The organism is Streptomyces sp. NPDC093586 (assembly GCF_044764905.1).
GTDB lineage: Bacteria > Actinomycetota > Actinomycetes > Streptomycetales > Streptomycetaceae > Streptomyces.
The window spans coordinates 56,535-114,205 of the sequence record NZ_JBIWJA010000017.1 but is presented as its reverse complement, the minus strand read 5'-3'; the positions used below and the strand labels follow the sequence as shown (position 1 = coordinate 114,205).

The 57,671-nt window shown below is 72.5% G+C and carries 40 protein-coding genes and 1 pseudogene (2 of these 41 cut by a window edge); 19 read left to right on the top strand and 22 right to left on the bottom strand.

Translation table 11 applies throughout. The features are described 5' to 3' along the window. The 10 genes from ACIRFH_RS19590 to ACIRFH_RS19545 all read right to left on the bottom strand — a co-directional run. On the bottom strand, positions 1 to 336 hold the 5' portion of the coding sequence (locus ACIRFH_RS19590) for an SDR family NAD(P)-dependent oxidoreductase (protein ID WP_403522187.1). It extends 19,338 nt beyond the left edge of the window; 336 of the gene's 19,674 nt are visible here — the first part of the coding sequence; it begins with the start codon at positions 334 to 336; the stop codon falls past the left edge of the window. Beyond that, positions 333 to 13,109 (bottom strand): amino acid adenylation domain-containing protein, encoded by a 12,777-nt coding sequence (locus ACIRFH_RS19585; RefSeq protein ID WP_403522185.1) that lies wholly within the window; start codon positions 13,107 to 13,109, stop codon positions 333 to 335. Before ACIRFH_RS19585 ends, ACIRFH_RS19590 begins: the two co-directional genes overlap by 4 nt. A gap of 50 nt (positions 13,110 to 13,159) precedes the next feature. Next, positions 13,160 to 14,353: an alpha/beta fold hydrolase gene (locus ACIRFH_RS19580; RefSeq protein ID WP_403522183.1), complete on the bottom strand. Its 1,194-nt coding sequence runs from the start codon at positions 14,351 to 14,353 to the stop codon at positions 13,160 to 13,162. Then, positions 14,334 to 15,284, bottom strand: coding sequence for a chlorinating enzyme (locus ACIRFH_RS19575; RefSeq protein ID WP_403522181.1), 951 nt, complete (start codon positions 15,282 to 15,284; stop codon positions 14,334 to 14,336). The genes ACIRFH_RS19580 and ACIRFH_RS19575 overlap by 20 nt, the downstream gene beginning before the upstream one ends. Then, positions 15,281 to 17,161, bottom strand: coding sequence for an amino acid adenylation domain-containing protein (locus ACIRFH_RS19570; RefSeq protein WP_403522179.1), 1,881 nt, complete (start codon positions 17,159 to 17,161; stop codon positions 15,281 to 15,283). The genes ACIRFH_RS19575 and ACIRFH_RS19570 overlap by 4 nt, the downstream gene beginning before the upstream one ends. After that, entirely contained in the window at positions 17,158 to 18,171 is a 1,014-nt protein-coding gene (locus ACIRFH_RS19565) for a DUF6039 family protein (protein ID WP_403522177.1), read from the bottom strand. The genes ACIRFH_RS19570 and ACIRFH_RS19565 overlap by 4 nt, the downstream gene beginning before the upstream one ends. Positions 18,172 to 18,264: 93 nt before the next feature. Continuing rightward, entirely contained in the window at positions 18,265 to 20,697 is a 2,433-nt protein-coding gene (fabD, locus tag ACIRFH_RS19560) for an ACP S-malonyltransferase (RefSeq protein WP_403522175.1), read from the bottom strand. Further along, the gene (locus ACIRFH_RS19555; protein WP_403522225.1) at positions 20,694 to 21,500 is read right to left on the bottom strand and encodes an enoyl-CoA hydratase-related protein; all 807 of its coding nucleotides are present in this window, start codon (positions 21,498 to 21,500) and stop codon (positions 20,694 to 20,696) included. Before ACIRFH_RS19555 ends, fabD begins: the two co-directional genes overlap by 4 nt. Beyond that, positions 21,497 to 22,732: a hydroxymethylglutaryl-CoA synthase family protein gene (locus ACIRFH_RS19550; RefSeq protein ID WP_403522173.1), complete on the bottom strand. Its 1,236-nt coding sequence runs from the start codon at positions 22,730 to 22,732 to the stop codon at positions 21,497 to 21,499. Before ACIRFH_RS19550 ends, ACIRFH_RS19555 begins: the two co-directional genes overlap by 4 nt. Next, positions 22,733 to 23,614, bottom strand: coding sequence for a DUF6039 family protein (locus ACIRFH_RS19545; protein WP_403522171.1), 882 nt, complete (start codon positions 23,612 to 23,614; stop codon positions 22,733 to 22,735). It abuts the gene before it with no gap. A 241-nt stretch (positions 23,615 to 23,855) separates the two neighbouring features. On the opposite strand from ACIRFH_RS19545, the gene ACIRFH_RS19540 reads away from it, so the two are divergent. From ACIRFH_RS19540 to ACIRFH_RS19520, 5 genes are read left to right on the top strand one after another with little or no spacing between them, the layout of a single operon-like run. Further along, positions 23,856 to 24,614 (top strand): class I SAM-dependent methyltransferase, encoded by a 759-nt coding sequence (locus tag ACIRFH_RS19540; protein WP_403522169.1) that lies wholly within the window; start codon positions 23,856 to 23,858, stop codon positions 24,612 to 24,614. Positions 24,615 to 24,631: 17 nt separating this feature from the next. Beyond that, complete coding sequence (locus ACIRFH_RS19535) at positions 24,632 to 26,350, top strand: AMP-binding protein (RefSeq protein ID WP_403522167.1); 1,719 nt, start codon at positions 24,632 to 24,634, stop codon at positions 26,348 to 26,350. 7 nt (positions 26,351 to 26,357) lie between these two features. Then, positions 26,358 to 26,510, top strand: coding sequence for a hypothetical protein (locus tag ACIRFH_RS19530; protein WP_159066235.1), 153 nt, complete (start codon positions 26,358 to 26,360; stop codon positions 26,508 to 26,510). A gap of 8 nt (positions 26,511 to 26,518) precedes the next feature. Then, positions 26,519 to 27,211, top strand: coding sequence for a TetR/AcrR family transcriptional regulator (locus ACIRFH_RS19525; RefSeq protein WP_403522165.1), 693 nt, complete (start codon positions 26,519 to 26,521; stop codon positions 27,209 to 27,211). Positions 27,212 to 27,269: 58 nt separating this feature from the next. After that, positions 27,270 to 28,772 carry an MFS transporter gene (locus tag ACIRFH_RS19520; RefSeq protein ID WP_403522163.1) on the top strand — a complete coding sequence of 501 codons (1,503 nt, stop codon included), beginning with the start codon at positions 27,270 to 27,272 and terminating at the stop codon, positions 28,770 to 28,772. Positions 28,773 to 28,887: 115 nt separating this feature from the next. On the opposite strand, the gene ACIRFH_RS19515 is transcribed toward ACIRFH_RS19520, so the two are convergent. From ACIRFH_RS19515 to rfbA, 3 genes are all read right to left on the bottom strand, one after another. Further along, positions 28,888 to 30,102, bottom strand: a complete 1,215-nt coding sequence (locus tag ACIRFH_RS19515; protein WP_403522161.1) for a glycosyltransferase — start codon at positions 30,100 to 30,102, stop codon at positions 28,888 to 28,890. A gap of 99 nt (positions 30,103 to 30,201) precedes the next feature. Beyond that, the gene (locus ACIRFH_RS19510; protein ID WP_403522159.1) at positions 30,202 to 31,350 is read right to left on the bottom strand and encodes a winged helix DNA-binding domain-containing protein; all 1,149 of its coding nucleotides are present in this window, start codon (positions 31,348 to 31,350) and stop codon (positions 30,202 to 30,204) included. Between the two features lie 38 nt (positions 31,351 to 31,388). Next, the gene (gene rfbA, locus ACIRFH_RS19505; protein ID WP_403522157.1) at positions 31,389 to 32,264 is read right to left on the bottom strand and encodes a glucose-1-phosphate thymidylyltransferase RfbA; all 876 of its coding nucleotides are present in this window, start codon (positions 32,262 to 32,264) and stop codon (positions 31,389 to 31,391) included. A gap of 245 nt (positions 32,265 to 32,509) precedes the next feature. Here rfbA and ACIRFH_RS19500 point away from each other — a divergent pair, with 245 nt between their 5' ends. From ACIRFH_RS19500 to ACIRFH_RS19490, 3 genes are read left to right on the top strand one after another with little or no spacing between them, the layout of a single operon-like run. After that, on the top strand, positions 32,510 to 34,051 hold the full coding sequence (locus ACIRFH_RS19500) for a cation:proton antiporter (protein ID WP_403522155.1): 1,542 nt from the start codon (positions 32,510 to 32,512) through the stop codon (positions 34,049 to 34,051). A gap of 16 nt (positions 34,052 to 34,067) precedes the next feature. Then, on the top strand, positions 34,068 to 35,057 hold the full coding sequence (gene rfbB, locus ACIRFH_RS19495; RefSeq protein WP_403522153.1) for a dTDP-glucose 4,6-dehydratase: 990 nt from the start codon (positions 34,068 to 34,070) through the stop codon (positions 35,055 to 35,057). 18 nt (positions 35,058 to 35,075) lie between these two features. Then, positions 35,076 to 36,464 (top strand): NDP-hexose 2,3-dehydratase family protein, encoded by a 1,389-nt coding sequence (locus ACIRFH_RS19490; RefSeq protein ID WP_403522151.1) that lies wholly within the window; start codon positions 35,076 to 35,078, stop codon positions 36,462 to 36,464. Between the two features lie 113 nt (positions 36,465 to 36,577). On the opposite strand, the gene ACIRFH_RS19485 is transcribed toward ACIRFH_RS19490, so the two are convergent. Beyond that, positions 36,578 to 37,099, bottom strand: a complete 522-nt coding sequence (locus ACIRFH_RS19485) for a hypothetical protein (protein ID WP_403522149.1) — start codon at positions 37,097 to 37,099, stop codon at positions 36,578 to 36,580. 371 nt (positions 37,100 to 37,470) lie between these two features. Beyond that, positions 37,471 to 37,809: pseudogene (locus ACIRFH_RS19480) on the bottom strand (transposase); the annotation flags it as partial. A 133-nt stretch (positions 37,810 to 37,942) separates the two neighbouring features. On the opposite strand from ACIRFH_RS19480, the gene ACIRFH_RS19475 reads away from it, so the two are divergent. From ACIRFH_RS19475 to ACIRFH_RS19465, 3 genes are all read left to right on the top strand, one after another. Then, positions 37,943 to 38,227 carry a colicin D domain-containing protein gene (locus ACIRFH_RS19475; protein ID WP_403522148.1) on the top strand — a complete coding sequence of 95 codons (285 nt, stop codon included), beginning with the start codon at positions 37,943 to 37,945 and terminating at the stop codon, positions 38,225 to 38,227. A 104-nt stretch (positions 38,228 to 38,331) separates the two neighbouring features. Further along, positions 38,332 to 39,021, top strand: coding sequence for a hypothetical protein (locus ACIRFH_RS19470; protein ID WP_403522146.1), 690 nt, complete (start codon positions 38,332 to 38,334; stop codon positions 39,019 to 39,021). 381 nt (positions 39,022 to 39,402) lie between these two features. Then, positions 39,403 to 39,822 carry a hypothetical protein gene (locus ACIRFH_RS19465; RefSeq protein WP_403522144.1) on the top strand — a complete coding sequence of 140 codons (420 nt, stop codon included), beginning with the start codon at positions 39,403 to 39,405 and terminating at the stop codon, positions 39,820 to 39,822. Here the strand turns inward: ACIRFH_RS19465 and ACIRFH_RS19460 are convergent. After that, entirely contained in the window at positions 39,783 to 40,367 is a 585-nt protein-coding gene (locus ACIRFH_RS19460; protein ID WP_403522142.1) for a TetR/AcrR family transcriptional regulator, read from the bottom strand. The two genes, ACIRFH_RS19465 and ACIRFH_RS19460, sit on opposite strands and share 40 nt — an antisense overlap. A gap of 83 nt (positions 40,368 to 40,450) precedes the next feature. On the opposite strand from ACIRFH_RS19460, the gene ACIRFH_RS19455 reads away from it, so the two are divergent. The 6 genes from ACIRFH_RS19455 (at position 40,451) to ACIRFH_RS19430 (ending at position 47,397) form a co-directional block, all read left to right on the top strand. Beyond that, complete coding sequence (locus ACIRFH_RS19455) at positions 40,451 to 41,254, top strand: SDR family NAD(P)-dependent oxidoreductase (RefSeq protein WP_403522141.1); 804 nt, start codon at positions 40,451 to 40,453, stop codon at positions 41,252 to 41,254. A gap of 501 nt (positions 41,255 to 41,755) precedes the next feature. After that, positions 41,756 to 42,400 carry a (2Fe-2S)-binding protein gene (locus tag ACIRFH_RS19450; RefSeq protein WP_403522139.1) on the top strand — a complete coding sequence of 215 codons (645 nt, stop codon included), beginning with the start codon at positions 41,756 to 41,758 and terminating at the stop codon, positions 42,398 to 42,400. Between the two features lie 12 nt (positions 42,401 to 42,412). Further along, a complete protein-coding gene (locus ACIRFH_RS19445) occupies positions 42,413 to 43,396 on the top strand; it encodes an FAD binding domain-containing protein (RefSeq protein WP_403522137.1) in 984 nt (327 codons plus the stop codon). Continuing rightward, on the top strand, positions 43,393 to 45,612 hold the full coding sequence (locus ACIRFH_RS19440; protein WP_403522135.1) for a xanthine dehydrogenase family protein molybdopterin-binding subunit: 2,220 nt from the start codon (positions 43,393 to 43,395) through the stop codon (positions 45,610 to 45,612). Before ACIRFH_RS19445 ends, ACIRFH_RS19440 begins: the two co-directional genes overlap by 4 nt. Positions 45,613 to 45,790: 178 nt before the next feature. Further along, positions 45,791 to 46,909 carry an XdhC family protein gene (locus ACIRFH_RS19435; protein ID WP_403522133.1) on the top strand — a complete coding sequence of 373 codons (1,119 nt, stop codon included), beginning with the start codon at positions 45,791 to 45,793 and terminating at the stop codon, positions 46,907 to 46,909. Between the two features lie 284 nt (positions 46,910 to 47,193). Beyond that, on the top strand, positions 47,194 to 47,397 hold the full coding sequence (locus ACIRFH_RS19430) for a hypothetical protein (protein WP_403522131.1): 204 nt from the start codon (positions 47,194 to 47,196) through the stop codon (positions 47,395 to 47,397). Positions 47,398 to 48,092: 695 nt separating this feature from the next. Here the strand turns inward: ACIRFH_RS19430 and ACIRFH_RS19425 are convergent. Further along, entirely contained in the window at positions 48,093 to 49,445 is a 1,353-nt protein-coding gene (locus tag ACIRFH_RS19425) for a class I SAM-dependent RNA methyltransferase (protein ID WP_403522130.1), read from the bottom strand. Between the two features lie 78 nt (positions 49,446 to 49,523). Next, positions 49,524 to 51,587, bottom strand: a complete 2,064-nt coding sequence (locus tag ACIRFH_RS19420) for an APC family permease (protein ID WP_403522128.1) — start codon at positions 51,585 to 51,587, stop codon at positions 49,524 to 49,526. A 519-nt stretch (positions 51,588 to 52,106) separates the two neighbouring features. Between ACIRFH_RS19420 and ACIRFH_RS19415 the strand changes: the two genes are divergently transcribed. Continuing rightward, entirely contained in the window at positions 52,107 to 52,778 is a 672-nt protein-coding gene (locus tag ACIRFH_RS19415; RefSeq protein WP_403522126.1) for a potassium channel family protein, read from the top strand. Further along, on the top strand, positions 52,778 to 53,455 hold the full coding sequence (locus tag ACIRFH_RS19410; RefSeq protein ID WP_403522124.1) for a potassium channel family protein: 678 nt from the start codon (positions 52,778 to 52,780) through the stop codon (positions 53,453 to 53,455). Before ACIRFH_RS19415 ends, ACIRFH_RS19410 begins: the two co-directional genes overlap by 1 nt. A 67-nt stretch (positions 53,456 to 53,522) precedes the next feature. On the opposite strand, the gene ACIRFH_RS19405 is transcribed toward ACIRFH_RS19410, so the two are convergent. The 4 genes from ACIRFH_RS19405 to ACIRFH_RS19390 all read right to left on the bottom strand — a co-directional run. Then, positions 53,523 to 54,356 (bottom strand): DUF3159 domain-containing protein, encoded by an 834-nt coding sequence (locus tag ACIRFH_RS19405; protein WP_403522122.1) that lies wholly within the window; start codon positions 54,354 to 54,356, stop codon positions 53,523 to 53,525. Positions 54,357 to 54,359: 3 nt separating this feature from the next. Next, positions 54,360 to 54,758, bottom strand: a complete 399-nt coding sequence (locus ACIRFH_RS19400) for an OB-fold nucleic acid binding domain-containing protein (protein ID WP_362490820.1) — start codon at positions 54,756 to 54,758, stop codon at positions 54,360 to 54,362. Positions 54,759 to 54,831: 73 nt separating this feature from the next. After that, positions 54,832 to 55,548 carry a response regulator gene (locus tag ACIRFH_RS19395; protein WP_403522120.1) on the bottom strand — a complete coding sequence of 239 codons (717 nt, stop codon included), beginning with the start codon at positions 55,546 to 55,548 and terminating at the stop codon, positions 54,832 to 54,834. Then, positions 55,542 to 57,671, bottom strand: the 3' portion of a protein-coding gene (locus ACIRFH_RS19390; protein WP_403522117.1) for an ATP-binding protein. Its footprint extends 420 nt past the window's final position; only the last 2,130 of its 2,550 coding nucleotides appear in the window; its start codon lies off the right edge, out of view — the gene reads right to left on this strand; it ends in the stop codon at positions 55,542 to 55,544. The genes ACIRFH_RS19395 and ACIRFH_RS19390 overlap by 7 nt, the downstream gene beginning before the upstream one ends.

Below are 57,671 nucleotides of genomic sequence, written 5' to 3'. Positions count from 1 at the left end.
GCGGAGGATCGCCTGAAGGTTCTCCCGCCACGGCGAGTCCGGGGCGCCCAGCCTCCGGCTCTCGGCGCGGACGGCGCGCGTCCCGTCCGCGCCCGGCGGGGAGACGGTGAAGCGGATCTCGCGGTCCGCCCCCGGTGCCGTGACCGCGGCCTCGTGGAACAGGATCCTCTCCAGGACGGCCCGCCGGTGGTCCAGACCCCGGGCCTGGAGGATCCGGCAGATGATGTCGAGGAACGTCACGCCCGGCATCACCGAGACGCCGTGCACATGGTGGTTGCGCATGATGAAGTCGTCGTCGGTCAACACCAGACCGCACTCGATCGGTTCGTCGGTCACCGCCGTGTCCCCCTCCGCATCGACCTCTGAGCCGTTCCGTCGCCGTCCGCGAAGCTCAGTCGCAGGATCGACGCGACCGGGTCGGGTTCCCGGTCCAACCAGTACCGCCTGCGCCGGAACTCCGGAGCGGGCAGCGGCCGCCGCACCGGGCGGTGGGCGTCCCGCCACCCGGGATACGGTTCGCCGACGATCGCGTGGGCGTTGGTCCCGCCCAGTCCGAACGCGCTGACCCCGGCCAGCCTGCGGCCTCGCGTGCTCCACGGGAGCGGTTCGGTCTGCACGCGGAAGGGAGAACTCTCCAGCCCCAGCCGGGGATTGGGCCGCTCGCAGCCTGCGGTCGGCGGGACCGTGCCGTGCTCCACCGCCAGCACCGCTTTGACGAGGCCGGCGATCCCGGCCGCACTCAGCAGGTGTCCCACGTTGGACTTCACGCTGCCGATCGCGCAGAAGCCCGTCCTGTCGGTGCTCTCCCGGAAGACATCGCTCAGGGCCCGCAGCTCGATCGGGTCTCCGATGACCGTCGCGGTCCCGTGGGCCTCCACCATGCCGATGTCCGTGGCCCGCAGCCCCGCCTCGGCCAGGGCGCTGCGCACGACGGCCGACTGCGCCCGGGGGTTGGGCGTCGTGAGCCCCATCGTCCGCCCGTCGTTGTTGACCGCCACGGCCTCGATGACGGCATGGACACGGTCACCGTCGCGCAGAGCCGCGTCGAGCCGCTTGAGCAGCAGCACCCCGCAGCCCTCTCCCGGGACGAAGCCGTCCGCCCGCTCGTCGAAGGTCCGGCACCTGCCCGACGGGGAGAGCGCCCCGGCCGCGCTGAACTCCAGGTACGGCTCCTCGTCGAGCAGCACCTCCACGGCGCCGGCGAGCGCCAGCTCCGACTCCCCCTCCAGCAGGCTGCGGCAGGCGAGCCGCACCCCGACCAGGGCCGACGAGCAGGCGCTGTCCACCACCATCGCCGGGCCCCGCAGGTCGTAATGGTGCGACGCCCAGGCCGCGATGAAGTTCTGGTCGCCGCCCAGTTGCGCGGCGCCCCCGCGCGCTCCCGCCCTGCGGCGGTATCCCGACATCCTGGCTCCCGCGAAGACACCGACGGGCCTGCCGGCCAGTTCGTCCTCGCGGTATCCGGCGTCCCGCAGCGCCGTCGCCGCGCCCTCCAGGAACAGCCGCACTGCGGGGTCGAGGCAGGTCGCCTCCTCCTCGGTCATGCCGAACCAGTCGGCGTCGAAGTCCTCCAGGCCCTCGACGAAGCCGCCCCACCGGCTGACGCTGTAGCCCGGCGCCGGTTCGGGCCGGTACAGGCGCGCGGTGTCCCAGCGTTCCGCCGGCACGTCCCCGACGGCGACCGCCCCCGAGGTCAGCAGCTTCCAATAACTGTCCAGATCGGGTGCCCCGGGGAACCGGCAGGCCATGCCGATGACGGCGACCCGGCCGGCCGTGTCGCCCTCGGGTGCCACCCGCGGCCTGGGGGGCACCCCGGACCCGGCCCGGGGCCCGGACTCGGGCAGCTGGTCGGGCGCGGGCAACGGGTCAGCCGCCGGCAGGGCGTTGGACGCCGGCAGCGCGTCGGGTGCGGGCAGCCGCTCCGGCTCGGGCAGCGGGCCGAACCGGTCCGCCAGGTACGCCGCGAGCCGTTCGAGCGTGGAGTGTTCGAACAGCGCGGTCGGCTCCATGGGCCGACCCGTCCGCCGCTCGATTCCCACCACCAGTTCGGCCAGCATCACGGAGCCGATCCCCAGGTCGTGGAAGGAGACGGCCGGGTCGAGTTCGGAGCGGGGCACACCCACGGTCGTCTCGAACAGCCCGGCCAGCCAGTCCGGTACCTGCCGCACGTCCAGCGCCTCCCCCGTGCTCGCCTCCCCCGTCCTCGCCCCCACGTCCGCTCCCCGCTTCCCCGCTTCCGCCGCCCGCGCGCGGGCACCGACCGCCGCCACCGCCGGAGCGTCCGTCGGATCCCCGGCCTCCGGATTCCCGTCCGGGCCCTCCGGACCGGGCCGCGGAGCCGGCATCACGACCGCCGGCCCGGGGAGGGTGGCGATCCGTTCGAGGAGCGCGAGCCCTTCGTCGGCCGTCAGGGTGCCGATGCCCTCGCGCGCGCACGCCGCCCGGGCGGCCGGCCCGGCCGAACCGCCCTCCCACACGGGCCACTGCACAGCGCGGAACCAGGGGCGGCCGAGCCGGACCTGGTGGCGGACGACACTGTCGGCGTACGCGTTGGCGGCGGCGTAGTCGCTCATCCCCGCGGCCAGGCGCGGCAGCGCCGAGGAGACGGAGGAGAACACCACGAAGAACGACGGGCGGTCCTCCTCGCACAGGCCGGCCAGTGTCTCCAGCCCCTCGGCCTTCGGCTCCAGGACCGCCCGGATGTCGTCGAGTCCCTTGCGGGCGAACGGGGCGGGGCCGCGCGTCCCCGTGCCGGCGCAGTGCACCACACCGCCGACCGGGCCGAACTCGGTGCGTACGTCGTCCAGGAACGCGGCCAGTGCGGCCCGGTCGGTGAGCGGGCCGCCGTGCACCGCGACGCGCGCTCCCTCACGTTCGAGGGCCCGGACGGTCCGTACCGCCTCCCGCTGTACGGGCGTGAGCCCCGGGCTGTCCCAGTCCGCGCGGTCGGGCAGACCGGACAGGCTGGTCAGGGCGATACGGCGGGCACCACGCGCGACGAGGCGCCGGGCCACCAGGGAGCCGAGCCCCCGAGTACCGCCCGTGACGAGGTAGGTCCGGTCCGGGTCCGCCCTGAGGGGGGCCGCTCCCTCGCCGGCCGCCCCGCCGGAGACCGGCACGGACCGCGCGACCAGGCGTGCCGTACCGCGGTGGCACACCTCGGCGAAGGCGTCCCCGGCGTGCCACTCGGCGGCGATGCGGCCGGGCGTGGGCAGATCGGTGTCCAGGTGGGTGGCCGAGATCCCGGGGTACTCGGCGCCGAGCATCCGCACGAAGGCCGCCATCCGCGCCCCGGCCATGGACGGCCGCACACCCGGCGGGTCCTGGAGGCCCTGGGTGACCAGCAGCAGGCGCAGGCGCCCGTCCGTGGCGCGGATCAGCTCCTGGAGCAGGGCCAGCCGGGCCTGCCACGGTCCGGGGTCGTCATCGGGCCGCCCGACATCGGTCAGGTCCAGCACACCTCGTACGTCCCGGAGTCCGGCGACGGCGCGTACGGCACCCGCCGGATCGTGGAAGACGGTGGTCCCCCCGTGCGCCTCCCCGCCCTCGCGCAGCAGCAGCGTCCGGCCGGTGCCGAGCGCCTCGGCGGCCTCCCGGCCGAGCGCCGCGGTCCCCTCGCCCACCAGGACGACCACGACCCCGTGCGCCTCCTCGCCCGATGGCGGCTCCGGCGATTCGCGGGCCTCCCAGACACGTTCGCACAGCGGGACGCCGGTCCCGTGCACCGCCAGGTCGGGCAGCGGACGCCGCTCCGCCTCAGGCCCGTGTTCCGCCTCCATCCCCGGCTCAGGCTCCGGGAGCCAGCAGCGGTGGCGGGCGTAGGGATAGGTGGGCAGGGGCACGATCCTGCGGCGGCCCGTGTGCCAGGCGGCCCAGTCCCACGCGGCGCCGTCGACCCAGGCGCGGGCGATCTCCTCGGCCTCCCGGCCCCGCGGGTCGCGCTCCTCGGCGGGCGCACCGTGCGCGTCCGGTCCGGCCGCCCGGCCGCGCAGCACCCCGCCGCCGCGACCGGCCAGGAACGCCTCCAGCCGCTCGGCCAGTTCCGGCAGGGAGGACACCACCAGGGCCAAGCGCTCGCGCAGCGGTTCGCGGCCCATCTGGCAGGTGTAGGCGACGTCGGCGAGCGTGACACCGTCACCGCCGTCCCGCCGCTCCCGCAGCCATCCGACCGTACGCTCCACGAGCAGGCCGAGCGCCTCTTCGGTCCGCGCGGAGAGCACCACCGGCTGGCGTCGCTCCCGTTCCGGCTCCTCCCCGCGGGCGGCATGCTGCCCCACGCGCTCCTCCTCGGCGTACTCCTCCACGACGACATGGGCGTTGGAGCCGCCCGCACCGAACGAACTGATCCCAGCCCGACGCGGCACCCCGGCCGGGCGCGGCCAGTCGGCGGCCTCGCGCTGCACGCGGAAGGGCGAGGCCGCCCAGTCGATCCGGGGGTTGAGCTCCTCGGTGTGCAGGGAGGGCGCGAACCGGCCGTGCCGCATCTGCAGCAGCACCTTGGTCAGTCCGGCGATGCCCGCCGCTGCCTCCGGATGACCGATGTTGGACTTCACGGTGCCGATGGGGACGGAGCCGGACGGCAGTCCGGCGTAGACCATGTCCAGCCCCGCGATCTCCACCGGATCGCCGAGCGCCGTGCCGGTGCCGTGGGCCTCGACGTAGCCGATCGTCCCCGGTGCGACGCCCGCCGCCCGCAGGGCCTCGGCGACGACCCGCGCCTGGGCCGCCGGGTCCGGCACGGTGTAGCCGTTGGTCCGACCGCCGTGGCCCACAGCCGTGCCCTTGATCACGCCGAGGATCCGATCGCCGTCGGCCACGGCCCGGTCCAGCGGTTTGAGCAGGACGGCCCCCGCTCCCTCGGCGGGCGCGAACCCGTCGCCACCCGCCCCGAAACCGCGGCACCGGTAGTCGCTGGAGGTCATCCCCATGGCTCGCTGCTGGACGAACTTGTTGGGGTGCAGGGAGAGGTTGACCCCGCCGGCCAGGGCCACGCGGCACTCGCCCCGCCGCAGGGACTCCACCGCCAGATGGAGGGCCGTGAGCGAGGAGGAGCACATGGTGTCCACCGTCATGCTGGGGCCCTGGGCGTCCAGGTAGTACGACACCCGGTTGGCGATGCCCGCGGGCGTCCCGCCGGTGGCGACGGGCTGTCCCGCCAGCGTCCGCTCGACGCCGAGGTACGGATACTCGTTGTGCATGGAGCCCACGTAGACGCCGACGCGGGCGTCATGGGCCCGGCGCAGCCGCTCGCGCGGGTACCCGGCGTCCTCCAGCGTCTCCCGGACCACCTCCAGGAACAGGCGCTCCTGAGGGTCCATCAGGTCGGCGTCCTTCGGCGCGATGCCGAACAACAGGGGGTCGAAGCGGTCCACGTCGTCGAGGAAGCCGCCCTGCATCAGGTGCTCCTGGGGGCGGCCCGTGCGGCGTCCGCCGGGCAGTCCGCGGACGCAGTCCTCCCCCGCCGCCAGCCGGTCCCAGAACTCCCGCAGGTCCGCGGCGCGCGGGTAGCGCCCGCCCAGGCCGATCACGGCCACGTCGGTCACCGCGCGGGGCCCGGCCGACGCGTCGGCTCCGGTCGGCGCCGGCGCCGACCCGGCGAGCGCGGCGAGGCGCTCCGCCGCGCCGCGCAGGGTCCGCTGCTCGAAGAACAGCGTCGCCAGCGCCCCGGGGAACTCCTCCTGGACGCGGACGTTGAGACGCGCCACGAGGTAGGAGGTGAGCCCGTAACCGTCGAGCCGGGCCCGGGGGTCGAGGTGTGCGGCCGGTATGCCGGAGACCTCGGCGTAGAGCTCCACCAGGCGCCGCTCGGTCCGTTCCACCCGCTCCCGCTCCCCGTCCGGCGGCGCGGGGGTTGCGGGCCCGGCCGCGGGCCCGGCCGCCGGGTCCCCGGCGGCGAGCACCCGCACCGGGAGCGGTGCCCGGCGGGCCGGGCGCGTCCACAGCCGCGCCCAGTCCACCTCCTCCCCCGCGAGCCAGCGGGTGACGGCGCCGGAGTCCGGCGCCGGGCATTCACGGCCCTCCAGCCAGGCGTCCAGCGCCTGCCGCAGGGCGGCCGTGTCGTCGCAGGGGAGGGCCAGCCGGTGCGCATGGTGGACACGGCCGGTCTGGAGCGTGTACGCGATGGCCGCCGGGTCCGGGGCCCCGCCGTCCGCGGCGCGCGCCTCCAGGTGGTCCCGGAGCCGGTACGCCGCCTGCCGCAGCCGGTCCTGGTCGGGTGCGGACAGCACGGCCACCAGCGGCCCGTCCGGGGCTTCCCCGTCCCGCGGCGGCAGGTCCCCGGCCACGGGCGAGCGCACCACGGCGTGGGCGAGGGAGCCGGTGGCGCCCACGGCGTTGACCAGGGCCCGCAGCGGCTCCCCGGGGCCGGACGGCAGCCAGGGGGTCCGCCGGTCCGCGACGCGCACCGGCAGCTCCTCCCAGGCGACGAGCGGGCTGCGCCGCTCGGCCAGGGGGGTCGGTGCCACGCACCGGTGCCTCATCTGCAGCAGCGTTTTCATCAACTGCGCCATGGCGGAGGCCGATTCCAGATGCCCGATGACGGGTTTGAGGGTCCCCACGGTGATGGGGCCCCCGGCCCGGCCCCGGAAGAGCTCGCCGAGCGCCTCCATCTCGGCGGCGTCGGAGAGCGCCGCTCCGGTGGCCGCGCACTCGACGTACGAGATGTCGTCCGGCCGGATCCGCGCGCCGTCCAGCGCCCGCGCCATCGAGTCCCTCAGGGCCGCCGCGTCCGGGGCACCGAAGCGGTCCGAGCCGCCCGCGAAGTCCACCCAGGTGCTCTCGATCACGCCGTGCACATGGTCGAGACCGCGCCGGGCGTCCTCGGTGCGGCGCAGCAGCAGCACGCCGACCCCCTCGCCGGGCGACCACCCGCCGGCGGCGCCGTCGAAGGCACCGGTGACCCCGTCCGGGGCGACGAGGCCGAGGCCGCGGAGCACGGCGGTGTGGTACGGGTGGGCCACGAGGTTGGCCGCGCCGACGACGGCGGCGTCGCACTCGCCTCGCCGCAGGGACTCCACGGCCAGGTGCAGGGCGGTCAGCGAGGACGAGCAGGAGGTGTTGACGGCGATGCTCGGCCCCCGGAAGCCGAAGAAGTGCGAGATGCGGTTGGGGATGTCCGAGGCGACGCCGGAGATCTCCGCCGTTCCGGTGCGCTCCCACCGGTCCGCGCCGACGTGCTGGTGGTCGTTCCACATGGTGGCGACGAACACCCCGGTGCGCGGCGCGGCCTGACGCAGGGACCGCGGGGTGTGGCCCGCGTCCTCCAGGCACTCCCACACGGCGTGCAGCAGCAGCCGGAGCTGGGGGTCGAGCACTCGGGCCTCGTTCGGCGAGACCCGGAACAGCTCGTGGTCGAACGCGTCGATGTCCTCCAGGTATCCGCCCGGTGTCGTCCCGACGGTGTCCGCCCGTGCGGCGGGCGCCGGTGCGACACTGCGCCGGCCCTCGCTGAGGTTGTCCCAGAAGGCGTCGAGGGTGGCCGCGCCGGGGTAGCGCCCGGAGACGCCGATGACGGCGGTCCCGGCGCCCGCGGGCGCCTTCCGCCCCGCGTCCGCGAGCGGACCGCACAGGAACGACTGGAGGAAGCGGTGGCCCTCGTCCAGCCGCAGCCAGTCGCGTACGGAGTCGAAGGCCATGCTGCCGACGGGGCAGAGTCCCACGCCCGTGGTCTCCTGGGCCGCCATGAGCGCCTGGCCCAGGTAACCGGCCTCCAGGTGCAGGAAGCGTTCGCCGTCCGGACCGTACAGCGGCACGATGCCCTTGGTCTGGCCGATCAGGTACACCTCGAAGGCGGCTTCGTCGAAAACCGGCCGGTTGTAGACGAAGTGCACGGTGCGGTCGATGGAGGGGTTCGCCTCGATCAGGCGCAGGGCGTGCCGGAGCGGGTCGTAGTAGTAGAGGCCCGCGGGCACCGACTCCACCGCGCCCGGACGGACGTGCAGATACGTCTGCACGGCGTAGGTGTCGCCCGCCGACGGATAGGTACGGCGCTCGCGCCCGTCGACGTGGGCGGTGCGCAGCAGCGCCAGGAAGCCGGAGAAGACCCCGTGCGGAAGCGGCCCCCGGGCGAACGCGCGCCGGGTGGCCCGGCCGGTGTAGTCCCGCGTCGGGGGAGCGGCCGGTGCCAGAGCCACGACCGGTTCGCCGGGGTCGTCCGGGCGCAGGTTCCACCGGGCCGCCTTGAAGGCGGCCAGGGCCTCCGGGTCGAGCAGATCGACGTGTGCGGGGGCCTCCGGCGCGGACGGCGCGGGCGAGTCCGATGTGAGCGCCGCTTCGGGGGCGTTCGCGGGGACGGAGCCGCCCAGCTCGGCGGCCAGCCGCCGGGCGATGCCGTGCGCCGTCGGCGTGTCGACCAGCGCGCTCACGGGGATGCGCACCCCGTGCCGCTGCTGCAGCGTGTGGGAGATCCGGACCATGGTGAAGGAGGTGGCGCCCTGGTCCCACAGGTCCCGGGCGGGGTCCACGGGTCCGCCGAGCAGATCCGCCGCGATGTCCGCGATCTCCCCCGCGAGCCGCTCGGCCTCCTGCTGCCCGGCTCCCTGCCGCCCGGCCTCCTGCTGCCCGCCCGGTGGCGGTGTCTCCTCGCCGGGGTCCGGGAGCTCCGCCGCCGCGCTCGCCGGGCCGTCCCCGGCTCCGGCTCCGGCTCCGTCTCCGCCGGGCAGTGGCCAGGGCAGCGCGTCGCGGTCCAGCTTGCCGTTGGGGGTGGCCGGGAAGGTGTCGAGGAACACCACGTGGTTGGGGACCATGTAGTCCGGCAGGGTCCGGGCGGCATACGACCTCAGCTCGCGCGCCCGGGGCGCCTCGCCGTCGGGCAGCACATAGGCGACGACCTTGCGGTCGCCCGCCGCGTCCGGGCGGGCCAGCACCACGGTGTCCTTGACTCCCGGGTGGCCGCGCAGCCGGTGTTCGATCTCCCCGAGTTCCACGCGGAAGCCGCGGATCTTGACCTGTGTGTCGGACCGGCCCAGGAAGGTGATGACGCCGTCGGGCCCGTAGGCCGCCCGGTCGCCCGTGTCGTACATGCGCTGACCGGAGCGCCCGGCGAACGGGTCGGGCACGAACCGCTCGGCCGTGAGCCCGGGCTGGTTGTGGTAGCCGAGGGCCAGGCAGTCCCCGCCGATGTAGAGGTCGCCCTCCACCCCGATCGGGCAGGGCTGCCGGTCGCCGTCGAGGATGTAGTAGCGGGCGTTGTCGATGGGCCTGCCGTACGGGATGCTCCGCCAGTCCGGATCGACTTTCCCCACGCGGTGGTAGTTGGACCACACCGTGGCCTCCGTCGCGCCGCCGAGGCTCACCAGTTCGGCGGAGCGGAACACAGCCCGCAGGTCGTCGGGCAGGGAGAGCGGCGTGTAGTCGCCGCTGAGGAAGACCAGCCGGAGGTCTTCCGTACCGGGCCGGCCCGCGGCTCTCGCGGGCAGCAGCGGCATGAGCTGGGCGAGGGTGGTCGGCGCGGAGTTCCAGAAGGTGACCGGCTCGGCGAGCAGGATGTCGAGCAGTTCGGACGGGTCCCTCTGCTGCTCCTCGTCGGCCACGTAGACCGCCGCGCCCCTCCCCAGCAAGCCGAAGATGTCGAAGACCGACAGGTCGAATCCCAGCGAGGTGACCATGAGGCCCATGTCGCCGGGGCCGAGGTCGAAGGTGCGCCATGCCCAGTTCAGCAGGTTCCGCAGGGAGCGGTGGGCGACGGTGACGCCCTTCGGCCGCCCGGTGCTGCCCGAGGTGAAGATGACGTACGCGACGCTGTCGGCGTCCGCCGTCGGTTCGGGGGCCGCGCCGGAGGGCTCGGTGTCGCGGTCCACCTCGACCGTCCGTACCCCGGCGGGCGCCGGCGGACGCCGTGTGTCCGATGTCGTGAGCAGCACACCGGTACGGGTGTCCGCGAGCATGCCGGCGGCGCGCTCGACCGGGAGGGAGGGCTCGATCGGCACGTAGGCGCCCCCGGCCTTCAGGACGCCGAGCACCGCGGCGATCATCTCGGGCCCCCTGCGCATGCTCACGCCCACGGTGGTGCCGCGGGTGACGCCCAGAGAGCGCAGCGACCACGCGATGCCGTTCGCCCGGCGGTCGAGTTCGCCGTAGGTGACGCTGCCGCCGGCGTGCACGACGGCGACGGCGTCCGGCCTCGAGCGGGCCCGGTCCTCGAAGAAGTGGTGGGCGGGCCGCTCGTCGGGCAGGGGCACGGCGGTGTCGTTCCAGGTGTGCAGGACGAGTTCCCGTTCGCGGGCCGTGAGGCCTTGCCGTGGGGCGGATCCGGCCCGCTCCGTGGCGAGTTCGTCGCCGAGGCCGGCCAGCGACCGCTCGTACGCGGCGAACATCGCGTCCGCGTCGCCGGGCGGGAAGTCCGCGTCCACGCAGTCCCAGTGATAGTGCAGTGCGTCTCCCTCCTCGACGCAGATGGAGTCCAGGGACACGTCGGGGGTGCAGGTCACCCACTCCCCCGGGCGCACCCCGGCCGGCGGGGCGTGGTCGGTGAGTTCCAGCAGGCCGGTGTGGACGACGGGGAAGCTGAAGTCCGCCGCGGCCCGCTCCTTCATGACGACCCGGCGCAGCTCGGCGAGCCCGTCGACCGCGGCGCCCCGCCGGTCGTCCTCGTCGAACTGCCGCTGGAACGCGGCCGCCCGCTCGGCCGGCTGGGCTCCGGCGGGCCCCCGGCTCACCCAGCCGAGCCGGGTGTACTCCCCCGGGCGGAGGTCGTCGCCCGGCAGCCAGCGCACGGCCGCCACCGTGAAGTCCTCCGCCACACGGGCCGACAGCGCCTCGGTCAGAGCGGCGAGCAGTACGGCGTCGGGGCTCAGCCCGGCGCGTTCGGCGGCCTGCCGCACGCGCCGCCAGCCGGCGAGGGTGCCGGACCGCCGGGTGCGTCGGCGGTCCGGTGCGGCCGTCGTCGGCGGGCCCGCAGGCATGCCGGCGAACCTCTCCCGCCAGTACGCGGCCGAGGCGGCCCGGTCCTCGTCGGAGTGCGCGGCGGGGACGCCGGCCGGGTGCGGTCCGCCGGCCGCGTGCGGTCCGCCGCCCGGCAGGGCCGGCCGCCACGGGCCGGTGCCCGCGCAGCCGGCCATCAGTTCCCGCACCAGCAGATGGAGGCTGCGGCCGTCCGCGACGGCCAGGTCGATCGCGCAGTACACCGCCGGGTCGCCGTCCCCGCCGCGCACCACGCACAGGTCGAAGAGCGGCCGGCGGCCGAGCGGGAAGGCCCTGGTGGCCATCCGCTCGCGCAGCGCGGCGCGCACGGCGGCGCGCTCGGCGGGCCCGCCGCACTCCACGACCGGTATGCGCCGGCGCGGCCCGGCCTCGCGGCGCACCCGCAGCTCGCCGTCGTGCGACAGGTGGCTGCGCAGCACGTCGTACCGCTCGGTCATGGCGTGCCAGACGTCCTCCAGCCGCCGGGTGTCGAGGTCCGGGACCTCGAACTCGAAGAGGACCTGGCAGCCTTCCCAGGCCGACGGCTCCCGGAAGCGCGCGACGTAGTAAGCCTTCTGCAGTTCGTTGAGCGGCCGTGACTCCGGTGCCGCGCCGTCCGGGGAGGCAAGGTCGCGCAGTGTGTTGCCCAGCGCCGTGAAGAGGACGTCGGCCGCTCCGGGCACGAGGAGGCCGTCCGCCACGTCCCAGTGGTAGTGCAGGGCCCCGCGGAACTCCCACATCTGGTGGTCGAGCGCGACCCCGGCGGTCCTGCTGCGGGTGTGGACGAGGTGCGGCATGAGCCCGTCCGCCCCGCCGGTGGCCGAGTCCAGCAGGCTGGTGAAGACCACGGACGGCATGTCCGGGGCCTGACCGCCGCCGGACCGCAGGGCGCGCAGTACCTCGACGCCTGTCACACCGGCGTGCTGGAGGTCCTGCCACAGACGGGTGTGCACCGCCCGGGCGGCCTCGTCGAAGGAACCGTCGAAGGACGGGGCGGCCGGGAACAGCAGGGTGGAGGTGAACGGCCCGGCCAGCCCGTCGGTGCCGCGCGGCAGCCGTACCCGGTCGCTGGTGGTGAGCAGGAGGGAGAACGGGCCGGGACCGGCGTACCTGGCCAGCACTTCCGTGAAGGCGGTGAGCACCAGCGCGGTGGGGGTGACGTCCAGGCGGGCCGCGCGCTCCTTCAGGTTCCGCCACTGCGCCGGGGTGAGCGCCGCGTCCAGCGGACGGCGTGGGTGCCCCTCCGGGCGCGGATCAGGCCGGGGCGCCGTCACCGCGGGGCCGGGAGGCATCCCGGCGAGCCGGTCGCGCCAGTGCGCGAGGTCCGCGTCGTGGGCGTCGGTGGAGCGGCGGGCTTGGAGGGCGAGGACGGCGTCCCGCAAGGGGACGGGAGCCGGCGGGAGCGGGCGGTCGGGGTGCTCGTAGCGGTCCCACCACTGGTCGAGGAGGACGCCGAGGCCGTGGCCGTCGGTGAGTATGCCGTCGATCGCGAGGTGCACGAGGGTCTCGTCCGGCCCCTGCGAGATCTCGACCGCGTGCATCGGCCAGGCGCCCGGCCGGTGGACCGTCCGCACCAGCCGCTCGCGCACCTCCCGCACATGGCGCGCGAAGTCCGCGGGCGCCGCGGCGGTCAGGTCGTGGACCGGCACGTCGACCGGCGGGGGATTCTCCCGGACCCGTTGCCGCCCGCTGTCGTCGACGACCAGGCGCAGGGCCTCCTGGTGGGCGACCAGCGCCCGCCAGGCGTCCGCCAGCCGCGCGGCGGCCTCCTGGCCGACACCTGGCAGCGCGAATTCCCGGTACAGCTGGCAGCCGGACGGGTCGGGGCTCAGGTCCGGGTCGCGCCCCACCACGTAGGCCTGCTGTACGGAGGTCAGGGGGAACGGCTCGTGGCGGTGCCCGGGCCCGCTGCCGTCGTCCGGCGCCGCGCCGTCCGCCCCGCCGTCCGGGTCCGCGGCGCCCTGCGCCGCGGAGAGCCCCGCCACGTGGTCGATGAGCCGGCGGAGGGTCACCTGGCCGCCGAGCCACTCCAGCGGGACCTCGACGCCCAGCTCGACCTGGATCTCCAGCAGCATCCGGGTCGCCGCCAAGGAGGCCAGCCCGTAGTCCCGCAGGGGCTTGTCCAGCGAGGGTTCCGGGCCGGTGGGGAGGGTGTCGGCGGCGATCCGCAGAACCGTCTCTGCGATCTTGGCAGCCTTGTGCTGGTTCATTGCGTCCTTCTTCGCGGCACGGTACGGGGTGGGGCGCGTGGGTGGGGACCTCAGGTCCGTGCGGGGTGCCGGGCGAGGAAGGCGGCCGTGCGGCCCAGCAGATCGGCCGCTCCCCGGAAGAGCGAGAGGTGGTCCCCGTGCGGCCGGATCCAGGACTCGGCCCGGTCCAGGTGCTCGGCGACCCACGCGGATCCCGCCGGGTGGGCGGTGCTGTCGTCCGTGCTCGTCACCACGAGCGCCGGCGCGGTCACCGCGGAAACGTAGGGGCGCACGTCGGTGCCCATGATCGCTCCGTTCAGCGCGCAGTAGCGGGAGAACAGTCCGACGGTGGCGTACGGGTAGAGCACCAGGTGGGCGAGGTCGGCGGGGACACTGCCGCTCATCGTCCGGCACAGCATCCCGTGAATGGCCGCGGCCGGGGCCCGGCCCTCGTTCACCATCGCCATCAGGGCCTGCAGATTGCGCTGGTGCTCGGTCTTCGGGCCCTCGGGCCCCAGGTCGAAATCACCGTGCCACAGGCTGAGCGAGGCAACCCGCTCCGGATGCAGCGCGGCCGCCGCCACCGCGAGCACCGCGCCGCCGCACAGACCGATGACGTGGGCCCGGGCCATCCCGGCGCTGTCCATGGCCGTCACCAGGTCGGCGCTCTGCTCCGCCACGTCGTACGTGCCGGGCGCCGCCGCGCCCGGGGGGCCGGGCAGGCCCCGGCTCTCCCACGTGACCACGTGGTGGAAGGGGGCAAGGCCGCGCATCCACCACTCGGCGAGACGCGCGGGCATCCCCGGGGCGGAGGCCAGCACCACCGCCGGGAGACCGGGCCGGCCCGCCGTGTGGATCCGCAACGGTGTCCCGTCGGGCGCCTTGGCGGTGAGCCGGGTGCCGAAGCCGTCGAAGTCGTCGGCGACCGCGGCGTCGACGATCCGGTCCACCTCGGCGGGGTCGTCCGGCTCCCCGAGGAGGTCGTCGCGCACCGGCCCGGTCAGGCCGAGCCGCTCGCCGACGATCCGCGGGAACGTCTCGGGTTCCCCGCCGCCCGCCGTACTGCGCAGATCGAGCTCCGGCAGGGCGAGCCGGGCCGTGATCCGCCGCAGCAGCCTGTCCGCCGCTTCACCTCCGTGGTCGCAGGCGACGGGCACGGGGGCGGGCAGGACGTCCAGCAGCGGTCGCAGGGACAGCGCCGCACGGGCGAGCCGGGCCACCGGCTCGCCCCGCACAGCGGTCCCGTCAGCGGACCCGGAAGGCATGGCCCCGGGTGGTGCGGTCGGTCAGCCGGTTGTGCCCGTAGGCGTCCTGTCCCGCGACGACGACGGCGCCGTAACGCTCCAGCGAGACGGAGCCGCCGTACTCCTCGATGACCTCGGTGTCCGGGTAGACGCGGACCGACGGGGGCACGTAGCGCGCGGCGAAGCCCATCCGCATCCGGTCGCTCTTCCCGTCGTGCGGGTGGGAGGCGTGCATCAGCGTGGACCAGAACATGATCGCCTCGCCCGGCTTCATCACCATGGAGACGGCCTTGGACTCGTCGGGGACGAACCCGGGGTCCTTCTGGAGCTCGCGGTAGTCGTAGCCGAAGAACCCTCGCCTGACGCCCTGCTTGCTCTCCTGGTTGATGCGGTCGGGGTCGTAGTGCATCCGCTTGGTCTCGTCGTAGTTCATCTGCTGGTGGGTGCCGGGGATGAACTGCAGGCAGCCGTTCTCGACCGTGGCCTCGGTGAACGCCGTCCACACCGTGATCGTCCCGCCGAACTCCTTGTGCTCGTCCGGCCAGCGGATCTGCGGGGTGCCGGACGCGTTGGCGAAGGTGTCGGCCTGGTGCCAGTCGGTGCCCTCGTCTCCCGGGTACTTGGGGAAGAACTCGGTGCGCCAGCACAGGACATCGGGCCCCAGCACGCTCACGACCCGGTCGACGATCCGCTCGTGGCACACATGGTCCGCCAGGAAGGACGAGTCCAGGTGGCGGTCGTAGTTGGAGATGTTGGTGTTGCCGGACGCGGCGCCCTCGTCGCCGTACACCGCCATGGAGCGGTCCATGAGGTTGAGGCGCTCGCGCCGCCAGCTGCCGATCATCTCCTCCGGCTCGTAGACCTTGAACGGCCCGAAGTAGCCGTTGGCCCGGAAGCTCTCCAGCTCCTGACGGGACAGCGTGTGTACGCGGTTCTCTCCGGAAACGGTCACTTCCGCTCCTTAGCGGTGGTGTCGTGGGTGGTGGTCCTGCCGTCGGCCCGGTGCGCGACGCGCTCCTCCACACACGCGGCGATGCGCGCGATCGTGGCCTCTCCGTCCAGTTCGCCGCCGGTCAGTTCCAGCCCGAAGTGCTCGTTGACGCCGGCGATGATCCGTACGAAGGCCAGGGAGGTGGCTCCCACCTCGAAGAGGTCGGTGTCCGGGCCGGGTGTCCGCGCGTTGCCGAGGACCTCGCCGACGACGGCCGAGACCACCGCCCTTGTCCCCTCCGCCTCCTGCGGACCGCCCGCGGAAGGCCCCGCGTCACCAGGGGGGTGCTCCAGCAGCCGGCGCAGCGCGGCGCGGTCGGTCTTGCCCTGGGGGGTCAGGGGGATCGCGTCGGCCACCCGGTACTCCGAGGGCCTCAGGTGGCGGGGCAGGACGGTCGCGGCCAGCTCCGCGAGCCGTTCGGGGAGGGCATCGCGCTCCGCGGCGCCGGTCTCGCTTCCTGGCACGACGAAGGCCGCCAGGCGGACGTCGCCGTCGCCGTGGTCGTGGTCGACCACCACCGCCGCCGTCACCGCCGGGTGGCCCAGGAGGCACTCCTCGACCTCGTGCGGTTCGATGCGGTAGCCCCGTACCTTCAGCTGGTCGTCGTTGCGGCCCAGGTAGCGCAGTTCGCCCTCGGCGGTGCGCACGGCCAGGTCGCCCGAGCGGTAGCAGCGCACGGCCGGGGCGCCGCCGAGGGAGCGGGTCACAAAGCGCTCGGCCGTCAGTTCGGGGCGGTTGAGGTAACCGCGCGTCACGCCCGCTCCGGAGACCCAGATCTCACCCGGCTCCCCGTCCGGCACCGGGCGCCCCTCGGCGTCGAGCAGCCACACGTCGAGATCGGGCAGCGGTACGCCGATGGGGCTGTGCCCCGGCTCCCGCAGATCCGCCGTGCGGATCTCGCGGTGCGTGACGTGCACACAGGTCTCGGTGATGCCGTACATGTTGACCAGCCTGGGCCGCTCGTCGCCGTGGCGGTCCAGCCAGCCGGCCACCTCGCGGACGTCCAGCCGCTCCCCTCCGAAGACCACCAGCCGCAGGGCCAGAGCCCCGTCCCGGCGCCCGGCGGCGGCTTCGTCGGCGGCGGCCAGCTGCCGGAAGGCCGAGGGCGTCTGGCTGAGGACGGTGACCCGCTCCGCGGCCAGCAGAGCGAGCAGGTCGGCGGGGATCCGCGTCGTCTCCTGCGGTACGACGACGAGCCGGCCGCCGTGCAGCAGGGCGCCCCAGATCTCCCACACGGAGAAGTCGAAGCTCACCGAGTGGAAGAGCGTCCAGACATCCTGCGGGCCGAATCCGAACACCTCGGCCGAGGAGGTGAAGAGCCGGACGACGTTGCGGTGCTCGACCAGCACGCCCTTGGGCTGCCCGGTGGAACCGGAGGTGTGGATCACGTACGCGAGGCTGTCGTCCCCGAGGGCGGCCGGCGTCGTCTCTGGGGCGCCGTGCCCGTCCCCGGGGGCGGTGATCGGCACGATCTCCGCCGCCGTCCCGTCCGGAAGGGCCCGTGCGGCACGGTCGGTGGCGGCCACGACCGGCACCTTGGTGTCGTCCAGCAGGTGACCGAGGCGGGCCGGCGGGTAGTCGGGGTCGAGCGGGACGTAGGCTCCGCCCGCCATGAGGATGCCCAGTACGCCGACGACCAGTTCGGAGCCGCGGTGCGCGCACAGTCCGACGAGCGTCCCGGGGGACACCCCGGCTTCGGTCAGCCGCGCCGCCAGAGCCCTGGCGCGGGCGCCGAGTTCGGCGTAGGTGAGCTCGCCGTCGGGGGCGGTGACCGCCGTCCGCTCGGGCGCCTCGCGCACGCGGTCGGCGAAGATCTCGTGCAGGCAGCGGCCGTTCACCGTGACGCTCCTTCCCCGCCGGGGGCCGTCCCCGCCGACTGCCCGGTCTGCCTCTCGGTGGCGTACAGGCCCCAGTGGTGGGGAGTGAGCGCGGTGTCCAGGTAGCTGCCCTGCACGAACATCTTGGCCCAGGTGACGCCCCCCTTCTCGGGAGCGCGCTCGCGGAAGAAGATGTCCCGCACGCTCTCGTTCTGCACGTGCAGCTGCAGCAGCCTCTGGTAGGTGCTCAGCGACCGCATGTGGATGAGCCAGTGGATGCGGTCCATCGGGCCGAAGGCCTCCTCGTAGAGGAGGACCGTGGCCTCGCCCGCCAGATTGTCGTTGATGGCCTCCGCCGCCTCGCGCGCGAACTGGCGTGCCTCGGACCTGAAGTCGTAGAGGATCTCGGCCGTGCGGTGGATCAGGATGCCCGCGTTGCCCGAGTGCAGCAGCAGATCGTCGGGCTGCGTGGTCTGATGGCGGGCGGGCGGCAGGATCACCTCGGTGCCCCGCCGCCGGTACACCTCGCTCTGCCGCTCCAGCTCGCCGTCGGCACGCGTGCCGTACATCCCCCAGAACTGGGGCAGCAGCACCGTCTCCCGCAGGGTGCCGTCGAGGAACATCCGGTGCCAGCCACCGCCGCCCTTCTCGTCGGCGATCCACTGCCGGCCGAACAGCTCCCGGTAGTCCTCGTCGAGGCTGCCCATCCGGACCAGGGTCTCGTACTGGTCCATGGACTCCAGGTGGATCAGCCAGTGGACGAGGTCCTTGGTGCCGAAGGTCTCCTCGTACACGAAGACTCCGGCGATCTCCTGGTACCTGGTGTTGATGTACTCGGCCAGTTCCCGGGCGAATCGACGGGACTCGGAGTGGAACTCACTGCGCACCTGCGCGGTACGTTCCACGATCATTCCGCTGTTGGCCGAGTGGAGGAGCTTCTCGGCCGAGACCGATGTCTGGTACTGAGCCGACGGAATTATCCGATCCGGCCCATCGACCCTTTCGGCTCCAGAATTCTTTCCAGCGCTCACAAAACCCCCTGCCCGGACAAGCCAACGACCGCCGACTGCATTTCATGAAGCTTGCTCAGGACGTTATTCACGGGAGAATTCGATGGCTGCTCACTATTGCGCACCCTCGGAACCGGCCGCGTTCTCGCGAGTCGGCGAGGGCTCGTCACCGGCCAGTTGGCGCAGGCGGTCGGTCAGCACGTCGGCCGCACCGGTCATCAGGCGCTTCGCTATCACGTCCACATGGCGCCGGCGCCAGTCGGCCAGTTCCGTTCCGGCGACGAACCGGTTGAACGCGCCCATCGCCGGACCGCAGTGGATCTGGTAATTGACGCGCTCCTCGGGATCCCCCCTCAGGGCCGCCCGGGTGGAGTGCACGAAATACCAGCGGAAGACCAGGGCCATCCGGTGCCGCGGATTCGCCTCGGCGCGCGCCAGCTCGTCGGGGCGCGTCGCGGCGAGGTAGCGCGCCGTCTCCCGCCAGACCTCGTCGAGCGGGCGGCCGAAGCACTGGTCCTCCAGCGACCGCCGGGTGGCCTCCTCCAGGTCCTCCAGCGATCCGTGCCGCTGGTAGAGCTGGTACAGCTTGTTGGCGCGGGCGGCGAACAGCGTCCCCCTGCGCACCACCTGGACGCGTGCCCCCAGTTCGAACATGTCGCCCGCCGGCGCGTACGTGGTGTCCTGCACGCCGATCCGGGCCAGCAGCCGCTTCACCTCGTCCGCGGTGCCCGCTTCCGGGGAGCACTGGTTCACCGAGCCGGTCAGCACGAAGTCGGCGCCCATCAGGAACGCGGCCGCCACCGCCTCGGGCGTGCCGAGTCCGCCGGCCGCGCCGACCTTGATGCGCCACGGTCGGCCGTGGGCCGCCGGTGCGGACTCCCGCAGCCGGGCGATCGTGGGGAAGAGGGTGAGCGCGGCCCCGCCGTCGGTGTGCCCGCCGGAGTCCGCCTCCACGCACAGGTCGCCGCTGACCGGGAGTTCCCGGGCGATACCCGCCTCCTCGGCGGTGAGGCGGCCGTTCGCCACGAGCCCGTCCAGGAGCGCGCTGGGAGCGGGGGCGGCGAACGCCTCGGCGACCTCCGGGCGGGACACTTTCGCCACCACGTGCCGCCCGGCCACCGGGCGGCCCTGGCGGTCGCGGTGCGCACCGCTGAAGCGCAGCCGCACGAGTGCGGGGGTGATCCGGGCGAACCCCGCCGCCTCCACGAAGCGCACCTCGTGCCGCAGGAGGAGGTCGGCCAGCTGCTCCTCGCGGGCCGGATCGTCCGGCGTGTGCAGCAGATTGGCGCCGTACCGCCGGTCCGGGCCTGATTCCCGGGCCAGCAGGCGCAGCGCCGCGTCGACCTCCTCCGTGCGCAGTCCGCCGGAGCCGAAGAAGCCGAGCAGGCCGGCCCTTCCCATGCGCAGCACGAGGTCGGTCGAGGAGATGCCCTGGTACATGGAGCCGGCGAGGTAGGCGTAGCGGATGCCGTAGTCCCGGCGGAACTCCGCACTCCCCAGCCGTTCGGCATCGAAGCGCACAAGCGGGTGCTCCCGCGCCATGGGCTCGGGGCTCCCCGCTCCGCCGACGCTCCGGCTCACCGGCGGGGCGACGGCGGGCGCCACCGGTAGGGCGCCGGACGGGACCGGTACCGCGCCGGATGCCGCAGGCACCGCCCCGGACGCCGTCCCTGCCGCGTCGTGCTCGCGTCGGGCCGTGCGCCACAGGTCGGTGAGCACCGTGCCGGGTCCCTGCTCGGTCACTTCGCGGGTGCCGAGGTCCAGCAGGTGGCGCATGGTGCGGGCCCACTGGACGGGTTCGGCGATCTGCCGGACGAGTGTCCCCGCGACGTCGGGCCCGTACGGCCGTGCGGTCGCGTTGGCGATGACCGGTGTGTCCGGCTCCCGGAGGCGGAACCGGGCCACGAAGTCGGCGAAGCCGTCCGCAGCCTGACGCATGTAGCGGGAGTGGAAGGGGGCGCTGACGTTCAGCGGCACGCTCCGGGCGGCACGCTCCTCCTTGAGCCGGGCGGCCACCTCGCCCAGCGCGTCCAGCGGACCGGCGAGCACCACCTGTGTCCCGGTGTTGTGGTTGGCGACGTCCACGGCCACGGCCCCGTACCGCTCCAGCACTTCGCTCACCTCCGCAAGCGACAGCCCCACCACCGCGAGCATCCCGCCCCCGATGCAGCGCGCCATCAGCTCGCCCCGCCGTTGGACCAGTCTCACCCCGGTCTCGAAGTCGAAGCAGCCGGCGGTGAACAGCGCGGCGTACTCTCCGAGGCTGTGCCCGGCCAGGACGCCGGGCGGCGCGGCCCCGTCCGCACGGGCCGCCAGGGCCGTGAGCGCCTCCACGACGAACATCGCCGGCTGGGCGTACCTCGTGTCGCGCAGCAGCCCCTGGGGATCGCGCAGGCACAGGTCCGCCACCGAGAGCCCGAGGATGCCGTCCGCCGCCGCCACGTGCTCCGGGAACCGCCCCAGGACATCGGCACCCATCCCGCGACGCTGCGAACCCTGTCCGGGAAAGAGCCAGGCGTGCACCGCAACCCCTTCCTCGTCCGTCATGGACGGTCCGCCGAGAACCTCGTGGCCGCCTGCCCCGACGCGAACTCCGCGATCCTCCGGCGGACCGCGTCGGAGGACATCAGGCGAGCGAACTCGCCGACCGCGTACTCCCGTGTGCCCTCGTCGACGATCCACAGGCGGCGCATGTACCGCTTGAGGTCTCCGACAACGGCCTGGTCGAACCTCGACGCGCGGAAGAGCAGACGGCGCAGGGAGGGCCACGCGTCCTCGGTGACCTCGTCCACCAGCCGGCACCGCTCGGCCTCGACGGCTCCCACCGGCAGGGTGCTCAGGGCCATCGTGTGGGCCCGCTGGAAACCGACGCGGCGGATGAGGAAGGGGAGGACGGAGCAGGGCATCAGTCCCCACAGCGCCTCCGGGAGGCTGAACTGGCTCCGTCCGGTCGCGTAGACGAAGTCGCACGCCGCCACCAGTCCCACACCGCCGCCGACGACCTGGCCGTCGACCCGGGCGACCACGATCCGGCCCACCGAGGTCAGCCGTTCGAGCAGGGCGTAGTACTCGGTGCCGCCCCGGCTCGCGTCCGGGCCGCCGGCACCGGTGCCGGCGGCGTCGTACAGGTCCATGCCGCTGCAGAAGGTGCCGCCTTCCGCCTCCAGCACCACCAGACGGCAGTCCTCGGTGCGTTCGGCGAGGTCGAGGGCCACGCCCAGTTCGGCGAGCAGGGTGGCGGTGATGCTGTTCTGCCGCTCGGGCCGGGTGAGCCGGACGGTGAGCATTCCGCGGTCGTAAGCCAGGCTCAGCGTCTCGTGGGCGGTCATGCCGGAGCCGCCGGGGGTCATGTCCACCGGTACCTCCGGTGGAAGTCCCGGATCTCGTCGAGCACCAGCAGGCCACACCCTTCGAACCTGCTCTCGTACACCTCCGCGTAGGAGGCGGGGTCGAACACCTGGTCGCGGACTCCGCACATCCGCTGCGCGGCGCCGTCGGCGATCACCTCGTACTCCGCCATCGTCAGCGGGTGGCGGTCCTCGATGGCACCCGCGATGTCCATGGCCGCGAGCTCTTCGGCCGCCCCGGCGGGCACCACGCCGCTGTAAAACTCCGAAGCGCACCCGGAGCCGTAGGAGAACATGCCCACCCTGCGTGCGCCGACGTCGGGCCCGTCCTGGTCCACCAGGGAGCACAGGGCGAGGTACAGCGCGGCGGAGTAGACGTTGCCGACCCGTGTGCAGTAGGCGAGCGAGGCGGCGGTACGGCGCTCGAAGTCGGCCTCGACCTTCTCCGCGGACCAGCCCTTGAGCCGGCGCAGCAGGGTGCGGTGCGCGCCCTTGACCATGCCGGCGAACGGGGTGTGCAGCACCAGGCGGTCGAAGGTCTCGGCGATGTCCGCGCCGACGACGCGTTCCGCGTAGTGCCGGTAGCTGTGCTCCAGGCAGGTCATGTAGGACAGCAGCGACAGGTCGGAGTCCCCGGCCTCCAGATCGGGCCGGGGACGGAGGGTGTCCATGACCTCGTAGCTGTGGAAGCCGCTGGCGCCGGCGTCGAGGGCGAGGATCCGCGGCCGGCTGCCGACGACCATGGCAACCGCGCCCGCCCCCTGCGAGGGTTCCCAGTAGGTGTCGCGGGCCGCCGCGCTGGCGGCGTCGGCGGCCACGACCAGCGCCTTCGCCTCCGGGTCGCTCCCGGCGGACAGGATGCCGGCGGCGGTCCGCAGCGCGGCGGTGCCCCCGTAGCAGGCGTGCTTGGTCTCGAACGAGCGGCAGCGCCTGCCGAGTCCCAGCGCGTCGTGGACGTAGGTGCTCAGCGGCTTGCCGAAGTCCAGCCCGGACTCGGTGCCGACGACGACCAGTTCGATGCGGTCCCGCTCGTCGGGGGTGAGGGCGTCCACGAGCGGCCTGGCCGCGTTGACGGCGTTGGTGACCGCGTCCTCGCAGGGCAGGTTCACCGACTTCTGGCGCATCATCAGGTTGCCGAACCGCCGCATGTCCAGACCGCGCGCCTCGAACAGGGTCCGGGTGTCCAGCGAGGCCCTGCCGACGTAGGCGTTGATCGCCTCGATCCCGACGTCCATTCAGCTGCCGCCCGCCGCACCCGGGTAGTGCGGCACCAGCACGGTGTCCTGGAACGTGCCGTCGAGGAACATCCGCCCCCAGTTCCCTCCGCCGTGGCGGTCGGGGACCCACTGGGCGGACAGCAGTTCGCGCAGGCGGGCGTCCTCGGCCTCCAGTTCCACGATGCGCCGGTAGTCGTCGAGCGTGCGCAGATGGATCAGCCAGTGCAGGCGGTCTTGCTTGCCCCACTGCTCCTCGTAGAGGAAGACCGTGGCGTGTCCCTCCAGTCGCTCGTTGACCCGGGCGAGCCATTCCATGGCGAATTTCCGCCCCTCCTTGCGGAGCGCGAACCTCACCTGGCCGGTTCGGTGGACGACGACGCGGGCGTTGGCGCTGTGCAGCATGTTCTCGGGGGACTGCCCGGTCTGGAAGCGGGCCGGCGTCGCGAACAGGCCGTCCAGCTCCTGGCCGTCGGCGTGGGTGAAGCCGTGCTGGGGGACGATCACCTTCTCCTGGAACGACCCCTCGACGAACATCCTCTCCCAGTTGCCGCCGCCCCGGTCGCTGAGCCGGTCGGAGGTGGAGACCTCCTGGAACTCGGAGTCGTGGTCCACCATTTCCAGCAGCCGCCCGTAGTCGTTGGGCGCCCGCATGTGAATGAGCCAGTGCATTCTGTCCTGTACGCCGAACAACTCCTCGTACAGCAGAGTCGTCGCATAGGGATGCAGCGACTTGTTGGTGAAGAACTGGAGATCCCGCGCGAAGGAACGGGCCTCCTTGCGGAATTCGTAGGAGATCTGGCCGACTCGGTGGATTATCAAGCCCGCGTTCGCCGAGTTGAGCAACTCCTCGGCGGGATGGTCGACCTGCTCTGCGGCCGGTGGGACGAAAGACCACGCCATGTTGTCGAAATCCCTTCCCGCACGGCTGTCCGGCGGACGCCGGACAGCCGTGCGTCACATTCGGTCCCGACGGTGCGAGCACGTTAACCGGCCACTGCGGCGGCCTCTGCTCAAAGTTGGGCAACGCCCGGGTACCCCCGCTCCACTACACTCCCCCGCAAGCGGACCGCTCGGTCCTCTTAGTCCGAACAGCGGCGGGTGCCGGTGCCAGGGTGTCCCGCCCGGATTGGAGAGCACGCCCATGCCGCAAGTCACCGCCGAGTCGCTGTCGTTCGACACGGCCGCCGACGAGTACGACGCTTACCACGGCGGCCTGGAACGAGGGCGCAAGGCAGCCGAGGACCTCTCTCCCCATCTTCTGCCCGGAACCGTTCTGGACATCGGCCTGGGCACCGGGCTGGTCGCCGTCGGCCTGCGCGAGCTAGGACACTCCGTCATCGGTGTGGAACTGGCACCCGAGATGGTCTCCCGCGCCCACAGCCGCCTGGGCGGGCGGGTCGCCCTGGGCGACGCACACGCCCTGCCTTTCGCCTCGTCCTCCCTGGCGAACGTCGTGATGGTGCACGTCCTGCACGTGGTGGACGACATGGACCGGGTCCTCGCCGAGACGGCGCGCGTCCTCGCCCCGGGCGGGCGGCTGGTGACCGTGCACGGCGTGCCGGTCGCCGAGCCCGACGAGCTCGTCGAGGCCGAGGCGCCGCTCAACGTCCTCAAGCCCGAGGTGCCCGACACCCCCGAGCGGCTCGCGGCCGCCGCCGCCAAGGCGGGGCTGCGGGTGCTGGAGGAGGCGGCGGTGAACCCGTACGAGATCGACCTGTCGCCCAACCAGTACGCCGACAGCATCGAGGGCCGCGTGTGGTCCTACCTGAAGGATGTCGACGGCGACACCTGGCAGCGGCTCGTCGTACCCGTCGCCGCGGCGCTGCGCGCCCTGCCCGAACCCGACCGGGAACGACACCAGGTGTGGCGCGTTCCGCTCACCGTCCTCGTCAAGGACTGACCCGTCAGGGGGACCACGTGGATTCCCGGACCGCCATTCCCAGGGACACAGCGCCCGACTTCACCTTCACCGACCTGCTCCGTGAGCGGGCCGCCGAGGACTTCGGCGGCGTGGCGCTCACGGTCGACGGGGGCCTCACGCTGACGTACGGCGAGTGGGACCGCCGCGCGGACGCGGCCGCGAACGGCCTGCTCCGCCTAGGCGAGGCCCGCCTGTGCCAGGTCGCCCTGCTCTTCAGCGGCCTCGACTGGGCGGACTACGCCGTGGCGTACCACGCCGCGCAGCGGACCGGCGCGACCACGGTGCACTTCAACGACACCATGCCCCCCGAGGAGGTCGCCCGCAGGCTGGAGGAGTGCGGGGTCAACGGCATCGTGCACGGTGCCGCGCTGCGGCCGCCCGCGGGCTTCACCGGCTGGACCGCGACCGTCGCGGAACTGGAGGCGGGAGAGCCCGGCCCGCCGCCGCGCGGCACGGTCACCGACGCCGTCGCCGACATCCTCTACACCTCGGGCACCACCGGGCCGGCCAAGGCCATCACGGTGACGCACAGCAACATGATGTACGGGCGGGCGCGCCCCACCATCGACACCCTCGGGGAGTCCGAGTACCTGCTGGCCGCCATGCCCCTGGGCACCTCGTCCAGCCAGGGCACCATCTCGCTGCCACTGCTGTCGCGCAGTACGTTGCTCACCGTCCTGCCCGACTCCCCCGAGCGCACGGCCGAACTGATCCAGCGCTACCGCGTCGGCTCGGTCATGATCACCCCGGCGACGGCACTCACCCTGGTACGGGCCCGGGTGCACGAGCGGTACGACCTGAGCAGTGTGCACACCGTGACCAGCGCGTCGTCCGCCTTTCCGCCGGCGGTCGCCGTCGAGCTGCTCGCGATGCTGCCGGGAGCCCAGCTGGCGACCGCGTACACCTCGCTGGAGGCGTCGCCGGCCGTGGTCCTGAACGTCTTCGACCCGGCCAAGCCCCTCTCCCTGGGCCGCCCCGCGCACGGCACCCGTGTTCGGATAGCCGACGAGCAGGGAAACTCCCTGCCCACGGGCCGGGTCGGAGAGATATGGCTGCACAGCGAGGCCCCCAAGCGCCGCTACCTCGACACCACCCTCGACAAGCGGTTCCACATCGGCGAGTGGACCCGTATGACGGACCTGGGGTGGCTGGACGAGGACGGTGATCTGCACTTCTTCGACCGGGCGGCGGACGCGATCCGCTCGGACGGCGACCTGGTCTCCAGCATCGAGGTGGAGGCCGTGCTCTACGAACACCCCGCGGTCCGGGAGGCGGCCGTGATCGGCACGCCCGACCCCGCACGGGGCGAGGCGGTGAGCGCGGTGCTGGTGCTGTCCTCCCCGGACGAGCTGGACAGCGTCCGCGGCTTCGCCGACGCCCGGTTGCCCGCCGCCAAGTCCCCCGTCCGGTACTTCACGACCGACGCCCTGCCCCGCAGCTTCCTCGGCAAGGTGCTCAAGCGGGAGCTGCGCGACCACTACGCGCGCGCCCGTGTCCCCGCCCAGCAACAGCGGGCGCCGGAGCCCGCCCTCACAAGGAGAACGACCATGCCGCTCGAAACCGAACTCCTCGATGTCCTGGCCTGTCCGGACCACCCCGACGCGGGACTGCGGTACGACGAGACCGCCGAATCCCTGACCTGCCGGGAGTGCGGCCACACCTTCCCGGTGCTGCGGGGCATCCCCGTCATGCTGCCGAAGAGCGCCAGGAAGTGACACGTCCGTGAGCACGCCCGTGCCCGACGTCCGGTGGGCCTCGACGGCATCGCCGCGGCACGGGCACCTGGCCTTGCCGGGCGACGTGGAACCGCGGCGGACGACGAGCCACCACCACGCCGCCGAGGAGCCGCAGGGCGCCGCCCGAGACCAGGAGTGAGAGATTCCGTGTCCACGCGTACGTCCCCGCGTTCACGCACCGACGCGGTGCGCAACCAGCGGCTGCTGGTGGAGGCGGCCACCCGTGCCTTCGCCGAGCACGGCCTGGGAGTTCCCATCTCGCGGATCGTGCGGGAGGCGGGGCTCGGCAAAGGGACGAGCTTCCGCTGCTTCCCCACCAAGGACCACCTCGTGGCGGCTGTCGTCCGGGAGCGGTTCGCCGAACTCGCCGCAGAGGCCGAGTCACTGCTCGACGAGGAGGACGCCGGAAGGGCCCTCCACTCCTTCATGGCGAGCACCGCGGCGGTGTACATCGGCGACCGCGGGTTCTTCGAGTCGCTCTCGCTGGCACCGCGCTCCCACCCGGAGGTCCGCGAGGTCGAGGAGCGGCTGATCACCGCCGTGGAGCAGCTGGTGAGCCGCGCCCAGCGGCAGGGCGCGGTGCGCGCGGACGTCACCGCGACGGACATCCTCCTGCTGCTGGGCGGTGTGCGGCAGGCCGCCGCTCCGCTGCACGCCACCGTGCCCGAGCTGTGGCGGCGCTACCTCGACGTCGTCTTCGACGGGCTGGCCCCACCACCCCCGGGCCACCGCCCGCTGACCGTGCCCGCACCCACCAGGGAGCAGTACGAGGAGTCAGCGCGGGGTCTCGCCCGGCCCTCCCCCGCCCCGACCGACCAGGACCGCGAGGTCCGCCCGTAGTCCGGCCCGCGGCGCACCACCGCCGGCCCGTCCCCACCCCGTCGTCCCAGGAGTACTCGTGACCGTCTCACCGGTGAAGGGCCCAGATCCGGCCGGGGAAGGGGCCCGAAGCGGCCCCGCCCGCCCGGGGCTGCTGCTCCTCTTCCTCTGTCTGGCCGACCTGATGGTCGTGCTGGACGCCACGATCGTGAACGTCGCCCTTCCGTCGATGAAGAGCGGACTGGGCATGACGCAGACCGACCTCCAGTGGGTCGTCAACGGCTACGCGCTCGTGTTCGGCGGCTTCCTGATGCTGGGAGGCCGGCTCGGCGACCTCTTCGGCCGCAAGCGGCTGTTCCTGATCGGCGTGGTCATGTTCACCGCCGCCTCGGTGGTCAACGGCTTCGCCGAGGACGCCGTCGTCCTGATCGTCGGCCGCTGCCTCCAGGGCCTGGCCGGCGCACTGATCGCCCCCACGGGCCTGTCGATCATCAACACCTCGTTCACGGACACCTCCATGCGCACCAAGGCGCTCGGCGCGTGGGGCACCATCGCGGCGGCCGGCGGCGCGCTGGGCCTGCTGCTGGGCGGTGTCCTCAGCACCGCGCTGTCATGGCACTGGATCTTCTTCATCAACGTGCCCGTCGGAGTCGTGGTCCTGCTGGGCTCGCGCCTGATCCCCGACTCCCGGTCGCGGGAGGACGACCCGTCGGTCGACTACGCGGGGGCCGTGACGCTCACCGGCGGCCTGCTGCTGCTGGTCCTGGCGCTCAGCCACGGGGAGTCGTGGGGCTGGACCTCCGTCCGCATCCTCGGATGCGCGGGGGCGGCGCTGCTGCTCCTGGCCCTGTTCCTGGTGGCGTCGGTCCGCAGCCGTTCGCCGATCGTCCGGCTCGGGATCTTCCGCATCCGCACGCTGGCCGTCGCCGACCTGGTCCTGCTGATGCTGACGTCCGGGATCTTCTCGATGTTCTTCTTCTCCTCCCTCTACCTGCAGGACGTCCTGGACTACAGCCCGATCCGCGCGGGTCTGGCCTTCCTGCCCGCCGCCATCGGCGTGATGGTGGGCGCGACGCTGGCGCAGCCGGTCGTGAACCGGCTGGGTCCCGTCGCCGTCGGCGCCGCCGGGCTGGCCATCGGCGCGGTGGGCATGCTGCTCCTCGCCCGGCTGCCGGATGACGGCGACTACGCCGGGGGCCTGCTTCCTGGGCTGCTCACGCTCTCCATCGGCCTGGGGCTGGCCTTCGTCCCGGTGACGCTGCTGGCCACCTCCGGGGTCCCGGAGCAGGACGCCGGCCTCGCCTCGGGGCTGTACCAGACGGTCCAGGAGATCGGCGGGGCGATCGGCCTCGCGGTGCTGTCGGCCCTGGCGACGCGCCGGGCCGCCGAGGAGTTGGACGGCACCTCGGCCGGTGACGCGGCCGCCCAGGTGGCGGCCCAGGTCGCCGGTTTCCGCACCGCGTTCCTGGGCGGAGCGGTGGCCCTGCTGGCAGGAGCCGTGGTGTTCGCGACCCTGCTGCGCAAGCGGCACGTGGCCCCCGTGATGGAGCAGGCGGCGAAGTCGGACGCCCAGCCGGCCTGACGCGCGGAAGCGCGGACGGCCCGGACACGCGGACGCCCGGACGCCCGCACGCGCGACGCCCGCACGCGCGACGGCCGGAGGCGGTGACACCGCCTCCGGCCGTCGCGCGCAGCACCTACATGTCGTCCTCCAGCCCCTTCCCCGCCGCGAGCCGCTCCAGCAGTCCGACCGCCTCCCGGGGACCGGGCAGCTCCCGCAGTTCGGCGCGCATGCGCTGCGCGCCCGTCCGGTACCCGGGGTCCGTCATCACCTCCCGGACGGCCTCGCGCACGGCCTCCGTGGTCAGCTCCACCGGGTCGACGACCCTCGCCAGGCCCAGTTCGGCGCACCGGCGCGCGTTGTCCGGGTGGTCGCCCAGGAAGGGCACCACGACCTGCGGGATACCCGCGTCGAAGGCGCCCACCACGGTGTTGAAGCCGCCGTGCGTGACCGCCGCCGCGCACAGCGGCAGCAGCAGGCTCTGGGGGACGTAGCGCTCCACCCGGATGTGCGGCGGCTGCGGACCGAGGTCGGCGGGGTCGCTGTCCCGGTCGACGGTGGCGACGACGTTCACCGGTTCGTCCTCGAAGGCGCGCAGCACGGCGGAGAACAGGCCCGGGAAGGCGCCCGGCACCCAGCGGTTGGTGATGGTGCCGAAGGTGACGTAGACGAGGGGACGGTCGGGCAGCCGCCGCACCCAGTCGGGCAGTTCCTCGCCCTCGGCCCGGTCGAACGGCATCGGCCGCAGGGCGCGCAGGGTGGCCGGCCGGGACCGCCCCGACGGCAGATAGCTCGGCGGCGCACAGCACAGGTGCAGATGGCGGTGCAGCATCCGCTGCTCGGGGTCGGGCGGCAGCCCGGCCTCCTCACGCGCCCGGTCCAGTTCACGCTGTATGTCGCCGCGCAACGGTGACATGTCGTACAGCGGTGTGGTGTCCAGGGCCGCGTGGGGCACCCCGAGGCACTCGGCGGCCACCGCGCCGCCGACCTCGTAGCTGTCCCGCACGACGACGTCCGGACGCCACGTCCGGGCGAGCGCGAGCAGGTCGGGCACCATACGGCGGGTCCGTACGCCGTACAGAACGCGGGATATGGCGATACGGTCCATCTCGATGCCCGTGGGCGGCAGGCCCCGCGCGCTCTTCTTGAGCTCAAGGAACTCGGCGTCCTGGTCGCCGTCCCGGCTCAGTCCCGCCTCGAACGTACGGAAGCCCATCGCCTCGGCCAGGTCCGACATCGGTCGGCCCGTGGCGAACGCCACCTCGTGGCCCGCCTCCCGGGCGGCCGAGGCCAGCGGGAGCAACGGATGGAAGTGACCCGGGGCCGGTGTCGTCGTGAACAGCACACGCATCGGCAGACTCCTCACCTGTCGGTTGCCGAGGTGTCTACCGGACTCCCGCGGGTGGCCACTGCTCACTTGTGTCCAGTCGGCGGCCTCCCCGTCCGGCCGTCACACCTCGTCGACGGCGACGGAGTGCTCGGCCACGTCCGGCGCGCACACCGGCAGCAGGCGCTCGGCCTCCTCGGTGAGTTCCGCCCGGGCCTGCCGCGGGAGCCGCTCCAGGGGATGCAGCGTCAGGACCGCCGTGCGCCGCTTGCGCTCCAGCGACCAGGTGCCGGCCACCCTCCCGTCCACCAGGAACGTCGGGCGGACCTGGAGGTTCGCCTTGGCGTACACCGCCTCCCGGTGCTCCTCGGGCAGGATGCGGGACCGGCGCTTGGGCGCGTACGCGAGGAGCGTGCTGTCGAACCACGGCAGCAGGCGTACGGAAGCGGGCCCGTCCTCACCGGGCCGCGGCGCGCCGGGAAGGTCGTACAGCACCCGCCCCCTTTCGTCCCGGAACAGCGCCAGCTCCGGTTCGAGTTCTTTCAGCAAGGCCTTCACGGGGGTGACCTTCCAGCCGATCCACTGCGCCACGTCGTCGGCGCCCGCAGGCCCGAACGCCCCCAGGTGCCGTCGGACGACGGTGCGCAGGGCCTCCTGGGGCTCGGGAGGAACCCCGTCGGAGGGGACCGGGGCGGCCAGCACGTCCTCCGGGACCCGCGGCCCCCACCGCCCGTCGGCGGGGGCCCGGACCAGGCGTACGGTGGAACGGAAGGGGCGCCATCCGTACTTGCGCTGCACCTCCAGTTCCGCCTCGTCGACGGCGTCCGGGTGGCCGGCGACCCAGTCCTCGATCCAGGCCGTGACCTCGTCGGGCGTGCGGGGTTTTTCCGCCGCGAACTCCGGCAGCCGGGACCGCAGTTCCTGGGCCTCCGGGGTCGGCTCACCGCCCGAGCGGCGCCACGTGTCGTCCCCGACCGCCATGACCGCCGCGGCGAACGCGGAATGCTGCGCGGAGGTGACCAGATGGAGCGTGCGGCGCAGCAGCGTCCCCAGCACCAGACCGCCCCGGTCCAGCTCCACGGGCACGGTGTCCGCGCCGATGCCCTCCACCCGGGACCAGAGAGCGACGGTCAGGGCGGGCCAGTACTGTGCCTGGACGGCGCCGATACGCTCCACGGCCTCCGCCGGGGGAACCGCCATCCGCTCCAGCAGCCCCTGCCGGGCCAGCAGCGCGCGGTTGAGGGCACGTTCGGTGAGTCTCTCCAGAGCCACGGCTTCCCCCACTGCTCGGTCGACGGGTCGCCAACACCCTAGCGGCTGGGCCGGGTTCCCAGCAGTTCCATCAGATAGCGGCCGTAGCCGTTGTGCACGAGGGGCTCGGCGAGCGCGCGCAGCTGCTCGTCGTCGATGAATCCCCGCCGCCAGGCGGCCTCCTCGACACAGCCGATCTTCAACCCCTGCCGTTCCTCGATGACGCGGACGAACTCCGACGCCGCCGCCATCGCCTGGACCGTGCCCGTGTCGAGCCAGGCCACCCCCCGTTCCAGCACGGTCACCTCCAGCTGCCCCAGCCGCAGGTACTCGGTGTTCACGGCGGTGATCTCCAGTTCACCTCGGTCGCTCGGCCGGATGGCGCGGGCGATCTCGACGGCCTGGTTGTCGTAGAAGTACAGCCCGGGGATGGCGAACGGGGAGCGCGGGTGGCGGGGTTTCTCCTCCAGGGAGAGCGCCCGGCCGTCACCGTCGAACTCCACCACCCCGTACTCGCGGGGATCGGCGACGCGATGGGCGAAGATCCGCCCGCCCTTGGGGTCGGTGTGGGAGTTCAACTGCTCGCCGAGGCCGACCCCGTGGAAGACGTTGTCGCCGAGGATCAGCGCGACCGGCTCGTCGCCGATGAACCGCTCCCCGACGAGCAGGGCCTGGGCGACTCCTTCGGGACGGGGCTGCATGGCGTACTCCAGCCGCAGTCCCAGCTGGCTCCCGTCCCCCAGCAGATGGCGGAAGGCGGGGAGCGCGTCCGGGGAGGTGACGATCAGGATCTCCCGTATGCCCGCCATGATCAACGTGGTCAGCGGGTAGTAGACCATCGGTTTGTCGAACACCGGCAGGAGCTGTTTGCACACCGCACGGGTCAGTGGCCACAGTCTGCTGCCCGTCCCGCCCGCCAGAACGATTCCACGCATCGCCCCGCCTCCGCGTCTCCTCGTCCTCCGATACGGCCGCCGACTCGCCGCCCGCGCCGCAGCATGGCATCCGGGGGTCACGCGTCACGCTCAAGATTGAGCAGATGTGTGCGGAGCGCGGTGCGGCGGCCCCTCGCCCGCGGCAATGCGCAATTGTGCGTATCCCGCTCCCGCGACGGCTTCCTAACGTCGGGCTCCATCGTGTGACGGACACCCGAGGGAGAGCGAGGCGGATGGACAGGGCAATGGACAGGGCATCGGAACCCGGCGGTTCGCCGGGCCGGCACCGCAATGTCTGCGTGGCCCTCGTGTTCGTCGCCCTGCCCCTGCTGATCGGCCTGCTGGCCCTGTGGTACCAGGCGGGGGCGTCCGGGGCGACCGACTCCGGGCCCCGCACACCGCCGCCGGGCGCGGACACGGCCGCGCACCTGCTGGCCGCCGCCGCGATGGTGCTGGGCGTCTCCCACGCCGCCGGCCGGCTGGCCGCGCTGGCGGGACAGCCACCGGTCATCGGGGAGATCTGTGCCGGGTTGCTCCTGGGCCCCTCGCTCCTCGGGCACGCGGCGCCGGGCGTGTGGGCGTGGCTGTTTCCCGGCCGGATCCTTCCGATGCTGGACGGCCTGGCCCAGTTGGGCCTGGTGTTCTTCATGTTCGGGGTGGGGCGGGACCTGTCCGCCGTGCGTCTGCGCACCGTGGGCGGGCGGACCGTCCTGGTGAGCCTGGCGTCCCTCGCAGTGCCGTTCGCCGGAGGCACGGTGGCGGCCGTCGTGCTGGCGGACGACCATGCCGGGCCGGCCGGCCCGGTCTCCTTCGCGGTCTTCCTTGGCTGCGCCCTGGGCATCACTGCCTTCCCCGTCCTGGCCCGCATCCTGTCGGAGCTGGGCCTGTCGCACACGCCGGTGGGCCGCACGAGCCTGCTCGCCGCGGCGGTCGGGGACGCGGGGGCCTGGCTGCTGCTGGCGGCCGCTGTGACCGTGGCGCAGGCGCCGGGCTCCTCCGGGCCGGGGCTCGTCCTGATGGCGGCCGGGGCCGCGGCCGCCGCCCTGTGCCTCGGACCGCTGCGCCGGGCGCTGCACCGGGTGGTGTCCAGACGGTACGGCGACGACGGCGCGGAAGGCGGCGTCTCGCTCCCCGTGCCCCTCCTGGCGTGCGCCGTCTGCGCCTGCGCGGCGCTCACCTCGGTGCTCGGGCTGCACGCCGCGCTCGGCGCCTTCCTGGCCGGCGCCGTCCTCCCGGCCGGGAGCGGCGCCGTCTCCGCGGTGGCCGACCGCATCGCGTCCTTCTCGGCCGGGATCCTGATGCCGTTCTTCTTCCTGGGCTTCGGGCTCTCGGTCGATCTCTCGGCCCTGTCCACGGACTCGGGGACGGTGGCCACCACCGGAGCGCTGCTCGCCGTCGCCGTCCTCGCCAAGCTGCTCGGGCCCGGGCTGTGCGCATGGCTGACGGGCATGCCGTGGCGGGACTCCCTCAGGCTGGGCGTGCTCCTCAACGCCCGGGGGCTGACCGAACTCGTCGTCCTCGGCATCGGCTGGGAGGCCGGAGTCATCGACCAGCAGATGTTCACCATACTCACGGTCGTCACGCTCATCACCACAGTCATGCCCGCGCCCCTTCTGAAGCTGCTGGACCCGAAGCCGCCGGAAGGCAAGCCGCTGGACCCGAAGCTGCTGGAGCGGGGCGGCGAGCGCGCGGCGGCGACAGGGCGCGGCCCGTCCCCGCCCGGCGCCCCGGGCCACGACGGCCCGGGGGAACCGGCGGGCGACACGGACTCGCCGGAACGGCGCTGAGGAAGGGAGGCCGCCGATGCGCGCACGCACCGCGGCGCTGCTGGTGACGGGAGGGGCCGGGTTCATCGGGTCCCACTTCGTACGCACCGTCCTGGCGGGCGGGTACCCGGAGTGGGCCGGAGCGAGGGTGACCGTGCTGGACAAGCTCGGCTACTGCGGCAACCTGGAGAATCTCGCTCCGGTCATGGACCGCCCCGGGTTCCGCTTCGTCCGGGGCGAGGTGGAGGACGCGGCGCTGCTCGACCGGGTCGTGCCCGGACACGACCACGTGGTGCACTTCGCCGCGGAGTCCCATGTGGACCGCTCGATCGACCGGGCCGGACCCTTCGCCGTCACCAATGTGGTCGGGACGCAGTGCCTGCTCGACGCGGCGCTGCGGCACGGCGTCCGGCGCTTCCTCCAGGTGTCGACTGACGAGGTGTACGGCTCCACCGAGCACGGGGCGTGGACCGAGGACCAGCCTCTCGCCCCCAGGTCGCCCTACGCGGCCACCAAGGCCGCCGCCGACCTGCTCGCGCTCGCCTGGCGCACCACGTACGGGCTCGACGTGGTCATCACCCGCTGCTCCAACAACTTCGGCCCCTACCAGTACCCGGAGAAGGTGATCCCGCGGTTCATCACCAACCTGCTCCGGGACCGACGCGTCCCCCTGTACGGCGACGGCTCGCACGTCAGGGACTGGGTGCACGTGGACGACCACTGCCGCGGCGTGGCCTCGGCCCTCGCCCGGGGCAGGGCGGGCGAGGTCTACCACTTCGGCGGCGGCTGCGAGCTGACGAACCGTCAGCTGACCGCCCGCATCCTGCGGGCGTACGGCGTGGGCTGGGAGATGGTCGAGTTCGTGGCCGACCGGAAGGGCCACGACCGGCGCTATGCACTGGACACCCGCAAGTCCGAGACGGAACTCGGCTACACCCCGCGCATCCCGTTCGACGAGGGACTGAGGCAGACACTGACCTGGTATCGCGCGAACCGCTCCTGGTGGGAGCGGCTCGTCGGCGACTGACCGTTGACGGAGACCGCCATGTCCGAAGCAGACACCCCCGCCCTCCAGCAGCGCCTCCTGCTGTCTGCCGCGGCGCAGGACAGTCCGGTGTTCCCCCTCGACCGTGTCGACGCCTGGCTCGCCGCACGCTCCGTCGAGGCGTTCAGGGTCTCCCGGGTCCCGTTCGACGATCTGGACAACTGGTACTTCGAGCCGGGCAGCGGGAACCTGCGGCACCGTACAGGGCGCTTCTTCTCCATCGAGGGGCTGCGGACGCCCGCCGATGGCCCGGACGCGCCGGAGGCGTTCCAGCCGGTCATCGTCCAGCCGGAGATCGGCACGCTCGGCATCCTCGTCAGGGAGTTCGACGGGGTACCGCACTTCCTGATGCAGGCGAAGATGGAGCCGGGCAACATCAACACCATCCAGGTGTCGCCCACGGTCCAGGCCACCCGCAGCAACTCGGGCCGTGCGCACGGCGGCGCGGCCGTCCGCTATCTGGAGTACTTCTCCGGGAGCGGGCGGGGGAAGGTCCTCGTCGACGTCCTGCAGTCCGAGCACGGCTCGTACTTCCTGCACAAGCGCAACCGGCACATGGTGGTGGAGACGTGCGAGGACATCCCCGCGCACGAGGACTTTCGCTGGCTGACCCTCGGCCAGATCCACCGGCTCCTGCGCCGGGACCACGTGATCAACATGGACGCGAGGACGGTCCTTTCGTGTGTCATGCCGGCCGCGGAGGGCCCGGCCCCGGCCGGCCCGTCCTTCGCCGACCTGGTGCTCCACTCGCTGGGCCGGTCAGCGGTGCCCCGGCACACCCTGCCGGAGCTGATGAGCTGGCTGACCGGGGTACGGACCAACGCGCGCCCACCGGCCAGGCCGGTGCCCCTGGAGTCGACCACGGCGGGGGGATGGGTCCGGGGACCGGACAGGATCGAACGCCGCGGCGGCGGGCCCTTCACCGTCATCGGCACCCAGGTGGAGGCGCCCACCAGGGAGGTGACCTCCTGGACCCAGCCGCTCGTCGAGCCCTCGGGCACCGGCGTGAGCGCCTTCGTCGCCGCCCGGCTCGACGGCGTCCTGCACGTCCTGGTCGAGGCCCGCGAAGAGCCGGGGTCCCTCAACGGCCCCGAGCTCATGCCGACCGTCCACTGTCTGCCGGGCGAGACACATCCGTACCTCGGCCACGTCCTCGCCTCGCCGCCGTCCCGGGTGCGCTACGACGTGCTGCTGTCCGAGGAGGGCGGGCGCTTCCACCACGCCCGGTACCGCAACCTGCTCGTGGAGGCGGGCGACGACTTCCCCCTCGACACTCCCGACTCCCACCGGTGGATGACACTCGGTCAGCTCGCCCGGCTCACCGGTTTCGGCCAGTACGTAGGCATCCAGGCACGGACACTCCTGGCCTGCGCCCCTGCCGCGATGTGACGGTCCTCAGCCGGTCCCCCACACACTCCTCAACACCGCGACGGGCCGGAGCCCACCACCGGATGCGGTGGGCTCCGGCCCGCCCTGCGGTCGGAGGAGGTTTCAACAGACGGTCAGGAGGCCGTCACGCGGGTCGTCGCCGCGGCGGCGACGGGCCCGTCGGGGGTGCACAGCACCTCCAGCCCGAGCGTGTTCAGCCGCAGGTCGGCCGGCGTGAAGGTCACGTCGCCCGGGCCCTGCGCGGTCAGGGTGGCCGTTCCGCCCTCCAGGACGATCGACCGACCGGCCGGCACCGCGGTGCTGTTCGTCAGCCCCTTGACCACGACCGTGCCCGATCCGGCACCTCCGACGGCGATGCCGAGCTCGGCGCCGACCCCGTTTGCCGGGATCTCCTCGGTGACGGGGGTGCCGTCCTCGACGGTCACGGAGAGGGTGATCTGCTCTCCCTGCACGGCGGTCGCCGGTGCGGTGACAGTGATCTTCTCGGTCGTCTGCAGCGTTTCACCTCCCGCGGCGCAGTTGTAGGTGGTGGACACCGTGTCGGCCGCGGCCGGTCCGGTCCCGAGGGCGAGTACGCCCGCCGCAGCGCCGGCCACGGCGACACAGGCGGTCGAGCGCAGCAAGGAGCGACGCATCAGGCAGTCTCCCATCGTTGTCCTATCGACGTTCCGGGCATGACGTGTGACCAACCGCCGACGGCTCGCGCCCCGCACGGTTGATCACTCCGACAGTAGGCACCGGCTCCCCCACCGCATGCTCACTGTTGAGCAGGGAGCCGCCGAGAGGGGCAACATGACCTGATCCGCACGGGAAGGGCTACGGTCGGGGCCGCCCGCATCTCCTGGCGGCAGCCCGGCCCACCGAGGACCCGCAGGCTGCTGCACCCTGAAACAGCGCCAAACCACCGCCGCGAACCCGGCCACGTGCAGCTACGCCATGAGCACGTATCCGGGGCGGCGAAAACGGTCTACTCCAACTCGGCTTCGTGTTACTGACTTCGGCTCGTCAGGGCCCGCATGTTCACCGAGTCGATCGCGCACCGCGACCAGTCCAGCTCCCCGCGCGAGCCCAGCTCGTCCAGGACCAGACGGTGCAGCTTCGCCCGGCCCCGGGCGGCACTCCACTCGGTGAAACGCCGGTGCGCGGTCGGCCCCGATGGGCCGAAGACCGGCGGCAACTGCCGCCAGGTGCAGCCGGAGGTGGCCACGAAGATGATCGCCGCCGGCACCTCACGGTCGCCGTACCGGCGCCGCCCACCACCTTGCGGACGCGTCGGAGCAGGTGGCACCACCCGCTGGAACAACTCCCACAACCCGTCCGGGACCAGCCGCTCCACGATCGTCATGCCTCAAGATCACGAACCAAATGAGACAACGCCTTATGTCGACAATCCGTATTCCTGGACGGACCCGCCGGGGCTCGCCCCGTGCCCTCGAGGCGCGTGGGCGGACAAGGCTGATTTCTCCAGCCAGAAGGTGATGAGCAAGAAGTTCCACGCTCACGCGGGTGACTTCCTCGACGATCCCGGCAACTTGAACAAGGCCAACCTGCAACGGTTCGAAGAGGCCATGCGTGAGCACATGACAGCAGATGGAACGAAGATCTACCGGTTCGACTACAGAGATCAGGGACCGGCGGTCGGGTTCATCGATCCCACATCCCGGAAAATGGTCACGCTGCACGCCGATGATAGATTCTGGTCGGCCTGGAAACTGGGTGACAAACAGTTCCAGGGAATCATCGACAAGGGGTTTCTGCGGTGACCGGTCCAGAACACGGAAAGTCATCGGACCTGGGGAACGTGCTCGATACGGACGGCGCCTTCGCCTCGTCCTGGCTGCGGGAGAAATCGGTGGCCCCGGTGCCCGTGGGCGCGCAGATCGACGCGGCGCTGGCCCGCCGGATCAAGGCCGGCTGTCGTGCCGTCGGGGCCGCGCACATCATCGCCACGAGCCTTGTCGACACCCCCGGTGCGCCATCCCGGCTCCCCGCCGACGCGGACTGCACAGGCATCCGCCCGCCCTGCCTGCTGCGCACACCCGGCGCGCAAGGAGCCGTCCTCTTTCCGGAAGAAGGCTACGCGCTGATCGCGGGAACCGCCGCTTTCATGGCCGCCGCCGTCGGCGAGGGTACCGACACAGCACGCGCACGCTTCGGCCGTTACGCGCGCAGTCTCCCGGAACGTCACCCCTCACTGGCGTCCGTGGCCGCCTCTTACCCGCCCGGCCACAGGGCCTGGTCCCACCCCGGCGACGTCGGCCCGGACAGTGCGGCAGCACGGCAACTCGAACTGCTGGACGCATTCACCGACGGGTCGTGCAGCGCACCGGTCTTCGCGCATGACTGGTGGAAGGCCCGGCGCGCTTCCCAGGCGAACGGGGAGCGGGTCCAAGGGGCGCTCGGCGATCTCTTCGACCAGGTGTTCATGATCCTCGAGGACTACTCGGTCGACCCTGACCTCGCAGAACCCGGCGATCTCGACGACGCCGGACTCCAGACCGCCGTACGCGCCGCCTGGGAGGCGTTCCGTCCGTGCGGAACCGGCCGGAGCCGGTAGCGAACGGAAGGTCAGGGATCATGAAGGACCGGCAGGCACCGGAGCGGCTGGACACCCTTGGGCGCTGCGGACTCGAGGTGCGGCCGGTTGCTCCCCTCGGCGACGCCGACGCCGTGCTCTCCGAGAGTGCCGAGGGAGCGCGAAATCACGTCACAGGCAACGTGTATGGGGGAAACCCCAGGCCAGGCAGGTCTCTCGCGCTCATCTGAGGCCGTCGGGCGGCGTGGAGCGTCAAACGAGCGTCTCGGCCGACGGTCCGTCCCGCTCAGAGCGGAACAGACTGCGGCCACCAGTTCTCCCCGAGGGAACCGTCCCGCTCGCTCCAGAGGTCAGCCCTCACCTCATGACCTGCATCACCTCTGTGGCCGCCACAGTGGACTCATGCCCTCCGGCCCACAGCACTCTGCATCCGCACCGAGGGGTTTCTCTCCCGCGGATGCCGAGGACCTCGCGCTGTACCGGGAGAAGTTCCGGCGGCGTCTGCCGGAGTCGCTGGACGAGCTGCGCGGCCCGCCCCAGGGAGTCGTGGAGCTGCCGCTGCACCTGGCCTGGTCCGAGATGACGTCGTACGACCTGGGCAAGCCGCGCCGGCGCATGGGCCTGTACCGCACCGTGCTGCACGAGGGCCTGCGCGATGACCTGCCCCGGCATCTCGGCCGGGCCCCGCTCCCCCGGCTTTGGCCGATGCTGCGCACACTCGTCGGTCGCACCGTGCGCTCCGTACAGGAAGACGCCTTTGCCGTGCCTGCCCGAACGCCGCCTCAACCGGAGCCCCGCACCGCCGCGAGGCACTGGTCGTAGAGGTCTGCCAGGTCGAGTCGTCCGTCGTGTGCGACCCACAGCTCGGTCGCCGTGTCCGCGCAGGCGAAGACCGTCGCGATGACCGCTCTGGCACGCGGGTCGGGGGCCGGACCGGGGGCGGTGCCCAGCCGCGCCTGGACGGCCGGGACGAGCGCGGCCTGCCAGCGCAGGCGCTTCTCGATGTAGCGGGCGTGCAGCGAGGGAGTGTGGAAAATGAGACGGGAAAGTTCCAGCGCCCGCTCAGGAGTGTGGTTGGCGGTCAGGAGGACCTCGAAGCCGGCGCGCAGGGCATCCCAGGCGGACATCTCGGCCGGCTGCTGCTCGACGGTCCGCTTCAGCAGCTCGCCCAGCGCATCCTGATCCCCGCAGACCAGGTCCTCCTTGGTGCCGAAGTAGCGGAACAGGGAACGCTGCGAGATCCCCGTCTCCCGGGCGATCTGCGCGATCGTCGTCTGCTCGTAGCCCTGCTCGGCGAACAGCCGAATCGCCGTGTCCAGGATCGCCTGGACGGCTACCTGTCGCGAGCGATCCCACAAAGTCGTCATGGACATAAGGCTATCGCCTCTGGACAGGAGCCGCCTTCCTGGCATTAACTGCCAGGAAGGCAGCAACTGAAAGAAGGGCGACCATGACAGCCGTCGACTACCGCGGACAGACCACATTGATCACCGGTGCCAGCGCCGGCCTCGGTGCCGAGTTCGCCCGCCAGCTCGCCGCCCGCGGCTCCGATCTGGTACTGGTCGCCCGCCGCAGGAAACGCCTGGAGGAGCTGGCCGCCGAGCTGCGCTCACACCACCACGTCCAGGTCCACGTCGTGGAGACGGACCTGGCCACGGACAACCCCGGACAGGCACTGGCCGCGCAGGTGGAGCGGCTCGGCCTGCACGTCACCAGCGTGGTCAACAACGCGGGGTTCGCCACGTTCGGCCCCTTCCACGAGGCGGATCCGGCACGGATGCGCCGGGAGATCGCCGTGGACGTGACGGCCGTGGCCGACATCAGCCGCGCCTTCATCGAGCAACTGCGCGAGGAAGGGCGCGGAGTGCTGGTCAATGTGGCGAGCATGGCCGCCTACCAGCCCAACCCACGCATGGCGCTCTACGGGGCGACCAAGGCGTTCGTGCTGAACCTCACCGAGGCGCTGTGGGAGGAGTCACGCGGCACCGGACTGCGGGTGCTCGCCCTGTCCCCCGGCGCCACCCGGACCGAGTTCTTCGACGTCGTGGGCACCATGCAGGCCGCCGGAGGGAGCAAGCTCGCCTCGCCCGTCGACGTCGTCCGCACCGCACTGGCCGCCCTGGACCGCAGGAACCCGCCCCCCAGCGTCATCGCGGGACGTATGAACCAGGTGGCCGCCGCCCTCACCCGCCGCCTGGCCACCCGACGCCAGGTCATCCGGGTCATCAGCCGGCTCACCGCCGAGGGGAGATGACGACAGGCGGGGAAGCCGTCCTCCTGGAGCGCCGTCGAGATCGGCGGGCGGACCTGCTGACCGCGCCGGCCGAGGCCGGCCGCGACGTGCCCGGTGTCGACCTCGACCTCGACGCCCCGGGGCACCCGAGAGGGGTACATCGCACCGCCGCCGGCTGCGCGGTTCCGATCACGCTCCCCACCCATGTCACGGCTTGTTGATGTGGCATCCGACTCGGCGGGATCACCGCACGGCGGAACCACCCCCGCGTGGTCGAGGAGACACACCCGTGCCCACCTCCGTCAGGACCGGCCTCGAGGCGCTGCTGACGCCCGAGGAGAGGGTCGCCCTCGCGCATCTCCGCGAGCGAGGGGAACTTCTCGACATCCGGCGCCGCGGCCGTCATCGCAACCGGGCACGGCCGGTCGCACGCCTGGCGGTGACGACGACACAGCCTCGGTCTCCGGACGCGTCGACGAGTACGGCCATCCACCAGTCCACCACCGAGCCGGAGGTATACACATGTCCACTGGACATGCCGAGTCGGTTGCTCCTTCCTCTGCCGAGTTACCGTCGGCGCCGTCCCGGCGCGCGTTCATCGCGACGACCACCGCGGTCGGCGGTGCCGTCGTCGCCGGTGGCCTGGTCGCGGGCACGCCCGCACTCGGCGCCGGATCGACTGCCGCCGAAGGGCCGCCCAGCGGTCGCCTCTCGCTGACTGTCAACGGCGAGCGGCACACCGTCACGATCGACAACCGGACTTCGCTGCTGGACCTGCTGCGCGAGCATCTCGGTCTGACCGGCTCCAAGAAGGGCTGCGACGCCGGTGCCTGCGGGGCGTGCACGGTCCTGGTCGACGGCCGCCGCGTCACCTCATGTCTCACCTTGGCGATACGCCTGGAAGGTGCCGAGGTCACCACGATCGAGGGTCTGGCCCCGGGCGGGGACGACGAACTGCATCCGCTGCAGAGTGCGTTCATCGAGCAGGACGCCTTCCAGTGCGGCTTCTGCACCTCCGGCCAGATCATGTCCGGCATCGGCTGCATCCAGGAAGGCCACAGCGGCTCCGCGGAGGAGATCCGGGAGTGGATGAGCGGCAACATCCGCCGCTGCGGCTGCTACGTCAAGATCGTCAGGGCGGTCGACCAGGCCGCGCACGGGAAATGAGGTCCGGCCACCATGTACCCCTTCTCCTACACCGAGGTCTCCGACATCCGTGGCGCGCTGGCCGCCGGGCGGCGTGGCGGCCGGTACGTCGCCGGCGGCACCTCCCTGGTCGACCTGATGCGCGAGACCGTCGAACGCCCCCGCACACTGGTCGGCATCAGCGACCTGCCGCTGCGCCAGATCACCGTCACCGAAGACGGGGGCCTGCGCATCGACGCCCTGGTACGGATGGCCGAGGCCGCCGCCCACTCCAAGGTGCGCACCACCCACCCCGTCATCTCGCAGGCACTGGAGCTCAGCGCCTCCCCGCAGCTGCGGAACATGGCCACGATCGGCGGCAACATCATGCAGCGCACCCGCTGCACGTACTTCCGTGCCGTGACCGCCGCCTGCAACAAGCGCGACCCGGGCTCGGGATGCGCGGCACGGAACGGCTTCAACCGCACCCATGCCATCCTCGGCACCTCCGACCACTGCGTGGCCACCCACCCCTCCGACGCCGCCGTGGCCTTCGCGGCGCTGGAGGCGACCGTGAACCTGCTGGACCCGGACGGGAGCGAGCGCAGCGTGCGCTTCGCCGACTTCCTCCTCCGGCCCGGCAGCACCCCCGGCCGCGAACAGGTCGTCCAGCCGGGCGAATTGATCACGGCAGTGGAGATCCCGGCCCATCCGCGCCCGCTCGGATCAGGCTATCTGAAGGTTCGCGACCGGCAGTCGTACGAGTTCGCCCTCACCTCCGCGGCCGTCGTGCTGCACGTCCGCGGCGGGGTGATCCGCGAGGCGAAGATCGCCGCCGGCGGCGTCGGCACCGTCCCGTGGAGACTCCCCGCCGTCGAGCAGCGTCTCGTCGGCGAACGCCCTTCGAACGCCCTGTGGACCGAGGCTGCCGAGCGGGCAGCCGAGGGAGCCCGCCCGCTGGAACACAACCGCTTCAAGATCGAGCTGCTCAAACGCACCGTCGAACGCCAGCTGCGCGTCGTAGGAGGTACCAAGTGAGCCCCCAGCCGCAGGCAGCCGTCGGGGCACCGCTTTCCCGGGTGGACGGGCGGCTGAAGGTCACCGGCAAGGCCGCCTACAGCGCCGACCACGACATCAGGGGAGCAGTTCACGCGGTCGTCGTCGACAGCGGCATCGCGCGCGGTCGCATCACCGCCATCGACACCCGCACCGCCCTGGCCCAGCCCGGCGTTCTCAGGGTGATCAGTCACCTCGACGCACCCAGGCTGGAGTACCGCGACAACCCCGGGGCGTTCATGGACCCACCGGTCGGCGAACGGCTTCATGTCTTCCAGGACGACCGGGTCCGCTTCTACGGGCAGCCCGTCGCCGTGGTCGTGGCCCGGACACTGGAGACCGCGCAGCACGCCGCGCACCAGGTGAGGATCTCGTACGAGGCGGAGAAGCCCTCGACCGACCTGACGGCGCCCGGCCTCCCCGTCAACGACCCCCTGCCCCCGCAGAACTACGAGCGCGGCAACCCGGAAGAGGCGCTGGCGTCCGCGGAGGTGAGGCTGGAGGCCACCTACCGGCTCGGCCGCATGCACCACAACGCCATGGAGCCGCACGCCACCATCGCCCGCTGGGACGGCGACAAGCTCACCGTCTGGGACAAGACCCAGTGGGTGCAGGGGACGCAGAGCGAACTCGCCGCCGTGTTCGGCATCCCGCCGGAATCGGTGCGCGTCGTCTCACCCTTCGTCGGCGGCGCGTTCGGCAACGCCGCGCGGGTCTGGCCGCACTCCACCGTCGCGGCCCTCGCCGCCCGCGAGACCGGGCGCCCGGTGAAACTCGTACTGACCCGCAAGCAGTTGTACTACGCGGTGGGGTTCCGGCCCGCCTACGCGTACACGCTGCGCCTGGGCGGCAACCGGAGCGGGCGGCTGGCCGCGATGGTCCACGACATGACGGCCGAGACGTCCACGTACGAGCACTTCATGGAGGGCGTGGTGTCCGCGGGGCAGATGCTCTACGCCACGCCCCGGGTCAGCCAGAAGTACCGGACGGTGCCGCTGGACGTGAACACGCCGACGTTCATGCGTGGCCCCGGATACGCGACCGCCGCGTTCGCCATCGAGTCGGCCCTGGACGAACTCGCCCACGAGCTGGGCATCGACCCGATCGAGCTGCGGCTGCGCAACGAACCGGAGGAGGACCCTTCCAAGGGGCTGCCGTTCTCCACCCGGCGGCTGCGCGAGTGCCTCCGTGCGGGCGCCGACGAGTTCCACTGGGACCGACGGGTTCCCACGCCGCGCTCCCTCCGCGACGGCGACCGGCTGATCGGCACCGGCGTGGCCGTCGGCTGCTATCACACCGTGCGGCTCGGGGCTCAGGCCCGGGTCAGGCTGGATGCCGACGGCACGGCCCTGGTCGAGTCCGCGTCCAGTGACATGGGTCCCGGCACCTACACCTCGATGACCCAGATCGCCGCGGACGCCCTCGGCCTGACCATGCGGAGGGTGACCTTCCGACTCGGCGACTCCTTCATGCCGGCGTCCCCGCCCCACTCCGGCTCCCTGACCATGGCCAGTATCGGCTCCGCCGTCCAGGACGGCTGCGACAAGCTGCGGCAACAGGCGATCCAACTGGCCGTCGAGGACGAGGACTCGCCCCTGTACGGCGTCGGCGCCGACGACGTCGTCGTCCTCCACGGCCGCCTGCGGGTACGCGGCGACCAGGCCCGCACCGAGACCTACGGGCAACTCCTGGCCCGCAACAACCGCACCCACCTCGAGACGCTCGGCTCCTTCACTCCGCCGTCGGGACCCGGACGGTCCTCCGTGTACGCCTTCGGCGCGACGTTCGCCGAGGTCGCCGTCGACGTTCGCCTGGGCCTGGCCCGGGTCCGGCGGATGCTCGGCGTCTACGACGCGGGCCGCATCATCAGCCCCAAGCTCGCCGAGAGTCAGGCCCTGGGCGCCATGGTCGGCGGCATCGGCCAGGCCCTGCTGGAGCACACGGTCACCGACCACCGCGACGGCCGGATCGTCAACGCCAACCTGGCCGACTACCTCGTCCCCGTCAACGCCGACGTCCCCGGCCTGCGGGCGGTCTACCTCGACAACGGCGAGGACCTCGATGCCGCCCCCATCGGCGTCAAGGGTCTCGGCGAGGTCGTCGCCGTCGGCGTGGCACCCGCCATCGCCAACGCCGTCTTCCACGCCACCGGCCGCCGCGTCCGCGACCTGCCCATCACCATCGAAGCCCTGCTCTGAGCCCGGGGGCGGCCGGCACGCCCGCCGGCCGCCCCCGGCCCGGAACCGGCGCGTCCCGCAACCGTCCTACGACCGCCCGGCGGCCGACTACGCCCCGCCGGCCCCTCCGCACCGCCGCCGCGCCTCCTCCCCGGCACGGCGGCAGCCCGCCCAACCGCCTTTCCCACGGAGACCGGGCATGCTGAACATCACGGAGGCGCTGCACGCCTGGTGCCGCGAAGCGCGCCTCTTCGCCCTCGCCACCGTCATCCAGGTCAACGGCAGTGCGCCCCCGCCGGTCGGCACCTCGCTGGTCGTGGACGCGGAGGGCAATGTGGTCGGGAGTGTCTCGGGAGGCTGTGTGGAGAGCGCCGTCCACGAGCTGTGCCGGCAGGAACTGGAACCGGGCGGACCTCCGGCGGCACGGGCGTGGTTCGGCTACTCCGACGAGGACGCCTTCGCCGTGGGCCTGACCTGCGGGGGCGAACTCGAAGTACTGGTGCAGCGCGTCGATCCCGCCGTCGAGCACCACCTCGCCACGGCCCTCGACGAGGTGGTGTCGGATCGGCCCGTCGCCGTGGCCCAGGTCGTCGACGGCCCGGAAGAACTCCTCGGCCGCACCCTGTCCGTCCTCGGCGACGGCGGCGCGTACGACGGGTCCCTGAGCGACGAGCGACAGGACCGGGCGGTGGCGGACCAGGCCCGCGCGCTGCTGCGGGCCGGGCGGACGGCCCGCGTCGAGGTCGGCGGGAGCGCCGACACCCGCCCCGGGAAGCTGACGCTCCTGGTCCACACCCACGCACCACCGCCCCGCATGCTGATCTTCGGCGCCAACGACTTCGCCGCCGCCCTCAGCCGGGCCGGACGCTTCCTCGACCACCGGGTCACCGTGTGCGACGCCCGCCCCGTCTTCACCACCCCCACCCGCTTCCCGTACGCGCACGAGGTCATCACCGACTGGCCGCACCGCTACCTGGCCGCCACCGAGGTGGACACCCGCACCGCGATCTGCGTCCTCACCCACGACGCCAAGTTCGACATCCCCCTGCTGCGCCTGGCCCTCGGCCTCCCCGTCGGCCACGTGGGCGCCATGGGCTCCCGCCGTACCCACGCCCGTCGCCTGGAACTGCTGCGGGAGGCCGGTGTGCCAGAGGACCGGTTCGCCCTGCTGCACTCCCCCATCGGGCTCGACCTCGGTGCCCACACGCCCGAGGAGACCGCGGTCTCCATCGCCGCGGAGATCATCGCCCACACCGACCACGCCACCGGCCTGTCCCTGTCCCACGGCTCCGGCCCCATCCACCGTCCCGTCCCGTGATGCGAGTACTCCGGCGACGGTCTCCGCTGCGTTCGACGACCGGAATCCGAACGCGTACAGCGGGCTGATCCCGGTGATGCGGCCGGCCGAGCGGTGCGGCCTGTCCCGGCTGGCGCCCCAGAGGGTGAAGCCGACCGGCGCGGGGAACGGTGCGGGGGCCGCGGCAGACGCCACGCCCTGCGCCACGGTGCAACGCCGACCGTGTTCGCAGGACCCGTGCCCCGTCCGCACCTGGCACCTTCCTGCGCGCTTTCACCCACGACCACGCCCTTCAACTCCAGGCCGTGCGCCGCCGGTTCCTCGGCGAACGGGCCGCGCACACCCCGCCGCTGCCCGGCTCGGACACGATGGCGTTCATCGACGTCGGCTCCACCCGCGAACGCGTCTACGGCCGGGCCAAGCAGGGCGCCGAATACGGCCGGTTCCAGGGAATCCGCCCACTGCATCCCCTGCTCGCCAGGATCTGCGCCCCGCACTCGCGGGCGTGATCGCCGGAGCACGGATGCGATGATGGCGATTCTTGAAGAACGGCTCTGACCGCAGTTCCGTGAGTGCCCAGGTCAGGGGCGATATGCCGGGACGTTCCCGCGGAGGACATCCTGCGCATGGGGGTCGAGTCGCTCGCGGGCGTTGCCCCAAGGTCCCCTTCGTGATGGCCGAGGATCTCAAAGACACCGCTGACCACACCGAGTACAAGAACGCCTGCGCGGTTCCTGCGGCGGCAGGGCCCACGGGCGACGGACCACGGACTGCACCCGAGTAGACGTGCGACCCTGCCACCGGTCGAATCGCCGGCCTCGGGTCCTCGCCCGTCGCAGCGTCACCTGCCCTGACGGGTCTCCCACTACCTCGCCTACCGGCCGGCCCGGTCTCACTTCGAGGGGTGACGGGTCCTGAACGGGACGAAGGTCCCTTCCCTCGGAGGGCCGGCCCGGGAAACAGGGAGCGGTGCTCGATTACGGCGGTGCCGTGGTGCAAGCAACGGGACCCCGCGTCAGTCGGCCGAATCGAGCGTCATCCGAGCGTCAAGAATCATGAAGGCTACGTCGCCACCTCACTCGTACGATCCTCGCCACACCCTGTACCCGCAGGTCAGGCGAGTTCGTACGAGCGGCGTGCCTGCCCGACCCGTTCCGCGGAGGAAAACAGGTCCAGCGACCGCCCTGGGCTACAGACCCGCAGGTCAGAGCCCCTTTGCAGCAGGCTCCAGAATCGCCACGCACTCCACGTGATGCGTCATCGGGAACAGGTCGAACACCCGCAGCGTCCGCACCCGGTACCCCCCGTCCCGGAAGTACCCCAGGTCCCGGGCCAGCGCGGCCGGGTCGCAGGCCACGTACGCGATCCTGCGGGCGCCCAGCGACGACAGGTGCTGCACCGTCTTGCGTCCCGCGCCCGCGCGCGGCGGGTCCAGGACAATCAGGTCGACCTCGGTGATGCCCGTGCGCGGCAGGACCGCCTCGACCTTGCCCTGTTCGATGCGGACGCGGTCGAAGCCGGCGAGGTTGTGCCGGGCGTCCTCGACGGCGCGCTTGCCGGACTCGATGCCGAGGACCGCGCCCTCGTCGCCGAGGCGGTCGGCGAGGGCGCCCGCGAAGAGGCCGACGCCGCAGTACAGGTCGAGGGCCATCTCGCCCTTGCGGGGCAGCAGGCCCTGCATGACCGCCGTGACCAGCGTGTCGGCCGCCTTCGGGTGGACCTGCCAGAAGCCGCCGCTGCCGACACGGTAGGTGCGGCCGTCCGCGCGCTCGCGGACGAAGGGGCGGCCGTGGACGCGGTGGACGCCGCCGTCCTTCTCGCCGACCCGCATGACGGAGACCGGGCGGTCCAGTTCGACCAGGGGCAGCCGGGCGCCCGGCTTCGGGGTCAGGATGACCTGCCGGTCCTGGGAGCCGCTGGCCGCGATCGCCTCGACGGACTCCATGCCCGTCCAGTCCCGCCGCTCGATGCCCAGTTCGCTGACGCCCTCGGCGGCGATCATGCAGTGGTCGATCGGCTGCACCTCGTGCGAGCGGTGCTTGCGCAGGCCCGCGCGGCCCTCGTCGTCCACGGCGTACTGCACGCGCGTGCGCCACGACGGGACCTGTCCGGCGGGCACCTTGTCGCCCTCGGCCGGCATCACCGTGCCGTCCCAGCCGGCCTCCTCGGGGGTGAGGCCCGCGAGGCGCTTCAGCTGCTCGGCGACGACCTCGCCCTTCAGCCGGCGCTGGGCGCCCGGCTTGGCGTGCTGCCAGTCGCAGCCGCCGCAGCGGCCGGGGCCGGCGAAGGGGCAGGGTGCCTCGATGCGGTCTTTGGAGGCGTCCAGGATCTCGACGGCGTCGGCGCGCAGGAAGCGCGCGCCCTCCTCGCCCTCCGTCACCCGGGCCATGACCCGCTCACCGGGCAGCGCGTGCCTCACGAACAGCACCTGCCCCTCGGACGTACGGGCGATGCAGTGGCCGCCGTGGGCGACGGGGCCGATCTCGACCTCGTACTCCTGGCCCACCAGGGACACCGCGGCCGGTTCCGCCTGCGACTTGTTCGGTTCTGCCTGCATGGCGGGGTGACTCCAGAGAACGGGACGACGAGAGACGGACGCCAGAAGACGAACGGCAAAGGACAACAGCCGACCAGTCTACGTGGACGGCGAGGAGTCCTTCGACCGGTCCTGCTGTGCCGGACCGCGCCGGACCGCGCCGGGTGCGCTCCAGTCCTGCCGCTTGCGCGCCCGCCGCTTGGCCGCCTCGGAGGACTCCAGCTGGTACGGGACGGAGGTGACCATGACCCCGGGGGTGAACAGGAGCCGGCCCTTGAGGCGCAGGGCGCTCTGGTTGTGCAGCAGGTGCTCGTACCAGTGGCCGACCACGTACTCGGGGATGATCACGGAGACCGCGTCGCGCGGCGACTCCTTGCGCAGGCTCTTGACGTACTCGATGACCGGCCGGGTGATCTCGCGGTACGGCGAGTCCAGCACCTTCAGCGGTACGTCGATGCCGCGCCGCTCCCACTCCTCGCGCAGCGCCTTCGTCTCCGCCGGGTCCACGTTGACGCTGAGCGCCTCCAGGGAGTCCGAGCGCAGCAGCTTGGCGTAGGCGAGGGCGCGCAGGGTCGGTCGGTGGATCTTGGAGATCAGGACGACGGAGTGGACGCGGGAGGGCCGCACCATGTCGTCGCTCAGGGGCTCCTCGGGGTCTTCCGGGGCCGCGATCTCCTCGGCGACGCGGTCGTAGTGCTTGCGGATCGCCGTCATCGTCGCGAAGAAGATGCACATGCCGAGCAGGGCGACCCACGCGCCGTGCGTGAACTTCGTGGCGAGGACGACGACCAGCACCAGTCCGGTGAAGAAGGCGCCGAAGGCGTTGATCGCGCGCGAGCGGATCATGTGGCGCCGCTTGGCCTGTTCCTTCTCCGTGGCCAGGTGGCGGTTCCAGTGGCGGACCATGCCGATCTGGCTGAGCGTGAAGGACACGAACACGCCGACGATGTAGAGCTGGATCAGCCGGGTGGAGTCGGCGCCGTAGATGACGACGAGGAGCATGGCCGCGCCGGCCAGGAGCACGATGCCGTTGGAGAAGGCGAGCCGGTCGCCGCGGGTGTGGAGCTGGCGCGGCAGGTAGCGGTCCTGGGCGAGGATCGAGCCGAGCAGCGGGAAGCCGTTGTAGGCGGTGTTCGCGGCGAGGAAGAGGACCAGCGCGGTGGCGGCGGCCAGCACGACGAACAGGAAGCTGCCCTCGCCGAACACGGCCTCGGCGACCTGGGAGATCACCGGGTGCTGGACGTAGTCCGCGCCGACGGCGACGCCGTTGTGGAGCAGGTCGGCGGCCGGGTTCTCCGCCATCCGGACGTGGGTCGTGGCGGCCAGCGCGATGATGCCGCAGAACATGGTGACGGCGAGCAGGCCCATCATCGAGAGCGTGGTGGCCGCGTTCTTCGACTTGGGCTTGCGGAAGGCCGGGACGCCGTTGGAGATGGCCTCGACGCCGGTGAGCGCGGCACAGCCGGAGGAGAAGGCCCGCAGGAGCAGGAAGACCAGCGCGAAGCCGGCCAGGCCCTGGTGCTCCGGTCTGATCTCGTAGTCCGCGGTGGGCGCGCGCATGCTGTGCCCGAGCACCAGGCCCCGGAACGCGCCCCACGCGATCATGATGAAGACGCCGCCGACGAAGACGTACGTCGGGATCGCGAAGAGCTTGCCCGACTCCTTGACGCCGCGCAGGTTCATCAGCGTCAGCAGCAGGATCACGGCGACCGCGCAGAACACCTTGTGCTCGACGACGAACGGGACCGCGGAGCCGAGGTTCTCGATGCCGGAGGAGATCGACACGGCGACGGTCAGGACGTAGTCGACCAGCAGCGCGCTCGCCACCGTCAGGCCGGCCTTCGGCCCGAGGTTGGTGTTCGCCACCTCGTAGTCGCCGCCGCCGCTCGGGTAGGCGTGCACGTTCTGCCGGTAGGAGGCGACCACGGTGAACATCAGCACGACGACCGCGACGGCGATCCAGGGGCTGAAGTGGTACGCCGACACGCCCGCGATGGACAGGACCAGCAGCACCTCGCCGGGGGCGTAGGCCACGGAGGACAGCGGGTCGGAGGCGAAGACGGGAAGGGCGATGCGCTTCGGCAGGAGCGTTTCCCCCAGCCGGTCACTGCGCAGTGCGCGCCCGATCAGAATCCGTTTGGGCACGTCGGTCAGTTTGGACACAACAGAGGATCGTAAGCGCTCGAACGGGTGCCCGCCCACCCGCCACCCCCGATCCTTCAGCCGTCTGCCCTACGGGTGAATCCGGGGGGTGCCGCGGCTGCGGATTCCGCAGGGTGCGGGGCCGGCGTGCCTATATGACAAAACACCGCGCGATTCCCGGCCGTTGCCCTCCCTGGAGGTTCCATGCATCTGAGCGCAGAGCTCGTCGGCGCCGCCGTCACGCTCGTCGGCCTCGGAATCCTGACTCTTGCCAGCATCCGCAGCATCGGCCGCCGGGGGTCGTCCGCCGGAGGGTGACACGGCTCCTGCCGCCCCCGCGGCCTTGCCGATACGTTGGACAGGGGGCGGGGGTCACGGCTCCACGGGGCCCCTAGGGACGTCACCGTCGGCGGTCACCGGCATGATGTTCCCCTGCGGCCCGCACACTGGCCGCGACATGTCGCCAGGCGAGCCGAAAGAGAGACATGAGCACGACATCCACTAAGGTGGCAGTGCCCGTAGGAAGCGCGGTGTGACGCGATGCATATTGTCATCATGGGCTGCGGGCGTGTGGGTTCCGCTCTCGCCCAGACCCTGGAGCAGCAGGGGCACACGGTCGCCGTGATCGACCAGGACCCCACCTCCTTCCGTCGTCTGGGCTCCTCGTTCGGCGGCCGCAGGGTCACCGGCGTCGGCTTCGACCAGGACACGCTGCGCGAGGCGGGCATCGAGGACGCCGGCGCCTTCGCCGCCGTCTCCAGCGGTGACAACTCGAACATCATCGCCGCCCGCGTGGCCCGCGAGATGTTCGGCGTGGAGAACGTCGCCGCCCGCATCTACGACCCCCGCCGCGCCGAGGTCTACCAGCGCCTCGGCATCCCCACCGTCGCCACCGTCCGCTGGACGGCCGACCAGATGCTGCGCCGGCTGCTCCCCTCGGGTGCCGAGCCGCTGTGGCGCGACCCCACCGGGGGCGTCCAGCTCGCCGAGGTGCACACCTCCGCGTCCTGGGTCGGGCACAAGATCAGTCGGCTCCAGGAGGAGACCGGCGTGCGGGTGGCGTTCGTCACCCGGCTCGGGGAGGCGATCCTGCCCTCCTCGCAGACCGTGCTGCAGGAGGGCGACCTGGTGCACGTGATGATGCGCACCGACGAGGTCGACAAGGTCGAGGCGGCGTTCGCCAAGGGTCCCGAAGAGGAGGGCGGTCACTGATGAGGGTCGCCATTGCCGGAGCCGGCGCGGTCGGCCGTTCGATCGCGGGCGAGCTGCTGGAGAACGGTCACGAGATCCTGCTCATCGACAAGGCGCCGACCGCCATCTCGGTCGAGCGCGTCCCGATGGCGGAGTGGCTGCTCGCCGACGCGTGCGAGATCACGTCCCTGGACGAGGCCGCGCTCCAGCGCTGCAACGTCGTCATCGCCGCGACGGGCGACGACAAGGTCAACCTGGTCGTGTCCCTGCTGGCCAAGACGGAGTACGGCGTTCCGCGCGTCGTCGCCCGGGTGAACAACCCGAAGAACGAGTGGCTCTTCAACGAGTCCTGGGGCGTGGACGTCGCCGTGTCCACCCCGCGTCTGATGTCCGCCCTGGTCGAGGAGGCGGTGAGCGTCGGCGACCTGGTCCGGCTGCTGCGCTTCAGCCACGGCGACGCCAACCTCGTCGAGCTGACGCTGCCGGAGGAGTCGGCCCTGGCCGGCACCCAGGTCGGCGACGTCCAGTGGCCCCAGGACACCTCGCTGGTCACGATCATCCGCGGCACCCGGGTGCTGACGCCGTCCCAGGAGGACTCCCTGGAAGCGGGTGACGAGCTGCTGTTCGTGGCGGCTCAGGCCCGCGAGGAGCAACTGGAGGACCTGCTGTCGGCTCGGCGGACCGACACCGCGAACTGACCGCCGGCACGCGACACGACGGTGGGGGCGCCCGGAGTTCTCCGGGCGCCCCCACCGTCGTGTGCCGTCACGCCTTGCGGTGCCTGCCGCCGTGCGGGTCCGCGGCGCCGCTCCCGCCGTCCGCGGGCCTCGCCAGGGAGCCGGAGTCGACGGCCCCGCCGACGAGCCCGGCCTTCTCCGTGTCGGCCTTGTCCTTCTCGGCCTTCTCGGCCTTCTCGGCCTTCTCCGCCGCTTCCATCTCCGCGAACACGTCGATGGGGGCCGGCGCCTTCGCCAGGAAGACCCAGGTCAGCCAGACGGCGAGCAGGAAGGGCGGGATCTTCAGGGTGACCAGGACCCAGCCGAGCTGCTCGGTGTCCGCCCACCAGTACAGCGGGAAGAGGATCGCGCACTTGGCGAGCAGGATCAGACCCCAGGCGTAGCTCGCCTTCGCGTACGCCTTCTTGCGGCCCGGGTTACGGGTGCGCCAGGAGAGGTTCTCCTTGAAGACCGGGCCGAGGATCAGGCCGATCAGGGGCACTCCGGCCAGCGTCGTGACGATGTACGCCAGGGCCAGGCCCAGCGTGTAGAGCATGCCGGGCAGGTAGAAGTTCTTGGCGTTGTCGGTCATCATCGCGAAGACCACGCCGAAGGCGACCCCGAAGACACCGCTGAAGGCGTGCTTGACGGTGTCCCTCTTCACCAGCCGGACGACGACCAGCACCAGTGACACGGCCAGCGCCGCGATCGCCGACAGGTGGAGGTCGCTGTTGATCGTGAAGATGGTGACGAACAGGAGCCCCGGCAGCACCGTCTCGACCATGCCCCGCACGCCGCCGAACGCCTCGAACAGCGCGGCCTCCGTCACCGTCCGGGCGTCGTGCGCCTCCGTGTCTTCGGTCGGCTTGTCGAGCGACGTCACCGGCTACTCCCGTCCGAGGGGTCTCAGTTCGTATTTCGGGTTGAAGAGCACCCGGCGGCCCCGGCTCATGGAGATCCGGCCCGATGCGATGAGCTTGCGCCCCGGCTCTATGCCCACGATGGAGCGTCTGCCCAGCCACACCACGTCCAGGGCGGCGGAGCCGTCGAAGAGTTCGGCCTCCAGGGCCGGAACGCCCGCACGCGGACGCAGGGTGACCGTGCGCAAGGTACCAGTAACCGTGACGATCTGCCGGTCCTGGCAGTCTCCGATGCGTGTGCAGCCGGCGGTGTCGGCGTCCTCCCGGAGCTCCTCCGACTCCAGGTCCTCCTGCGAAGAGGAGAGCCGGTCGAACATGCGCCGGAAACGGCCCACCGGCTTGTCGGAACGAGGAGCAGCACTCATACCTGAAGCCTACCGGGGCACGCCGACAGCCACACACCCCCTCGGGGCCCGTCCTGGAACGATCCCCTCCGGTTCACTTCTCGAAGCGGTACCCCATGCCGGCCTCGGTGATGAAGTGCCGCGGATGCGCGGGGTCCGCCTCCAGCTTCCGGCGCAGCTGGGCCATGTAGACCCGCAGGTAGTTCGTCTCCGTCCCGTACGACGGCCCCCACACCTCCTGCAACAGCTGCTTCTGGCCGACCAGGCGGCCGGTGTTGCGCACCAGCACCTCCAGCAGATGCCACTCCGTGGGTGTCAGCCGTACGTCCCTGCCGTCCCGGTTCACCTTCTTCGCGGCCAGGTCGACGGTGAAGCCGTCGGTCTCCACGATCACGTCGTCCTCGCCGCCCGGGACGGGCTCGGCCCGGCGGACGGCGGCGCGCAGGCGGGCCAGCAGTTCGTCCATGCCGAAGGGCTTGGTGACGTAGTCGTCGGCGCCGGCGTCGAGCGCCTCGACCTTCTCGTCGGAGGAGTGGCGGGCGGAGAGCACCAGGATCGGCACCCGGGTCCAGCCGCGCAGGCCCCTGATCACCTCGACGCCGTCCATGTCGGGCAGGCCGAGGTCCAGCACCACCACGTCGGGGTGGCGGACGGCGGCCGTCCGCAGGGCGGTGGCGCCGTCGTGGGCGGTGTCGACCTCGTAGTGGCGCGCCTTGAGGTTGATCACGAGGGCGCGCACGATCTGCGGTTCGTCGTCGATCACGAGCACCCGCGTGGGGGTCCGCGGTGTCGACCCGGTCGGGCTCAGCATCGGGCAGCCTGTCTTTCTGCTGTCGCGGTGGGGAGGGTGTCGGTGTCCGGGGCGGCCGCGCGGAGGGTGAGGACCATGGTGAGGCCCCCGCCGGGGGTGTCCTCGGCGTTCAGGGTGCCGCCCATCGCCTCGGCGAAGCCGCGGGCCACGGCGAGGCCCAGCCCCACACCGGCTCCGCGCGGGGCGTCGCCGTGGCGCTGGAAGGGCTCGAAGATGCGGTCCTTGGCGTCGTCCGGCACTCCCGGCCCCCGGTCGACGACCCGTACCTCGACGCGGTCCGCGAGGGCGCTGGCGGCCACCAGGACGGTCCGGCCGGGTGGGCTGTACTTGACGGCGTTCTCCACCAGATTGGCCATCGCCCGCTCCAGGAGCCCCGCGTCGACGGCGACCATGGGCAGCGTCTCGGGGATGTCCAGCTCGACGCTCGCCTCGGGCACCCCGCCGAGCGCCATCGGCACCACCTCGTCGACGTCGATCCCACGGATCAGCGGCGTGACCGTGCCGGTCTGGAGGCGGGACATGTCGAGCAGGTTGCCCACGAGGTGGTCGAGGCGGTCGGCGCCGTCCTCGATGCCCTCCAGCAGCTCCGCCCGGTCCTCCTCCGACCACGCCACGTCGTCGGACCGGAGGCTGGAGACGGCCGCCTTGATGCCGGCCAGCGGCGTGCGCAGGTCGTGGCTGACGGCGGCCAGCAGTGCCGTGCGGATGCGGTTGCCCTCGGCCAGCGCGCGGGCCCGCTCGGCCTCCTCGCGCAGGCGCCGCCGGTCCAGGACGACGGCGGCCTGGGCGGCGAAGGCGGCCAGCACCCGGCGGTCCTCGGCGGGCAGGACCCGGCCGGTCAGCGCGAGCGCCATGTGGTCCCCCACCGGCACGTCCACGTCCGCGTCCTCCGGGCGTTCCACCGGCGGACCGAGGCCGGCCCGGCCGGCGCAGACCCAGGGCGCCACGTCGCCCTCCCGCTCCAGCAGGACGGCCGACTCCATGGCGAAGGTCTCGCGGACCCGTTCCAGCAGGGTCTCCAGGCTGGTCTCGCCGCGCAGCACGTCGCCCGCCAGGAAGGAGAGGATCTCCGACTCGGCGCGCAGCCGGGCGGCCTGGTGGGTGCGGCGGGCGGCGACGTCGACGACCGAGGCCACGGAGAGCGCGACGCCCACGAAGACGGCGAGCGCAAGGATGTTCCTCGGGTCGGCGATGGTCATCCGGTTGACCGGCGGTGTGAAGAACCAGTTCAGCAGCAGGGACCCGACCGCGGCCGAGGCGAGCGCCGGGTACAGCCCGCCGAGCAGGGCCGCCGCGACGGTCAGCGCCAGGTAGAGCAGGACGTCGTTGGCGAGGCCGAGGTGGACGGTGTTCAGGAGCAGCGTGAGCAGCACCGGTCCGCCGAGGCCCGCGAGCCAGCCCGACACGAGCCGCAGGCGCCCGAGGCGCGCGCCCCGGGCCACGGGGAGTCCGCGCCCCTTGGCGGCCTCCTCGTGGGTGACGATGTGGACGTCCAGGTCGGGGCCGGACTCGCGGGCCACCGTGGCGCCCACGCCGGGGCCGAAGACGTACTGCCAGGTCTTGCGGCGCGAGGAGCCGAGGACGATCTGGGTGGCGTTGACGCCGCGCGCGAAGTCCAGCAGGGCGGCCGGTATGTCGTCGCCGAGCACGTGGTGGAAGGTGCCGCCGAGGTCCTCCACCAGGGTGCGCTGCACCGCCAGCTCCTTCGGGGAGGCCGAGGTCAGCCCGTCGCTGCGGGCTATGTACGCGGCGAGCACCTCGCCTCCGGCGCCCTTCTCCGCGAGCCGTGCGGCCCGCCGTATCAGCGTCCGGCCCTCGGGCCCGCCGGTCAGGCCGACGACGATGCGCTCGCGCGAGCCCCAGATCCTCGAGACCCGGTGCTCGCTGCGGTACTGCTGGAGGTACTCGTCGGCCCGGTCGGCCACCCACAGCAGCGCGAGCTCGCGCAGGGCGGTGAGGTTGCCGGGGCGGAAGTAGTTGGACAGGGCCGCGTCGACCTTGTCCGGCTGGTAGATGTTGCCGTGCGCCATGCGCCGGCGCAGCGCCTGCGGCGACATGTCCACCAGTTCGACCTGGTCCGCGCGCCGCACCACCTCGTCCGGCACGGTCTCCTGCTGCCGTAC

Coding starts and splice junctions, on each gene's coding strand:
- ACIRFH_RS19585 (WP_403522185.1), bottom strand. CDS start 13,109: ATGAACCAGCACAAGGCTGCCAAGATCGCAGAGACGGTTCTGCGGATC.
- ACIRFH_RS19580 (WP_403522183.1), bottom strand. CDS start 14,353: ATGCCTTCCGGGTCCGCTGACGGGACCGCTGTGCGGGGCGAGCCGGTG.
- fabD (WP_403522175.1), bottom strand. CDS start 20,697: ATGACGGACGAGGAAGGGGTTGCGGTGCACGCCTGGCTCTTTCCCGGA.
- ACIRFH_RS19555 (WP_403522225.1), bottom strand. CDS start 21,500: ATGACCCCCGGCGGCTCCGGCATGACCGCCCACGAGACGCTGAGCCTG.
- ACIRFH_RS19550 (WP_403522173.1), bottom strand. CDS start 22,732: ATGGACGTCGGGATCGAGGCGATCAACGCCTACGTCGGCAGGGCCTCG.
- ACIRFH_RS19545 (WP_403522171.1), bottom strand. CDS start 23,614: ATGGCGTGGTCTTTCGTCCCACCGGCCGCAGAGCAGGTCGACCATCCC.
- ACIRFH_RS19540 (WP_403522169.1), top strand. CDS start 23,856: ATGCCGCAAGTCACCGCCGAGTCGCTGTCGTTCGACACGGCCGCCGAC.
- ACIRFH_RS19515 (WP_403522161.1), bottom strand. CDS start 30,102: ATGCGTGTGCTGTTCACGACGACACCGGCCCCGGGTCACTTCCATCCG.
- rfbA (WP_403522157.1), bottom strand. CDS start 32,264: ATGCGTGGAATCGTTCTGGCGGGCGGGACGGGCAGCAGACTGTGGCCA.
- ACIRFH_RS19500 (WP_403522155.1), top strand. CDS start 32,510: ATGGACAGGGCATCGGAACCCGGCGGTTCGCCGGGCCGGCACCGCAAT.
- rfbB (WP_403522153.1), top strand. CDS start 34,068: ATGCGCGCACGCACCGCGGCGCTGCTGGTGACGGGAGGGGCCGGGTTC.
- ACIRFH_RS19490 (WP_403522151.1), top strand. CDS start 35,076: ATGTCCGAAGCAGACACCCCCGCCCTCCAGCAGCGCCTCCTGCTGTCT.
- ACIRFH_RS19485 (WP_403522149.1), bottom strand. CDS start 37,099: ATGCGTCGCTCCTTGCTGCGCTCGACCGCCTGTGTCGCCGTGGCCGGC.
- ACIRFH_RS19475 (WP_403522148.1), top strand. CDS start 37,943: ATGAGCAAGAAGTTCCACGCTCACGCGGGTGACTTCCTCGACGATCCC.
- ACIRFH_RS19465 (WP_403522144.1), top strand. CDS start 39,403: ATGCCCTCCGGCCCACAGCACTCTGCATCCGCACCGAGGGGTTTCTCT.
- ACIRFH_RS19460 (WP_403522142.1), bottom strand. CDS start 40,367: ATGACGACTTTGTGGGATCGCTCGCGACAGGTAGCCGTCCAGGCGATC.
- ACIRFH_RS19455 (WP_403522141.1), top strand. CDS start 40,451: ATGACAGCCGTCGACTACCGCGGACAGACCACATTGATCACCGGTGCC.
- ACIRFH_RS19450 (WP_403522139.1), top strand. CDS start 41,756: ATGTCCACTGGACATGCCGAGTCGGTTGCTCCTTCCTCTGCCGAGTTA.
- ACIRFH_RS19445 (WP_403522137.1), top strand. CDS start 42,413: ATGTACCCCTTCTCCTACACCGAGGTCTCCGACATCCGTGGCGCGCTG.
- ACIRFH_RS19435 (WP_403522133.1), top strand. CDS start 45,791: ATGCTGAACATCACGGAGGCGCTGCACGCCTGGTGCCGCGAAGCGCGC.
- ACIRFH_RS19425 (WP_403522130.1), bottom strand. CDS start 49,445: ATGCAGGCAGAACCGAACAAGTCGCAGGCGGAACCGGCCGCGGTGTCC.
- ACIRFH_RS19415 (WP_403522126.1), top strand. CDS start 52,107: ATGCATATTGTCATCATGGGCTGCGGGCGTGTGGGTTCCGCTCTCGCC.
- ACIRFH_RS19410 (WP_403522124.1), top strand. CDS start 52,778: ATGAGGGTCGCCATTGCCGGAGCCGGCGCGGTCGGCCGTTCGATCGCG.
- ACIRFH_RS19400 (WP_362490820.1), bottom strand. CDS start 54,758: ATGAGTGCTGCTCCTCGTTCCGACAAGCCGGTGGGCCGTTTCCGGCGC.
- ACIRFH_RS19395 (WP_403522120.1), bottom strand. CDS start 55,548: ATGCTGAGCCCGACCGGGTCGACACCGCGGACCCCCACGCGGGTGCTC.